The following is a 57,671-nucleotide window of genomic DNA, read 5'->3' as shown; positions in this document are numbered from 1 at the left end:
TGCAAGGGGTTGAGGCAATAAATTTAAATGACTAACAGCTTATTGATCAACAGGTTTTATCAAACATATTGATTGTTTTATGAACCTAAGCACTTTGTTTAAATTCTAGACAAATTTAAGGTAGCAACAATTAATCCAGTTCGATGTCTTGGATGCGCTGTTTATAAGGTTGGTTATTTGGTTGAATATTTTGCTGTTCTTGCTCAATTAATTGTATCCAGATATCATTCCAACTTGACTGTGGATTGACAAGTTCTGCATTCGGTAGCAACGATCGCGCATTTCGAGCGAGCTGAGAATTTTCTGCAATCGCTATAATAACGCTATCGAGTTCTTGTAAGAATTCTATAGGCAGTTGTGAAGCTCGTTCAATTCCTAGGTAAAGTGTCGCTGGTGCTGTTGTAGAGTTATCCTGTTCAATAAGCAAAATTGAAAGGGCTTCTATTGGGTTACAAGCAATCACAGCTCGCTCAATTTCTCCGGTAGTGGCTACCCAGAAAGCAGCTTCAGATGACAGGGGATGGGTTGTAGTAAAGTTGCCTCTTTCATTGAGAACAAAAGCGAACCGGGCTTCCCCCTCAAGCGTCCGTGCCGTAAAGACAGCCTTTTCTGAGTCGGCATACAACCAAGAATGAGAGTACAATAAATCGAGTAACTCTAAAGGTAAACTGTACTCGACTGCGAGATGCGATCGCACTTTTTGCCACTGAGTTTCATTCCTTTCTGGCAGGATTGACAGTTGTAACTCTAACTCATTTGGTGTTGCAGGAATTGCAAGTGCGGTTGTTTCTAGCTCAGATTGTGACAACTCTAACTCATTTGCTGTTGCAGGAGTTACAGGCGCGGTTGCTGCTAGCTCGGATTGTGACGACTCTAACTCATTTTCCTCTGCCTCACTGGGGGCGATAGCTAAGTGTTGTGGCTGCATTAAAGCGTCAATTAGGGCGTTATCTCGCCCTTTGTCATAGCTAACGCTTCGATGCTTCTGCAATCCATAAAAAGTGTAGGCTTTACCCAACTGAGTGCCACTCAAAGCGACTCCATCTAAATTGTAAGAAATGCCTTGACTGAAGCCGATTCCAGTTCGAGTCAATCCGACTTGCACCTCTACTCCTTGTTGCTGCAACCGCTCAACGAATTGTGGCATACTTGGATTGTCTTGGGTAACTTCATCAATTAGGTCTTGCAATTGCACCCTGACGCTCTTGTTTCCCTGGCTTTTTAATTGCCTGTGTTCTCCTGTAGTCTGAGCTCGCTTGTCTGTTTCCCAACTGGGTGTAACAGTTTCCAGGCTGTAGTTCCGTTCGAGCTGGCGAATAGTTTCTTGGCTTTTGTAATAATCCCAGCTATCGTCAACAACACCTCCATCTAGGCAAATGCGACTGGCGACGATGTGGATGTGGTCGTGTTCTGTATCGCTGTGCTTGACAACTGCGTATTGGTTGTTGTGAAATTCCATCGCTTTCATGTAGTTGGCTGCGATAGCCAGCCAGCGTTGGTCATTTTCTTCAGAATCTTCTAGTTTTTCGGTGCTATCGACAGATAAAGTGGCGTGAAAAACGGCTACTTTTAGGTTAGGTCTTAGTTGTCGGGCTATCGCAAATTCAGCAGCCAGTTCTTCAGGAGTTTGTCCGCACATAGTACCGCCAATTAGAGCGGCGTCTTTTTTGCCCAGCACGTAGTTCAGGCAGCCCCGAAAGCCTGTACCTTTGATTTGTTTGCCAATCATAACCGAAAAGCCGTCAGTTGCACAGAATCGATTGCTCAGGCGGTAAAGCCCAGGCTTGTTAATAATTAGCGTACTGTAGATTTGGCGAGGTTTGCAACTATTGTTTTAATTGCACCCCCGTTTTCTCGAATGAGTTGCTGTACGCTTTCTAAGAGTCCTGTATTGACAACAACTGGTTCTCCCAATGCCACAGCACTATTGCAAGCTTTAGCAATCTGATTGAGGTTGTTTCCTCCAATTCTCAATTGGGCATCAATCTTGCATAACACTTGATAGGCTTTTAAGTCAAATGCAGCTAGAGGGCGCGGCATAGTTCTCCTCAATGCGGCGCGGCGCATGAAGTCGCTCATGCTCAAATTTACTAGCGAGGCTCTTGCTTTAATTTGATTGTAGTCTGAGTCAGTTAGGCGAATGTGAATATGGTTAGATAGCAGCTCTCTAGGTTTGACGGACGGTAAAGTTTTCATAGTTTTTAATCAGTAAAAACCTCTTGCCAAAATACCAGTTAACAACTGTAATTAAAAACCCCTAATCAGGTAATCTTATCCCCCCCAATTGGAGAGGGCTATTAGAGGGTTTATCAAAGTGAGACTGACCCCTACCCAACTTTAATTTAATTTAATTTTTGTGTATAAATTATAGCGAGTGAGGCGATCGCACGCGGTCAGACGATTAAACGTCTGACCGCGATAGCTGGCTAACAAGAGAGCGAGCAATGCGATCGATCGCTACCCAAGTGCGAGGGGAAAGTTGTGGCAATTGATGCCTGTGCTGCCACAAAAAGCCGCCACAAATGTGAGCAATCGGTACAGCCGAAGAGCGGGTAAAAATCAAGCGCCTTGACATCTAGGATGCCCCATTCATAAAGGTGCATTATTTTTTGTCAGCACGAATTAGTCAGAGTTTGCGATCGCAAAAACATTGCTTGCTACCGAGAAAGAACAGCTATAATCAGCCTCAACAGGTCAAGACACGAACAGCACAAAAAAGCAGTAATTTGGCATAAAATTGCAGGCATTTGCAGGATATTTACAGGCATTTGCAGGCATTTGCAGGTAAAGTGCAGCCCCTGCAAATGCCTGTAATGTCACTGATTTTATACTGCAAATGCCTGACTTTATACTGCAAATGCCTGATTTTAACGCTCACAACAATTAGCTAATTTTTTAGCGTTTTTAACAAAGATTGGATTGATTTAATAGTCAAGTTACGGTATGGTAAGTTGAATTAAAAATCAAGTGTCCGCTGCCATCTATTGCTAGCAGTCAACTACTAAACTACTATCGCCAGCCTTTCAATTCTTTGCAAGAGCAAGCGAGTGCGACCTGAATTTTTAGCAGCGGGTGAGAGGAAAGCAGGCGCGATGGAACACAGATTTTCCAGCTCGGCTCGAAACCATTCTGATAAAAATGCTTTCACTTCATAGTCAGCTTGCTGCACTTCCTCAAACAAACTAAAACGCCCGTCAAGCAATGCCACGATGTCTTCAATATCAGAACTAAAATAAAAGTTACCTCCGCCTCTACCCGTGAAAGCTTCTATTTTGGAAGCGAGGAGGTAAGGCGTTGAAAAAATTAGGATTTGCCTATCACTTGGAAGTTGGTAGCGAATAGAATTAGCAATACCTGGCTTGTACCAGCGGTTAGAAAACCCCAGCACCGATTCATCGCACGGCATGACATCAATTGAAATGCCCTCATACTGCCAGCGACATAGGGGTGCACCTGATTCTGTAGTCTCTTGAAGCCCAAGGGTTCGCAACAAGTTCGAGAAGTTGTAATATTCAGCTCTGGACGTGATTTCCACAACACAATCAACATCATCGGTAGGTCGAATGTCAGGAGCAGCCACTTCGTCCAGATACAGGAATATCGTTGCTCCTCCTGTGAAGACGATGGTAGTGCGTACTTGAGAGAGTATCCGGGCGACTGTTTCCAGCATGAATATCTGCTGATTCATAGAGCGACGATCCTCTTTTCAAGTTCGCTAGCGGCTAAACGTTGCTCCCGCACCCGACCAACTCGAATAGCGTCAATCAAGCTGAGCAAGGCATAAAGTTTTGGATCGTTACTGGCAGCTTGGGGGACTGAGCGGTACAGAGGCGCGATCGCCTGTCCTCTCACGACACCTTGAGGGTCAGGCCAGACATAAACCTCAGACGGTGAAGCAACCAGCTTGCTTTTCAATGGCTCAGCAGAATGTGCAGTTGGCAGTCCCCGCGAGAGGGGGCCTGGCTGGGCGTAGAATACATAGCGCAGCCCGTGAACCAAGAATTCCAACACCGCTTGCTTTAAAATTTTCCGCTCGGAGCCATAATACAGACCGGCAGCTTCAGAACGCTCAAGGGCAGCATGAACCTCTGATGCGCTCATGCCCAAGCTTTGAGCGAGGGTGCTGTAAGTCCAGGTTGCTTTTTCCCAACTGTGGACTTTGAGTATTGCAAGGATATCTTGGGGTTTTAGCATAGCGGATGAGTGAGCGCATTGTTTCCTTTATTCTACATTCGCGAATAGCGAATAATTAAGGTGTGGCGACTTTAATTTACTGCGGGCGCGCTCGTTGAAGGGCAAGAGCCTAGTAGCGAATACAGCGCTCGCCCCGGCTGAAGAGAAGCCGTTGTAGGTAGGAGCGATCGCACTATAAGTTTCAGAAAACTTAGCCGGAACTCTCCTTTACCGATATAAATATATCGCCCAACATTGCTATTGCTACCATCTTTCCCTGCTTTTTTCCAGTTCTTCCCAGCTTGCATAAATTTGCATAAATTTGAGTTTTTTGTTGCTAATACCGCCCAGAATTGGGTTAACAATTCAAACTGAGCTTACACAATTTTACTCATAAAAACTCAAAAACCACAGCAATAGCTCAGAAAAACTCATCGTCGAGCGGTCCCAAAAAGTTAATTTTGAGGTGTTTTCCTGTCCCGGTACGCTTAAGATTTATTTAACAACTGGCACAGCTTGCCTCTGCATTCCCCAATAGTCGCAATTGTAGAAAAAGCCAGCGACTAACTGGTAGCAATTATGCTGTACTTTCAAGTTCGAGCAAGCCAAACTAATCGAATAGACTGTTAAAGTTGCCTAAAAGATTGCCGCCTTGTTATAGCCATTTAGCTATTGCATATCAACCTATCGGACAAAGGTGGTAGCATTTTTTTAGCAGGAGTTGCAGTACAGGGAGGCGAGTTTGATTGAATGCAGTGCTACCGCACTTTTGTACAAAAAAAGCGAGATGTCTCAGTAATTTTTTGGGGTACCAGAATATTCAAAGGAGCGATCGCTATCTTAATCCGCTCTGTTGCCTCGCTGGTTCAGGTACTAACCCCACTGATATTACGACAAAGGTCAGGTTCTTCTAAGAAATAGCACCTGCGAACAAAAAGCATGAGTTGCATCCTCCACACAGAGGGTGCAACTTTTTGTGAGAAAGAACAGCTCACGATTGTTACTAAAAGCCACAAAAAGCTTTATATTTTAACCCTTCTGTTTCCTAATATTTCCTAATATTCCCTAATATCTCCTACTTTTCCCTAATATTTCCTAAATTTTCCTCCAATTATCACAAATCTTAATTAAATTAAATTAATTTTCGCTGCTTTTTAATTGATTTTTTGTACTCCAACACCTCTTAAATCCTCCTAGTTAGTGCGCTAGTCGCATAGCAAGCCATGTCAAATAGACGTACAAGAGTCGAATTTGAGCACTTTTTACCAATTTAGGGTTTTTGCAAGACTGCAATGAGAACAGTTAGAAATTGAAGGCGAGCTCACGCACACTCTGGGCAATCAAGGCAAGAAAGTTTGATGGGGCAGTTTGGACTTTGATAGAACTGTGCTTGACGCGAGCGTGAATCGATATTGAAGGCAAGAGCGAGCCAGTTGGTGTACAGGACAGCCGCCTTTACGATGGAGCGTCGCCGGACACGACGCAAGCCAGTTGGTGCAGTTGGGCATTGGCGGCGGATGCCCGACGCGATCGCGCCTTGCCCTCCTGTTTGCAAGCGAAGCAGCCGGCTGATGTCGATGATGGCGAGGGAATCGTTTGTCCGATAGCCAGCAAGAGCGCGATCGCCTTGACACCTAGGATTACCGCATTCATGAGGGTGCATTGTTTTTGTTTCTGCACGTAAAAGTCAGGTTTGCGATCGCAAAACCATTGCTTGCTACTGACAGAGAACAGCCATAACCAGCCTCAACAGGCAAAGGCACGAACAGCACAAAAAAGCAGCAATTTGACCGAAAAAGTCAGGCATTTGCAGGATATTTTCAGGTAATTGCAGGTAAAGTGCACCCCCTGCAAATACCTGCACTTGCCTGACTTTATACTGCACTTGCCTGACTTTATACTGCACTTGCCTGACTTTAGCGCTCCACAAGAATTAGTGATTTTTTAGCGTTTTTAACAAAAAGTGGATTGATTTAATAGTCAAGTTGCTGCATCTGAATTGAATTAATAGTCAAGTTGTTGCATCTGGATTGAATTAATAGTCAAGTTGTTGCATCTGGATTGAATTAATAGTCAAGTTGTTGCATCTGGATTGAATTAATAGTCAAGTTGCTGGATCTGAATTGAATTACAGCAAGCGTATCTTTTCGCTTGGTCACTCAACTCAAAACCTTGACGCACCTTTGCTTTCAATCTGCTTGTCACGGGGTGAAATGAGCAGTCGAACAGAAACTTACGCTAAGGAATTGATTAGTCGTTTTGAATACTGCGCTCGCCTCTTATAAACTTGTACCAATTGATCTGTCTGAAATTTAAAAGCCTCAAATCCTTACTGTGTCGTACAAAAAAGCTGTACCAAAAAACCTATGCTCTAATTGGTACAGTTTAATTTTCAATTCTTTAAGTTTTTGAGATACAAAAAGAGTAGTTCCCAGAATGCTTATCCAGTAAAAGTTTCAGCCTTAGCGTAAGTTTCTGTACGACTGCTCATTTACCCCCGTCACCCCGTCAACACCCCCAGGTGGATTCCACCTGATTATTGATTCGGTACTGAGACTCAGAATCACGCCTTCAACGAATTCTTTGACTTGCTCGCTCGCAGCAGCCGCTTCTCGCGTTTAGAGGGTGTAATTTCAGGAAGTTGATAGGCGGCCACCAGTCGCTGATTTAGGCAGTCAATTCCTCCCGCAACTCCCCCACATCAGGCGGTTCCTGTTCGTACTCAGCTCTTCTTTGGAACACTATCCGCGAAGATTCTAAATTTTCAAGTTTTCGGTTTGCGGTGGCGATTGCGAATTTCGCCTGCGATATTTGATGCTCGCGGTTGTTCATGATGCGATTGATGGCGGCTTCTCTCGACGGTGCGAGTCGCGAACAGATAAGTCTGCTGGAATTCGACAAATGTTTTCATGGGAATAACTCACTTACTTGGAGTGAAGCTGACTAAGAGCCAAAATCGATATAGAGAGACGAAAGCTTAGACTGGACAAGGCTCGCAGTGTGTTCTTGAATTAAACCCAATCTTCAGATTCGGGCGAAAATCTCCCGTCGGAGTCTGAAAGCGGCTTGAAATCTGGCAGCAAATCAAGCTGATGCGCTTCAGTATCTGCTGTGAAGATTGGCAACTCCGGTTCTGGCTCTGATTCCAATGGGGCGTGAGGCACAGATAACTGTTCTGGCGTCGGCGTCAGTATTGGCTCTCCTTGGGTCACTGCTTCTGTTGTCGGCTGTTCCCACTCCCGCTTCGAGAGTTCGATTGGGGCAGATAGAGTTTGTGGATCGGACTCGACCGGGGCGGGGGTGTGAGGTAACTGTTTCGGCTGAGGCTGAGCTTCTAACTCAGCTAGTAGCGCTTTAAATACAGTTCGCTCACTCGCCGTCAACGCTCCCCAAACTTTTTTTCGGTTAGCGAAACCTTTGTCGCAAGTTTCCGTGAGACTTATTTTCACGGCGTCGGTAACTAGGGGGTCTGATTGTGTAACCGCGAACCGCATCAGGTTAACGAGTTCTAGTTCCTCTTCGTTGAGATTTGAGTCGGTCGCGGAGTCTGAAACTAAGTAACGCCCGTTAAGGTTGAATTGTTTGGTAGGTTTACCTCCAATGACTGAAATCTCGCGGTCAAGCTCAATCCGGCATAGCCCATCGCTCCACACCTTAACTACGGTGGCTTGCTCGTCTATATATTCTTGAGCTCCGGGATACTGGGTCGAAACTTTTACTCGCTCGCCGACATTCCAATTCACCATCGGGACGCTCGGCGGCTCTGTTGGTTCGGTTGGCTCTGTTGGTTTGGATTCCTCCGGGGCGATCGTCCCTGGCTCGGATAGCTGAGGGTTGTTACAAGTTTTTGAGCTGTTACAGGATTGTGCTGAGGACTCAAAAGTGGGTGTAACAGTTGTGGTTACAGGCGTTACATCAGTTAAGGATTCATCTTCAGCCGTGTTATTAAGATCATCTGCGATCTCGTATGATGAGGTCTTTTCATACTGGCTACTTTCATCCTGTAACGCTGTAACGTCTGTAACCATGCGGGTTGTAGGGTTTTTAGATGTTGTAACAATTTCAGAAGTGCTTGTAACGTCTGTAACCACAAGGGTTTGAGCTATTTGAGAATGTGCTGTCAGTTCTGCAATCTTTGAAATGCCTGTAACCGTGCGGGTTTGAGTTAATTCTTGCAATCCGCCATCACAGCAAATAGTTTTGATGCAAGCCCAGTTCGAGATGTGCGGGCGGTTGCTGCCATCTTCATCCTCCGCGACTGCTACATCAACAAAGCACGGTAAAATCTGAAGTCCCCGCCACTGAGCGGGAATGCGCTTGATTTTGTCGCCTTCTCGCACAACCTCGGAAGCTCGCCAGCGATCGGACAATACTCGCTGCAAGTGGTGGACGAATTTGTTGTAACCGCTTGGCGAGAGATTGTGGGCTTTGCAGTATGCCGCGTACCAACTGTGCAAATCGCTGCCGCTGTAACTATCGCCACCCGATCTCAAACAGCGATCGACAAAAGAACGGACGCTATCCCCTAGAATTGCGCCGTCCTGTTTCAACGCGACAATTGACGGGTTGGTTGACGGTACGAGCAAAATGCGATTGCGTTCTGTCTTGTCCATTGATAGCGCCCAACCAGCGATCTCGCCCAGCTCTGCCGATAGTTTGCGTCCTAGCTCCGGATCTTCGATGCTTGCCGTTCGGGGGCGAGTTTGTAGCGGAATGCAGCGCCTGTCCCAACCATCGCCGCTGTTCTCCGTTTGGATGTGTTCGACGGAGGCGATCGCAAATCGCACGTTCCATTTTTTCTGGTAAGCCGATGCCGAAAATAGAGCCCGTCCCGAAATGCCGCCGTTGTCCACCAACTCGTAAAAAGCTTTGAGTCCGCTAAGAAAACCGCCAGCATCGGGGATGTAAAACAGGGATTTACCAGTTAATAATTGATGCCGGCCTTCAGGTTTTGTCAGTTCGGTCAAGCTATTGGAACTAACGCTGTTTTCTTCGCCAAGTAAGTTTGCCCAAGTCCGCAGCATCACGCCTTTCCCGCTACCGCTATCCCCAATCAAGTAAGCAAACTTCCCGTAAGGTGCGGTTGGGTCTAAGTACATCGAAGTTACGGCCCTGATGACTTCTATCTGTTCGACACCGTAGGCAGAAAGTATGAATTGCTTAAATTCGGCCGGACATTCTGACCCTGGCACATAATCGCAGGGGGAACAAGAAAGCAGGTAATGTTCCTTGTCGTGTGGGAACAGTTCGCCAGTCCTCAAATCTACAGTGCCGTTGGAGAATGATTTGAGGTGGTTCCGAGAAGTGTCAACCTTCTGGTGCAGCACCTTCCGGCAATATTTAAAAGCCGAATCTAAGAATTTGTTAGTGCCGAACTTAAACTTTTTGCCGACTTCTGCTGTTTCGTAGCAATTCTCCGTAAAGTCGCCGATGAGTTTGTTCACATCCGCTTCATCTTGGAACTGCCAATAGCGCCCGTTCCATTGGTAGAAAGCATCATTGACAACTATCCAATCATCTCCGAATAAATTCTTGAGGCAGTGCACCTCAAACGTTGTGGACTTGGGGACTAAGTATCTGTCTCTAGTTTCACCACTGCCGCCGTCGCCTCCAAAGGTTTTTGATTCCCAGTCCTTAAAAGTAACGGACGTGGCCAGCACTTTTCTAAAAGCTTCAATGCTCTTTCGTTGAATCAAATCGTCCATGCCTTTTGTCTCGCCTTCGGTGCCCGCATCCCAACCTCCAGTTGCACTGTAGACCGGAACGTCGAACTTGAGCAACTGTAGACCGAGTTTCCGCTGTTCCCAGGTGACGTTTGGGTTGGTGGCGGCGTCGGCATCGAAGGCAAAGATAAACCCGAAGCCGGCACGGGCGTATTTTTCTAAAGTTTCGACCAAGTAGCGCTTGCCTTGAATGTCTCCTTTTTTAGAGGTTAGACCCATTGAAACGCCCAGCAGTGCAATAGTTGGGATGCCGTTGGCGCAACCGGCGATTCCTTTGAACGGGCCTTCAGTGAGGACAATGCACGGATGGTCGTTGATGCGGTAGCAGTGCTGCTTGAGATTTTCCGGCTCCCAGTAGTTTTTGTCGGTGGGGTGCTGGGGCAAGAATGCGTCGTATTCACCAACGGGCGTGCGGTATTTGGGTGCTTTTTTACTGCCTTCTGATTTCCAAGGCTTGTCCGGCCTGAACTGAAATTGTGTGGTTGCACCCACGAATAGGATGCCGCCTGACTTTGCCGCGTAACCCAAATATACTGATGCCTCGCCCGCTTCGGCGGTGCGGCAGTTGGCGTAACTCCAATTGTTCAGCAGCCCCCTGCTCTCGATGTGGCTCTTGTGTTTGGGGCAAAGGTACGCGGTAGTTGAGAATTGATTTGCAACAGCGTTCATAGATGCCTCTCTCGCTACTCATAGCGGTGCTAACTGGTTTTGTTTGCAAAAACCCGCTAAATGTAGAAGAGACGGCTCTGCTGTAACTACCGCTGACGTGCAAAGGTGCAAATGATGCGGTAATGGCAGAAATAGACTATGATGAATCTAAACTTTTTTATATTTGGTTGTTCGCCGTCTCTTCTTTAGATAGCGGACTTTTTTTTTTGTCTTGTCTAATCGATGCGGGCGGTCGCTTGTTGACAACAGCCTTTTCAAATTTTATACCCGGACGTATTGCTTAGACTGTTGGTTGGCAAGAAATTTCTGATAAGCTTCCTTATCGCCGCCAAAGGAATCCACAGAAACTTTGCTGACAATCTCATAAGTCATTGCCTCAGCTTCTTCTGGCGTCAAAGGCTGGCGCTCGCAGTAAGCAATCTGTACGTTCCGAAATTCTGGCGTATCCCCTTCAACCTCTGATAGGTCGGCTTCGTACCGGAACACCTTGACCACTACCCAGTCCGAGGGAGTGACAAGGTAAGCTTTCCAAGGGCTACCCTCTTTTTTAACGTGGTAAGTGAGCCGTTCTCCCAGCTTGACCTTGCGTTTCAGTAGAGGACGCGAATCGTGAGAAAGCTGTAACAGTCGAGTCAACTGTTTCCCAATAACAAGCTCTTTGCTTTCGATAGGAACCCATTTTTCTTGCTCTTTGACCAGGTAAAGGCTAAGGGTAGGCTTGCTTGCCAGCGGGTCGTAAAGTTCGAGTTCTTCAGTTTGTGTCATCACATCAAGTGCTTTCATAGTTATTCCTCATCTTTATCTCGCTCGTCTTGGTGGTCGCCCCACATATCCCAGAAGCTGGTCTGCTTGCCCTCAAACACGCAATCGACCCCAATGTCTGAATCGTCATCGTTTTGTTCAACTTTTTTGAGTTTCCAGCCATACTTCTTTTCCATTTCCTTGCAATCTTCTTCAGATGAGGCCCAATGCCTGTTTTCCCGATCCGAATCGTCATCTTCACTTTTGCTAAATGGCCATCCAATCATTGCAGTTACTCCTTTAAATGGATGTATTTTGAAACGCCTCCAGCTTTTCCTAGTAAGGGTTTGGGGGGTCTTGGAACTCAAAAAATTTTAAATGCCGTTCTTAGCTCTGGTTCTACCTAAATGCAGTCCACAAAAGCTTTTGGCAAAAAATCTGAGACATTTTGAACTTTTAATCCAGCACACTTGGCGTTGCTGTTTTGGGTATACACCAAACGCGAGATAAACAAATCTTGGTGTATACCCGCAGTTCAGCCTAGTTTTTCAAGTAGTGTTTCCCATTCCATAATTTGATTTTTTAGCAATTGGATTCGATCGCCCTTAGCCTTGCGCTTGAGGAACAAACCGCGGCCAGCAAGTTCTTCGCGGGCTAATGCGATACTTTGCTCCAACACTTTTGGTCAATTCCTCCCTATCCTCCTTTTTTAGTTCAGTGTCGGTCATCCCTGCAACCAGGCGGGCGAACTGTTCCAAGAATTCAGAGCGCGAGATTCCAAGCATCTCAGCCCTGGTGTCGATCGCTTTCATTGCCGTAGGAGTCACAAAAATGCTGTAGCGCTCTTTGTTTTCGCCCCAAGCGCTGCGTTCAGCCGGTTTTCTGGTCATTGGTCTGTGTATGCACAATTAACAATTTTCATCATAGGGCTTGACAACACCCAAACAAAAATGTTACGTATGTGCATACATAGCTGTATCTGTGCATACATAAATATAGCTTAACACCAAAACCAAACCCCGCCCCCTATGACTGGAAATCTTCTGGGGCGGGGTGTGGCACTCACGTTAATGAGGTTTTTCAATCATGACACAAATACCGATACCGCTAACGGTTGAGGTGTCCGCTGCTGCTGCAACGCCAAAGGTGACGAGCGCTTCTTTGTACCCTTCGTTGTTGGCATCCGTGGACGCGATGGCAGAACCCGCTCTTTGAGTTTTGATGGAAGCGATCGTTTATTCGCTGCGCCAAAGAGACACGCTCACCCGCTCTATTAAAGAGTGCGGTACTGTTGAATGCTTTGGCGATAAGTGGCCGCAAGATTTCGATTTCTTGCCAACCGATTCCGAAGCGATCGCCTTAGTTGAGGCAATAGCCGACCAATTCTCCCGCCGCCAACTTCATTCTTGCTGGCAATCACTGCTGAGCACCTGCAATTGCATCCAAAAGCTTGCCCTCATTGAAGCGATAACTTACGCCCAACACTATTCATCGACGGTGCTCCAAGCGCTCTCTCAATGCGAACTATCGGATTTGTTTTCCGATTCCTTGGAACACTTGGATGTTTGGCTGTCCGAACCCGAAGCGCTGCGCCTAATTCGCTTGTTCTCCGGTTCCCTCTTAGCTTCATCGGAAGCTGCACCATCTCCAGGCGACGGGAGGGACGATCGATAGCGATCGCCAGTTTCTTCCATGACACCAGTGAGGAATGACTAAGCTGTCGCGCAGTTAAATTGCACATACTCGGCGGGCGGGACGCCCACCCCACAACAGTTTGATTGTTTTTTGACATACAATTTAAATGCCGCAACAGCTTATGACCAACGGCAATGGGTCTAACGGCAATGGGTCTAACGGTGATACGCCCCAACCCGATCCAATACAAAAGTTAACGGAATACGTCGAATCTGTGGAGATTTCTCTGAAAATCCAGGAAGGTGACATCACTCCGACCTGAAGGTACGGAGCTTCTAAGAATCACTTCTTAGATTTCCTAGTTGTTCCCTTGCGGGTTTTCGACTTTGACCTAGACTGAGATATCTCAACCCCTGGCAAACCGTCTGCATAGGCGCTTTGGATTCCCGACTGTCCATCGGTACGTTGCAGTTCTATTCCCCTATTTCTAATCACTTGACTGCTGGCAACGTCCCTATCCGTTGTATAGCCACAATTAGAACAAGCATGAACTCTAACACTCAAGTCTTTTCTAACTTCTGTACCGCACTCAGGACACTCCTGAGAAGTTCTCCTAGCGCTGACTTCACCAAAAAATTTGCCACGCTTCCAACACACATACTTGGTGATAGTTCGGAACTGCCCAAACCCAGCATCAAGCATTTGTTTGCCCAGCATTCATGCAGGCTAGGATTCGGTAATCCAAGTCTTCCATGAAGACCATATCGCCAGCATCACAAAGGGTATGAGCTTGTTTGAAGTGGAAATCTTTACGGGTGTTATCAACTGTGTGGTGAAGTCTAGCAACCTTAATACGTTGTTTCTCATAATTTTTAGAGCGCTTCTTCTTTCGAGAAAGTCTGCGTTGCAGCAATTTCAGCTTGCGGAGCATTACTTTCAGGAACTTGGGCGATTTTACAAGAACTCCGTCGCTAGTTGCCAGAAATTTTTCAAGTCCCACATCTACCCCAATGGGATGACCATGTGGCATTGGATTGGGAACGCTAACATCACATTGAATATTGATGGCGGCGTACCAAATATCTGCTTTGTTGATTATTCGGATTTGCTTTACTACAAACCCCTGTGGGATTGGGCGATGCAGTTTAATTGGAATTAACCCCAATTTTGGTAAGGCAATATGTGCTCCAGTCACAGGATTATCCTTGAACTGGGGAAACAACAAAGACTTAAATTGCCCAAACTTCTTGAATCGAGGGAACCCATGCCCAACTTTTTGAAACCCATCGATGGCTCTGTGCAATTGTTTTAGTGCCTGTTGTAACACTTGACTTGGTACTTCGCTCAAACGGGGAAATACCTTTTTAGCGCCAGGCAGCGCGTTAAGTTGTTTTACTTCGCCGGGGAAAGGAGCATTCGCAGCTATGATGTACTCATGGCTTATAGAGCATCTGTCAACCAGGCATTTCCGACTATTGCACCAATCTTTGATTTCTCGCAGCCCGTAGTTATAAGCGACGCGACAAATGTCCATCCACTCAAAAAGCGACTGTTCTTGAGCGATGTTTGGATAGATTCGATAGCGGTAATTCAAGGTTAGCATTCCAGTATTTTAACACATTTAATGGTGAATGTGTCTCTGGTAAATATAAAGCCGTCCTACAATGACGGGGTTTTCAACCCAATTGTTCGATAAAACAGATGCCATTGAAGATCAGGTGGCAAATCTGACGCCCGCAGATAACCGAGTTAAAACAAGAAATAAAAGAGATATATGGAGATGAAGAAGACTGGCAACGTATGTCAAAGACTTGACGGACTTATCGCACGCCGTCAGACTAAAAACCGATTGCAACTGTCTAAGCTGGAGCGAACCAAGCGCTTGCGAGATGAAGCTGCTTTGAGTAGACCTTTTAGAAAGTCTCCCCTGCTAGACTTCGTTGATGACTTGGTACATAGACCCCCAAATCAAGAACAGATGCGCCAGCTCAAAGAACTACTTCTAGAAGAACAGAAGGCGATCGCTAAACTCATTGCTTTAGTTGACCAGCACAAGGAGTAGTGGTCTGCCGTTCGCGAAACAGCCCAGCGACACCCGCTGCTGGGCGAGTTTTGTTTTTTGTGGATGAGGGGCGATCTCGTTCGGGGATTCTTGATTTCCCTTGGCAAACGCCCTGCGTGGATTAGCTGCGAGTTGAGTGAATTCCCTGCTGTTGTACCCGACTTGAGTCAGTGGAAACGAGAGGTTATAAAAGAGCCAATTGAGCCAACCGCTGACACGAATAAACAGAATATGGGAGTTGACCAAACAAGCGAAATTGATGACCCAGAACAACTTTGGGAACTAGCCAAACAGCGTCTTGAAGAGACTTTTAAGTCATCAGATGACGGAATTGTCACCCCGTCAACCTGTGCGGTGAACAATCGCAAGCGCGGTTCCGAAACAGAGGGGTGGAGTGGCAACACTCCCCTCAACTCTACCTCTCGGCTTTACCCCAGAAACCGGGTTTCTTGCTGCGATCTCTAGTTTCCGAGCGCGACGATTTTTCCGAGTTTCCCGGCATATAAGCGTAAATCCCACCCTCCTGTGTCTCAAAAATCCGTCTTTCTACTGAAGCTACAGCCCTTTGGCGAGCTAGAATATGTAAGTTAGTGCTTACATTAATTGAGATGAGTAGAACGAATCGAAGTGCAGCAGAAACCCGCGATCGCCTGTTGAAAGCCGCGATTGAAGTTTTCTCTACAGAAGGCTACGTTGGAGCGACAACTCGCGAAATTGCTCGTGTTGCAGATGTGAGTGAAGTTACTTTATTTCGCCGCTTTCAGAGCAAAGAGCAAGTGTTGAGTGCGGTTGCCCGCCACATTACAGCATTGCGGACGGAGGCGTTGGCGCATCAAGACGAATGGACTTATGACCTGCGCCGCGATCTCCTGCATTATGCAAAGCTCCACGACGACACGCTGGAGGAGTACGAAGCTCTGTTTCGGATGTTTATTGGTGAAGCTCACCGGCATCCGACAGAAGCACTGGAGGTGCTTCAGCAATCATTTTTACCGCTGCGTGAAAAACTAATTTCCTACCTACAAACCTGTGTTGAACGCGGCAGTATTCGTCCGAATGTTGACCTGCCGCTGGCAGTGGATCAATTGACTGGAATGCTGCTGTCTGGTATGATTCGCCGCCATGTTTCTCAAGTAAACCGGGGCTACAGCCGTAAGCAATACATCGAAGGGTGCGTGGATTTATGGGTGCGGGGAGTCAGCACAGCAGCGTCTTCTGTAAGTCGTACTTCGTCTTCAGAATGAAGGTTTCTGACAATTTTCGTATGAATTTGACATGGACGGATTGAAGCACCCGCTCGCCGTTGCGGTGGTGCGAAGCACCTGCCGCGAGCGATCGCAAAAGTAGAGACTAAACATGGAACGCCCTCAAATACAGAGCCACGCAACTGAACCAGATTCTATTGATATTCAGGCTTTTACCGATTTGGAAGAGTCTGAGCTTCAAGACCAGCAAAACGATCGACAAAACGCTCACCAAAAGCGAGCAAAACCATTAAAAAAATTGAAACAATCTGCCAGCGATGCAGGCGGGTACGTGGAGGGACCGCTCAAGTGGGCGATCGCCCTGACGGCTTCTCTGGGAGCCATTCTAGAAGTCATTGATACCAGCATTGTGAACGTTGCTTTAACAGATATGCAGGCGACTTTAGGCGCAACCGTGACCGAAATTGCTTGGGTCGTAACGGGTTACGCGATCGCCAACGTTGTGATGATTCCGCTCTCTGCTTGGTTGGGGGACTTCTTCGGCAAGAAAACCTACTTTGTCTTTTCCATGATCGGATTCACAGCCGCCTCGGTGTTATGCGGTTTATCCATCAACCTGCCGGTGCTAGTGGTAGCTCGAATTCTTCAAGGCTTCTGCGGAGGCGGACTGTTGGCAAAAGCGCAAGCGATTCTGTTTGAAACTTTTCCCCCTGCGGAACAGGGGTTAGCGCAGTCGGTGTTTGGAGTTGGGGTGATTTCAGGTCCGGCTATTGGTCCCACGCTAGGCGGCTATCTGACCGATACGTTAGGCTGGCGCTGGATTTTCTTTATCAATTTGCCCGTCGGCATTGTGGCTGTCATCATGGCGATCGTGTTTCTCCGACCGGACTCGAAGCAACACGGACGGAGCCTGCAGAAAGTGGACTGGACAGGAATTGTACTGCTGTGTATTGCGGTAGGTAGTTTGCAAGCATTTTTGGAAGAAGGGGAAAAAGAAAACTGGTTTGAATCGGGTTTCATTGCGCTCCTGGCGTTTTTGGCGGTTGTGGGGCTGTTTCTGTTCATCTGGCGAGAACTCAGCGCAAAAGCACCAGCAGTTGACTTGCGGGTTCTGCGGCATAAATCCCTGGCAGCCGGTAGCCTTTACTCTGGTATTTTGGGCATGGGGCTGTACGGAGCCTTGTTTGCTGTACCGCTGTTTGCTCAAGGCGTGCTGAGATTTTCGGCAATGCAAACCGGATTTTTACTCGCTCCTGGAGCTTTAGCATCCGCCATCATTATGGTTTTACTGGGCAAAATTTCGACTAAGGTGGATGCCCGCATTTTAATTGCGCTGGGAGCAGGTGGAACGGCAGCCGTCATGTTCGAGCTGGCAAAAATCACGCCCCAAACCGGAACTGATGATTTGTTTTGGCCCCTAATCTGGCGCGGTGCAACTACGGTTTTGATGTTTCTGCCCCTGAGTTTGGCAACATTGGGTTCCATCCCCAAAGAAGATGTATCGGCTGGCTCGGGCTTCTATAACTTGACTCGTCAGCTCGGCGGTAGTATTGGCATTGCCATTCTGACCGCATTGCTGGCTCGACGAGAGGCTTTTCATCGAGCCATTTTGTTGGCAAAGTTAACGCCTTACGATCCAGAAACAACTGAGCGGCTCAGCGCACTCACTGGTTTGTTTCAGAGTCGCGGTTCTGATGCCGCAACTGCCCAACAACAAGCCCTCGCCGCGCTCTCCCAATTAGTCAATACGCAGGCAGCCGTTCTATCCTACGCAGACATTTTTCGCTTTGTCGGCATTGTCTTTCTCTGCTCGCTGCCATTGCTGCTGTTTCTCGGCAAGGGAGGCGCTGGAGCCAAAGCACCTCCTGTTCACTAATTGCTTGATTTTAATTCTGTAGCGATTACTCTACAGCTTCCGGTTGGATAGACTTTGAGCTCGCTTGCTCCTCTACGACATCAACAATCCTGAATGTTGCCGTCCCAAAAGAAAGCCATCTCCCAAACAATTGGAAACCCTTGCAGCCAACCGACTCAAAGCCTAAATCAAGCGGGATTATCAAGAGTGGTATCGAGAAGTGGGTTTCATAGAAAGAGATAGGATGAGTGCCGTTCTTTGGGCAAGAGAACAATTAAGGTTGTACGACGGTTATTGGTCTTTCTCCTATTAGTGACCAAACTTTCCTGATTATCGGCTTGAGTCCGACTCTATGCTCATCAAAAAACCACACTTCTATTTGAGCTTGAGGGTATTTCTCTTGCAATTCTTTGACTTTGGGCAACAACTCTTGTTTAAATTTCTTCTCTTGCTCTTGGTCGCCTTTTCGATGTTTAGCTCTCGGTTGCGGATACCGGCGGATTCGGATCGGATAAGCTGTTTGGCATTTAAAGGAGGATAGTAGGGTGCGGAGCGTAAAAAAGCGTTTCCCATGTATAGTAAGTGTTCGCGAATGACGCACCTTACCTGGATCGTTAATGGTTTAAATGCTCCACAGCTTACATTGTTTCATACCGATTCCAGAGAGCACTCCATAATATCCCAGTCAATGCCATCATCGGGAAACAGCGATAACTGCCCTGGAGATACGTTGGACTGACCGCGATTGTGATAGGACAAATGGCAGGCGGTACACAACGCTATTAAGTTTTCGAGGCGGTTGTCCTCCGGTATCCGGTTGCGGTGGTGCACGGTCAAAGTCAAGGCACAGCGTTCGGATTTGGTTAAGCCGCTTTGTTTGCCGGGTCGGAGGCACTGTTGGCGGCACTTAGCGCAGCGCCAAAGAGCGCTTTCTTTCACGGAGAGCGCAATCTGTTGCCAATTGTCGGGATACCTCTTTGGTTTAGCCATAGCGGTAAAAGCTCATCTTTCTAAAATATGGCGATCGCTTTTGTTGCCATTACTTATAATACCGCCTCATCCGGGCATAAAAGCGATCGCGCAACGGCTGATTTACTTGTCCGACACAATCAAGGTAGAGGAAGCAGATCGCCCAAATTCTTCGGGAGCGTATTGTAAATGAGCTTCTGCGCCTGGCCAGAGATAGGTTCCGGGGGTGACAGAACGGACGAGATAGTGCAGGCTGTAGGCTCCGGGTTCGAGGCGATCGCTATAGGCAACAACGCGAGATAATTTGCTAGATTCCCGGAGTAACGATAACTTGAGTATTTGCTGTTTTATTCAATTACATACAGGCTCAACCCTTTTCTTGCATCACTATCAAACTTTAAATGTATATCTTTTTCATCAGTAATCTCTACCTGATCTTTCGCAACTTCCTTATCTCTAATACTCTCAATCGTAACTAATTGACAATACGAACAATTCTCTTTAACTAGAAAAAGGCTGTCTCCAATAGACAAAGTTACTTCCTTAACTTTAGCTCTGGCAACCTTAATGTTATCAAGCCAGTGTCTAATTGTCCCGATCTCTTTAGCCTTCCCTATGTCAAACTTTTTTGAAATCACATGATAGCTCACTAATTCAGCTAATGCTTTGCACAAAGCCTCAACAAAATCACCTAAGATAAGTAGGTCTTCAGTTCCCAGCGTTTGATCTACTAAGCTTAAGCCATGAGCCGCTTCATTTCTATACTTTACCAGTTGCTTTAGTTCTCCTTCTGCCGTGTTTTGACTGCCACGAACTTCCTCTACAAAATTTTTGATATCTCTGTGGTTAATTACCCATTCCCAAGCATTTTTAATTCCTACGCCTACAAATAATTGTTCTAGCGCCTCTTTCCGCAAATTCTGCTTGTGCAAGGTAAACGCATCCGGTATTAACTCATAGTTCTCGTTATCAGTAATCGCAGAGAATAGACTTCTAACTACCTTCTCTGGTGAAAGGTGATCAAATCTATCGTTGTTCTTCAAATCACGCAGTAAGATTCCTACGCCCTCTTGATGGGTATCTTGAATTTTTTTGTCCAAATTTGAATAATTTGGAACTAAATATGGTAGAAGTGCTAACCAATCAGAAATTAAATTTTTCACAAACTTCTCATAAATAGCATATAATCGGGTTACTACAGCACAGTGGTCGTACACTTGCCAATTAAGTTCATCGGGAACCGCCTTTAATAATGAGTTAAATTCTGTGTTTTCTAGCAATTCCGGTTTAGTAGCACTCGCCTTACTAAAGATGATTATTCTGAGTTGTTCATTAGTCTGGATGATGGCGCGAACAGTGGCGATATCAACACTTACTGTCTTGAGAAGTTCATCAAACATCGCAAGTTATTCTCCAATTACTTGCGAGAGCATTTCGTCAAAAAGCTGGATTCTTTCTTGAATTTCCGATTTTGTTTTTCCACCACCAGTTAAAAGACGAGATTCCTCCTTGTTAAACAGTTTTTTGGTTTCTTCAATTAATTTCACCTTTTTAGCAATCAATCTTTTTGCATCTTGCAAATGTCGGCTAAAACCAACCATCACAGCATCGTAATAAGCTTTATAAGAAGTCTGCTTCCAGTCCCCCATCTTTGGGTCAAATGGTTTGAATAAATTATCTTCGTAAATTTCGTGGGCTAGAGTAAGAGTGTCTAAAAAAATACCCTCTAAAATATTGACATCTTCCTCTGAAAAACTCACACTTTTCATCATGTATAAATCAAGAAATCCTTCCATTCCTCTGCGGAAGTGATCTACATTACGCAGAGCAAAAAAACGTAAAACTAACTCTGCATCTTCCATTTTTTTATAAAGATTATTTTCGATTATTTTCGGATCATTATCATCTTTAGGAATTCCCCAAGCATCAGCAAATATGGGATGACGCGCTAATTTTAGCAACAATAGATTAAATTTGCCATGATATAAACAGTTCCGTGCTTCCTGCTGACTTAACTCTACTCCTCCGGTATTAATCCGCTCGAATGTTTTTTGTTTTAGGAACAAAGCTTCTTCCTCATCAGAAGTTGATTCTGCGATAATTACTATAGATGATATGGAGTGACGATCAATACCAGCCTGAATTTTTGCGGGCAGTTGGTTATAAGTAAGCCCATCCAATTCAGGCCAAAGTTCTAGCCCTGTCAGTTTAAGGTGGTTTTGATAAAACTCCCGAATGGCGGTGATTCTTTGTTGACCATCCATTACTTCATAAGAATTATATTTGACTTCATAAAGTATAATGGGAGGAACAGGAATATTAATTAAGAATGATTCGATCAAACGTGATTTCTTTTTGTCATCCCACCGAGGTCTTCTCTGAAAGTCAGGTTGCAAATTCATATAGCCAGGTTTTTTCAGAGCTTCAACAAAACTTGGTAGCTTTTCACGGTTGATTTCGGTAAGGATTCTTTTCTCTCTTGATTCGTACTTATCGTTGATGTTAACCTCAGACATTTTAGTGCGAGATTTCGACTGGGATTTTTCCCACATCTTTTCTTCAACTGGTGCAAGTAGCATTGTCTGTATCCTCCGTCAGTATAAGTGTCATTAATAATTATAGCGTTCCCAGGCTTAGCCTGGGAACTGGAAACACAATCTAGTTGTCCGACACAATCAAGGTAGAGGAAGCAGATCGCCCAAATTCTTCGGGAGCGTATTGTAAATGAGCTTCTGCGCCTGGCCAGAGATAGGTTCCGGGGGTGACAGAACGGACGAGATAGTGCAGGCTGTAGGCTCCGGGTTCGAGGCGATCGCTATAGGCAACAACGCGATCGCCATACATCGTTTTATACCCAATTTGCCAGCTATCACCTTGAGCTTCTACCGCCTTTGTAGAAGTTTGGAAACTGTTATCAATTGCCTCTAAACCAGCAGGTAGCTGGTCAGTAATTACCACATGATCTACAGGGCTATCGGCGATAATTCCCAAACCAATATCAAACACTTGTCCAACTCCCAAAGTCAGCGGTTGAGGAATAGAAAGTTGCTGTTTTCCTAACACTTTGTCTTCACCCGCAGGCCGAATTTCTCGCACTACTCGCAACCCATTTAAGCGTCCCGGTTGATTACCCTGCAAGCGATAGCCGTAATTAACTACATAGTGCAGAGTACCTTGACCAGATTTCTCAACGATCAAATCACCGTTGCGCGGTAATTGATCGGTAGCTACAATGATAAATTGACTGGGATTGCGATAGCCATCAAATTGAATTGAATCTAAGGTTTTACCAGCTAATTTTACGGTAGCTTGAAACTTGGGTGGTGTGGGTTGAGTTTCGCTGTAATCTACTAAAGCTGCAAGTGCTTCTGAGTTGTCATAAGTGCTTTGCCAAGTGCCATGTCGCCGCAGATTTAGGAGACTTTGCAATAAGCGATCGATATCTTCCGCCTTGCTTTTTTGAGCGATAAATAGTCGCAAAGCTTGAGATTGAATAGCGGTAGGAGATGCTATCCAGCTTACATTTTGAGGCAGATTAACCGTAGCTGTACGACCAGTGATATAGATGTTTTTTTGCAACTCGTCACTCAGCAATTTAGACTCATCTTGCCAGTCTTTGAACTGCGATAGATAACGGGCTAGCTCAATTTGAGTGACTAGATTATATTCACTTCGCTGCTGATAGATATCTGCGAGAAAGTCATTGCGTTTTTCGCCTAATTTTGCTAAGGCAATCAGAGATGATAACCTTACCTGATTCTTGCAAATTTGCTTTTGGCAAAACTCATATTGTCCGGGGTCAGCAAGAGTTTTCTTCAAATAGTCTGTCAGGCGAGACTGCATCCCAGCATTGACTGTATTGGGAAAAGCCTTAGATGCAGAGGCGATCGCACTTGCAGTATAAGGTGTCAAAAATGGATCGGATTGCACTTGTCCGGGATAAGAAGCAAAACCGCCATCTGATTGCTGAAGTTTTGATAGTTTTTCAAGTGCAATCGCCGCAGCTTTACTTGGGTTAAAATCTTTCAAACTTTGAGCATACTTTTGATAAAGAGTTTGCAAATTAGCTGCAATTAATAACTGACTAGCTATTGGTTCCAAAAATGGTAATTGTTCATCTTGCAAAACTTGTTTCGCCGGTGCAATAATTTCCGGTATCAATGTACTAGCTAGAGAAATTTCCAAACCGCCGACATCAGACACAACATTTTTATCAATCTTCAGCGGAATTTTTACCTGCTGTCCCCCCCTTTGTAAGGGGAGATTGGGGGGTATTGTTCCCGTTTCCACAACGTTTTCTGTAACTTCTAAAGGTTTTACCTCTAAAGGCACTTCAAACGCATCCACGTTGCCATTTAATTGTGTAGCAAATTGAACTTTAGCATCACCATCACTACCCGCAATAAGGGGAAAACGGTAAGCATGAGTACCCGACTCAGCCTGAGTTTTTAGATTCGCCGCTGCTGGATTATTGCCTTCAAATTTTACGGCACCAGCGACTTGACCGTTAATTGTCAGATCGCCTTTTTGCTGAGTATTGTTAGTAACAGATAAGCCAGCTTGAATGCGATCGCCTGGACGCGCAAACTGCGGCAAAATTGGATGAGAAATCAGCGATTTAGTGGTAATAAATGTCGCCTCTCCCTTGCCAAAATCTAAATTGCCATCAGTAGCAACAGCCATCACACGCCAAGTTGTTAAGTCGTCAGGAAGTTTAAATTTAACACTCGCTTTCCCATTAATATCTGTAACAACAGAACCATTGTAGTAAGCCAAAGCTTGAAAATCTTTGCGGACGCGAGTATTTGCTGCACCTGTAGAGAATCCACCGCCATAACCCCAACCTTTTGCCAGCGGCGAGGCCATATTTTCTAATACTACATTCTGTCGATTATCGTTGAAGCGGGTAGAAATTGACTGTTCAGCATAGACAGTTTTTACCAAATCTGGCGGGCGATATCCAGTTAGTTGCAGCACGGCTTCATTGACAACCATAACTGTAAATTGTCCCTTGATTGGCTTCCCCCGATTGTCTTGCAATTGCAGTTGTATAGTTTCCTCTGCGCCGGGTTGTAATTCTTTTTTCTGAGGAGTAACTTGGACTTTCAAGTATTTAGCATCTAAACTGGTTTGAAAAGGAGCAAAGCCAATTTTTACCAGTTGTTCTAAACTTCCAGGTTCCAACTCTTTTAAACTCTTGCCTTGGCGGAATAGCACAGCTTCTACCGCTGCATTTGGCAACATTTCTGGCGTTACTTGGAACTGGATTTGAGGAGCACCACCCTTAACTTTAGTAACAGTTTGGTAGAGAGTTTTATCGCGGACAACTGCAAAGTATAACTCTGCTTCTGGATAAGGCGATTGAATTAAAGCTGTTGCCGTTTCACCTGGTTGATAGTTTTTCTTATCGAGTTTGACTTCCAGGCGATTATTATCGTATCTGTTACCCCAGTTTACAACATTTTCGCCTGTTGCCCAAATCTGCAAATCAGTGGCAGTTACTTCATTATTAACATCAACAAAATTAGCTCGAATGCGGTAAGAACCAGATTCAGGAGGATTGAGGGATATTGTTTGAGGATTGCTGCCAGATTGTACCTCTGTTTTTGCTACTGTTTTGTATTCAATTTGATTGAGAGAATTGCGACTACCTTCGACTACTTGAGTGACGCTGCTGTAGTTGATTTTTTGCAGTTCAACGCGGATTTTTTGACCTTCTAGTAATTTTCCTGTAGGATCGGTAACGATGAGTTGAATGGGTAAAGGTTTACCTGCATCGGCAACGAAATTAGTCTGCAAACCAATTAGGCGATTACTGGGTAAAGCAGTAAATGTTTTAGAATCTGATACAGACAGATTCGAGACATCGGAGACTTCGACATCTACCCGATAATTCATCGGATAGGGCAAATCTTTGCCGACTGTAAATATTTGATTGCCTTTACCGCTAGCATCTAATACAGAATTTTGTTGCAGCACATCGGTGGGAACGTTCGGGCTTTCTTCCGGCCAAAACCACTGCCGCCCAAAGGCAAATTGTTCCCAACCTTTTGGGGTAAATTCTGCTTGGCGGCGAGTGACATAGTATTTGGCTTTTCCACCTTCCACTGGCGAACCAAACAGATAATTACTTTGGGCATTTGCCTCAATTTTATCGTCAATCAGTGCAAATTCTTTATCAAGGTTTAAATCTACCTTGAAATTGGGTGGTTTGAATTCAGCAATCCGAAATTGACCAGAAATTTCGGCTCCGCTTGTCCCTTTAGCTAGAATGGAATAATAGCCTAAAGGTTGATTGCTTTCGATGGGCAATTCTAGGGAAAATGTGCCGAATTCATTAGTTTTCTGAGTTCCTAAATCAGTTTTAGTACCGCTTGGAGTTTGCAGCTTAACTGTATAGCTAGCATTTTTATCTTGCTTGATAACTCCATTTTGAAGATAGTAGGCAGTTCCTGTAAACCAAGCTTTTTCCCCTGGTTGATAAAGTTGTCTGTCTGAGAAGATTGTACCGCGTGATTGCGGCTTATTACTGTTCCAAGTATCTCCCTCAATGCCGTAGCCATAAGCACCGCTATATTCTTCTGTTCTGGCAAATGCCCAGTCTTTATTTTCGCGGGCAATGACTAATAATTTTGGTGCTTTTTCAAATCCGCCCGATCGAGATTTAATACACTTCTGTAAATTCTCGCGGCTTAGCAGTAATGCACCGTTATTGTGAGTTTTACCTGTTGCACAAGGGGTAGGTTGAGGGCGAGATTTTGCTTCTAATTGAGATTCATAAATTTCAACTGATGCTGCTACTGGAGAACCGTCATCGAGATGGTGTACTCGAATTAAACCTGACTCGGGAAACCACTGGGTAAATACTCCCAAATTAGTCAACTGAACTAAGCCATAATTGGCAGGTTCTCGCCATTGCTGTTTACCCTTTTCATCCGAGTAAAGATTGGTGCGTGCTTGCACTCCATAAGCAAGCATTCCTGTTGCCGAACCCAGTTTTTCTCGCAAGGGAACTGTTATGTCATTTGTCTGATTTTTCTTACCTGAAATTCGGAAAGTTTGCCACTCCGAAGGATTGGAAAGTAAATCATTTTCCCCCCCGCTGGGATCTGCGTCAGCATTATAAACTAAATCAGTGGGTTGAACGACTTTATAAGCTGCTTTGTACTGGGATTTTGGCAAATTTACTGTGGAAATATTCAGTTGTAAGTCCTTACCTGCTGGAAAAATATTTAACCCTGTCGGTGTCCAAATTTCGCCAGAAACATCGCCTGTTTCATACTGCAATGTGACGGGTTTACCCAAAGTTTGACCGAATTTATCTTTGAGGTTAGCACCAATAGTAATAGTATATTTTTGGGCTGGTTCTAAACTCCAAGGGTTGAGACTAATCAACGGTTCATTGTCATAGGCTTGAACAAGTGTAGGAGATTTTTTAGGTGGGGGATTAACGGTGATATTTTCCCGTGCTGAATCGGCGACAATACCGTTATTAAATTGTAACTGACCGCTGCCTTTTACGAACCGCCCATAAGCACCGCCAGCATCGGGTTGTCCGAAAAAGTTAATAGCTTTAAATGCCAAGGGCGAATAAGTTTGTACCTGACTGACGAATGGTGTTTCGCTGGGTAGATTGCCGTGAAGTGGTAGCAAGCCAGAGTCAAATTGTAGGCGGTACTGAGTGGCTTTTTCTAGTGTTTGTTGGGGAACTATGGTATAATTTAAAGTGCGGACAGATGGATCTAATTTTTCTTCTGGAGTTTGCCGTTCTTTTGATTTTGCCTCTGATTTTGCTAACTCTACTTTAAGTGGCACAGTTTTTGTCTGTCCCTCTGGCATTAGTTTCAAATGCTCTTGCACTGAAGCTAAATCTAATTCTACATTTGATGTAAATTTCAGTGTGGGCTTTAACTCAATGGGTTGGAATTCTGAATTCTCTGCCTGAGAAGTTGGTAAATTTGACAGTTGGATGGGTTCTGTGTTAAATGTCCAAGCTAAATCTTTCTCTATGCGGTGATTTTTTAAATCAGTTAAACCTGCTTTGATGGCGATTTGAATGCGAGTAGCTTTGGGTAATGCTTGTTCGGGTTGAAATCCCACCATGCGCGGGGTTAAAAAACGAAACTGACCGGGAATAGCAGGTTGAATTTCAAATAGTTTTATTTTGCCTTGCTGTTCGGAACTATCAAGGCTTTCAACTGGAATTAATGCTTCTTTAAACCGAATGCGAATTTGGTTGAGAGGTTCAGCTTTTCCAGTAGGGCTAATTTCTTCAATCCAGTCTACCAGTTGCGGAGAAATTAGGGGAGCAACTGAGGGAAGCGGCTCAATTTTTGAGGATTTATTCGTGACTCCACAGGTTGTTATTGCCAGCGCGAGCGTGAAGACAAGTACCGCAATGATCCATTTTTTTAATTTCATAATAACGTCTCAATAAAGCGAGGGGCACGGTCAGCACAGCTTGCAAGATTACTCTTACAATCTCAGTCTATGAGAGGACTGAGTTACTGACAATTGATATCTCTTTTACGGATAATTGATCTACAGTTGACGCCAGCGGGTTTCCAGATAATTTTATAAGGTTAAGGATTTTGTATTGTTTCTTAATGAGGTGGGAACTCCGTAATTTCAGGAAGCAAGTATCTTGGGGTTGTAGCCTTTAGTGAATCCGGTAGATGCGTTTCTCGATCGGAAATAGATTAGGACTTTGGCACAGAAACCGGGTTTCTTTGAAAAATCTCAGACTAGAGACGAAAAATTTACGAAGAAACCCGGTTTCTCACCGTGCGTCCAGAACTATAGATTATACTAAATCCGGGTGATCCATATCCGGGGAATAAAACCCCTTTATCCTCCGATTGCTTAGGCTATAATGGGCAAGGAAAATATCAGCAGGTCATGAGATATGATAACCTTCAGCGATTCTCAAGATATCTATTATTTAAGGAACTATCATCCTCTTTATTGGCAAGGCGAAGAGAATGATTATTTTGATTATTTTAGTGAAAAAATACTTGAATTGAAAAACAAAGAAAAAACAAGTATTGATTTCTGGTTTAAGGAGCTAAAAAAGCATTTAAAGATGGATGAGAGCTTTGCCATTGCTGTAGTTCCTTCACATTCGTCAGGTAATCAAGTATCGGGTATCCATCTAGTAGCCCAAAAATTAGCTAAATCTCTCCCAGAACAAATAAATGACGCAACTCTTTGCTTAATACGAGTTAAAAACATCGATCGATTATCTACAGGGGGCAATCGCGAACTATACATTCATTTTCAATCAATGGAAGTAATCAATTTAGAATTGATTCAAAATAAAAATGTTCTTTTGCTCGATGATGTATCAACGAGTGGTAATTCGTTACGCGCAGGCAAAGAGTTACTTCTGAAAGCAGGTGCTAGTAAAGTGAAATGTGTAGCTCTCGGAAAAACAGTCACATATGATGATTCAGTTTACGAAAAGATTGATAGGGATGCTATGGGCTGTTTCAATGCTATAGACTACTGGGAAATTGAGGAACACGAAAAAAATTGCAGGGATGCAGAAATGTCTCACTTTCTTGTTTGTGAAGAAGCTGAAGACCTGCGAGAAAAAATAACAAATGACGCAGAGTATGCTCGCGATCAAATACAAAGATGTGCGAATTATAGTCACCTCGAATTATGTTTTATACCAAATCCGGGTTAGATATCCCTGTTATGACTCGGCGGTTGAAACCGCGTCTACACGAACAAAGTCGGCAGTAAGGCCGACTAAGAGATAAAGGGGGTAAGAAACCCGGATTTGGTATTAAACCTTTGTTAGCTGAGGGATTAATTGATGAGGATATTGAGGCTGTGGCCGATCGAAATTATCCAAAAAGTTTGGCCCAAATATAGAAACCAGAAATTTCGTCTATTTTTGGTGTTAGTATTAATTTGCCTAATTGTACGATCGCTTCCTTATCTTGCACCCATCCGTACTGCTGACATCGCCCAGGAGCAGTCGGCGATCGAATTTAGCGATCGCAACGGACTCCCCCTGGGCACTATTCTCACTCGCGACCAAGAACATACCGCCGCTGTACCCTTAAATCAAGTTTCTTCTCACTTTGTCCGCGCCATTATCGCCGCTGAGGACAGCCGATTTTATCAACATGGTGCCACAGATGCGATTGCTATCGCGCGATCGCTCCTCGAAGCCGCACAAGCCAAACACATAGTCAGCGGTGCTTCCACCATCACCATGCAGTTAGCACGGATGCTAGAGCCTGCTCCTCGCACATTGCCTCACAAAGTAAGAGAAATTTGGCTGTCTTGGCGTATTTTTGCCGGCATGAATAGAGATGAAATTCTCGAATCTTACATCAACAGATTGCCAATGAGCGGCAATATTTACGGTGTAGAAGCCGCTTCTCGCACCTATTTTGGCATTTCGGCCGCCGAGATCAATCTTGCTCAAGCCAGCCTTTTAGCAGCCATTCCTAACGATCCAAATAATCTCAATCCTTACTACCGTTGGCAATCTTTAAAAAAACGGCAAACTTACGTACTAGATCGCATGGTCAAGGACAAATATATCACGCGATCGCAAGCAGAACGAGCCTTAACAGAAGAAATTTTACTCGTACCAGTCAAACAGGGAATTATTGCCGCACCTCACTTTTTATTCTGGCTATCCAATCAATTACCTAAGCAGCATCCGTCTCATATTCGCACTACTATCGATCGTTCTCTACAGCAGTTTGTTGAAGCACAAGTGCAGCAAGTCGTCAACACTTTATCTCCCCATAATGTCCATAATGCCGCAGCTTTAGTCATCAATAATCCTACTGGAGAAATTTTAGCTTATGTCGGTTCTCCTGATTATTTTAATCAAACAGAAATAGGTCGGAATGACGGAGTGCAAGCCTTACGTCAGCCTGGTTCTACTCTTAAACCTTTCTTGTATGAATTAGCCTTAGAAAAACGTGCCATTAGAGCCAATACGATTTTGGCAGATGTGCCGACTTATTATGCCATTCCTGGGGCCAAACTTTATAGCCCTACTAATTATAACGATCGCACCTTTTTAGGTCCAGTGAGGGTGCGAATTGCCTTAGCAAATTCCCTCAATATTCCAGCAGTAAGGGTATTAGAAAAGGTGGGAGTCCCTAGCTTCCTCAATCGGTTACATGAACTGGGTTTTGAGCATTTAACTCAACCTCCAGAATACTATGGCTTGGGGTTAGTTTTAGGTAGCGGTGAAGTGAGTTTGTTTGAGTTGGCTAGGGCTTATGTTACGTTGGCGAGACAAGGGCAATTTACACCAATTTTGACTACATTCGATGCCGATCGACTTCCTAATTCTCAACCGATTATCGAGCAGAAAGCATTGGCTTTTCAACTTCCTAATTCTCAACCTATAATCGAGCGGAAAGCAGCGGCTTTAATTATTAATATGCTGAGCGATACTCACGCCCGCGCTCGAGAATTTGGGGTTGATTCGGTGTTAGTTTTACCCTTTCCTACGGCGGTGAAAACGGGAACTTCTTCGGATTTTCGGGATACTTGGACGGTGGGTTTTACTACTGATTATACTGTTGCTACTTGGGTCGGAAATTTTAATGGCGATCGTATGAAAAAAGTCTCTGGAGTTATGGGTGCTGCACCTCTCTGGAATCACATTATGCTACACTTGCACGAACATCAAGAACCTGCGGCTTTTCCGACCTTGAAAGGGTTAGTACAGCGCCCTATTTGTGCTATTTCTGGGTGGCGACCTAACCCTGATTGTCCGTCAGTTGTGCAAGAATATTTCTATCCTGAAGATATTAGTAAGTACGAAACTGAGTCAGGGAGTTTAAAGTTATCTGAAGAGTATAACGGCTGGTTAACAAAGCAGAGTAACTCTAGTTTGAGTAACAGTAATTTCAAAATAATTTTTCCTCAAAATGATGATTATTTTCTGATGAATCAGAATGAGAATTCACGGCTGGAGTTTAAAATTTCGGGAGTAAATACTACTCTTATTGAGTGGTGGTTGAATGGTAAGAAGTTAGCCACGCAGTCGTCTAATTCGCTATTCTGGCATCTGAAACCTGGAGAGTGGAATTTGCAAGCTAAATCAGGTGGAATGGTTGATACTGTGAGGTTTAATGTGCAGGTTGCCAACAATAAATCAGTGCGGAGTGGCTTTTCATTTGTTGGCAATTCAACCTTTTTACCGACTGGCAAATAGAATTAAAAGGAGACTTTTACTTCAGTAGTTCGGAAGACAATTATACATATAGCAATCCTCGCATCAGTCGCCTCTCTCGAGCGAGACCAGAATCCTTGCAGTGCGAGCCAGAAAGCTCGCGTATAATGCAAGCAAATTATTTAGGATTGCTATAGTTGTTCGCTAAACTAGCTCCGTTGTAGGAGCGATCGCATTTCTGCTCAGTTAATCCCTTGTCAATTGGCTAATTTTACCCTAATCTGATTCTGATAGCCTATTGAAGCGAAGAAACCAACGATGAAAAAGTTAATGCCCTTACTACTGGGTGCTGTATTACTCAGTAACACTGTTGCTTGTCATTCGTCAAGCGAGCAGATCGCCAACACTTCTGCTCCGGCCAATCAAAGCCCAAATCCTGTATCTAACCTCTTCAGCCCTACGTCCAGTAAGCTTACAAATCAGCCAGCGGCCGTCCCTGCGGGAACCAGTTTTGATACCATTCTCCAACAAGATTTGTCTACGGGCAAAAACCGCGACAAGGAGGGTTTTACTCTGCGAGTCAAAGGAGGCAATAAAACTCTTAAAGATGCCGTGATACAGGGACATCTGGAAGATGTTGTCAAAGCAGCTAAGGGTAAAAAAGCGAGTTTGCATCTAGTTTTTGATGACATTCAACTCGCAGATGGTTCAGCTTATCCAATTGATGTTACTTTAGTTAATACTCAGGTAGAAACAAAAACCAAAGGCAAGTTTGTGCAGAATGCTGGCATTATTTTAGCTGGAGCAGCGGCCGGTCATTTCCTCGGTAATAAAGCGAATTTTAAGCATGGTGCTGTAGCTGGGGGTGCAGCAACAGCGGCTTATGTCAAGTCTTGTCCTGGTGGTGAAGTTGTCCTTCAAAAAGGAACCAATGTTAAGCTGAAACTTAAAACACCTCTCGATACTAGCCCGTAATAAATTGTGCTTTTTTAGACTGCATAGATGTAGAGAACGGAGGCGATTGAGTACCAATCGAAGGATCTCGCTCGTACAGAATAATTTACCTCCGTTGAAGGTTTCTTTTTCTGCTTAGGGAGATGATTGTTCGGAACCGAATTAGCAGCATTCATATAAAAATATTCGGGAGTTTTGGATTGGCATAATACAGTTTATATTACACTACTGAGTTAGGCACTTAATGCACAGCAGCACTTAGAGGCAGACCCGCACGCATCGCATCCACCTCTCTCAGATGCGGTAGCCGAGATAACGGCTTTCCGAGGATATGATGTAAAGAAAGGTTAAGAAATGCCCGGTAGAGACTGGGTTATTGAGATCGAAACGCCATTATTCCATCTCAAGTTTGCAACCAGAGTGCGGTCATTGGAGCGATCGCCAATGCTCCTCCGGTTCGCAGACTCAATAAAATGGGTGCCGACAAGCGTGAAATATTTGGCTCCACTAACTGAAATTAACACCAGTTCACGGCATCTCTAGGAATGAGAATTAAATAACTTACACTCTTGAAAGTGGGGAGTAGGGGTTGGGCTCTTATAGCCCGCCCTTTTTTGGACGGGCTATAAGAGCCCATCCCACCATAACAATTAAAATTGTAAGTTATTTAATTCGCGATCCGTAGGTAGCTTTTCTAATGCTTTCCCAAATAAAGAATACCGAAAGCAATGGTAGCTTCCGGTATCAACTTTTCCAGTTCTGTTGTTGTTAAGTAAATCCAATTAGGCTCAATGAAAGTAAAATTTGCCTCACTCAATTAAGCACAGCTTTCTGCGTACTGAGTTCACCACTAAACACGCTTACCCCATCGTTATTAATTAGCCTGTTCCAAAGCGGGATTCGCTGTAGTTCCAGCAATCTGGGCTAAATTAATCTTGACGACTTTATTGCGAGCTTCTTGTACCTTCGGCAGGGTTAGCGTTAGAATGCCATCAAAGCATTCAGCTTGCACGGAGTCGTTTTGAATGGGTGCGGGCAAGGGAAGCACGCGGTGGAATTTGCCTCTTCGGAATTCAGAGCGGACGTACCCAGGTTTCTCGTCTGTGTTTTCGCAGTGGCGTTCGCCAGAGATAGAAATTGCTTCGCGGGTGACTTGAACGTCAACGTCTTTGGGGTCAATTCCGGGCAGTTGCGCTTTCAATACGAAGTTGTCCCCAGCATCAACCAATTCCAGAGCGGGCATCCAAGCGGCTTCTGAGTTATCTCTCGCTGTTGCCAGCCGGTCAAAAGCTCGATCGAGTTGCTGGCGGATCGTTTCAATTTCAGTGAAGGGTTGCCAAGAGCGCATCAACATAATGTGTCACCTCAAAGATTGGTAAAGCTTTATAACGAAAGTTTGGGTTGAAGCTCATTGTTGCTTGCAGTTATTATGATGCCGCTTTATAAGTGGGAGGAACAGTCAGGAGAACCCTACTAAGCTGGTCGTATTTGCCAGAATGAGTGCGAAACAATCAGATTAATTGGCATTGAAGAAAACCGTACAAAGCTATTCCTAGAAACCTCATCATGCTATGTCAACGCCATGATGAGCTCGCGCCGTGCGAACTCTGCACGGCCGCGAGCTCACCCGCTGGTGCTGGCCGTTCTAGGTCGCAGAACTTCGACATTCAGCTCTAGTTTTTCTCCCAGCCACAAAGAATGTAGAGTGTGGTCTGCCAGATCGTCGCCTGTTTCGGGATGGACGAGAATATCTAACCCCTCGCGGTGGAGCATCAACCAGGGAACGACATTGCCAAACTGCGGGGGTAAAAACGCAACTTGATACATCGCTTGGGGGTGGGGGCCGATGGGTTTGTCGTGCCAGCGCCCTAACTGCACCTCAAACCGAGCCAATCCTTCGCGCACGCGCGCTGCTGCATCGCGGCTGGCTGTGTCGAAGTAAATATGCGCGTGAAAACCAACAATTTCGATGGTGTCTTCTTTCATCATTTTCAGCAGGTTATTGAGCCGACATCAGGACAAAACGGTTGTTACTGAGCGGCTAACTTGACCTGTGGCAAACTGCGGAATTCAGCCATCCGTGTTGTTCGCACTCGCTCCGTTAATTGCATCCACCTCAACATCACTCAACACTTTGGCTTCCATCCCGTACAAATCGTTCAGCACAACCTTGACCGAAAGGAAACGCGAAATACTCCGTCAGTTTTCCAATCCGGTAATTAAACGCTTTGTATCGGTGTTTGAAGTACAGCTCCACATTTCCCCGATGTTCCCACAGTCCCAGCAAGTTGACAACCACATCCGAGTAATGCGCCCTCACATCCCGCTGTACCGGGCGCGATTCTTTCCTCGAGAGATCGAGTTGTTACCCCAATTTTATAGAAGCAGTTCCCGCCCGCTTTGACCTCCAGAAAATAGAGCGAGTTCGCCAAAATCCGACGAAGCTGTGCAAGGGTAATCTGCAAGTCAGCCCGCCGTTCTTCCAAGCAGGATAACCCCGCAGATAAAGCAATCTCTACAGAGCTTTCCAACGAAGCCAGCTCCAATAGCAGCAGCGGTTCTTGGACTTTGTTGAACGACGCGGCTTGGGAAGAGCGCCCACTGGGATTTTACGCCCGGTTTGTGAATTGATAAGAGCTCGCGCCCGACGACTCCACCAATCCTTTGAGTTCCCACCGCTCGTTTACCAAGTCTTTGGGAATCGATCGCTTTTGGGCCCCGTACTCTTTCCACAGCACTTTCAATTGCTCCAATTCCTCACCCTTTAACTGAATGTTGAAATTATCGTAGAGCGGCAGCGAGGGAAATGCTTTGGTTTTAATCCGCTGCGAGACTGGCGCAGCAAGTTTCCCCGGTGTGGGCTTGCGTGATGTTCTTTCACCGAATCCTTTTTTGCTGTGAGGGAGCCTCCGCAGTAAAGGCAAGTTAGCTGAGTTTTTCCGCGCACAACCTCGTCAATGCCCGCCAGTTCACCGCCAAGAGAGCAACGCCGTATTTTAGCCACATCGCCTTTCAATTCTCCTTAAAGCAGGTTTTCGTAGATGCACCTGCTCCACATGACCGACGATTTTAACAAATCTTGGGGTGAGGGCTTCTGCCTTGGGGGAGAAAGCTCTAGGCATTCCAAATGGAATGCGTGACTTTAATCCTTGCATCCACCAAAATCTAAAATCTAAAATCTAAAATCTAAAATTGCTCGTCACCAATCGGGAATTTCTTCAGTCGCGTCGGATAGGTCTTGTGACAGTTGCTCTCTCGGTAACGGCACAGCGGGCAATTCATCAATTACGCGGGGAAATGCAGGTTTTCCGGTGTAGGAAAGCATCGATAAAGAGGCGATCGCTCCTTTGACTTGATCCGGCTTCACCTCTAAGTAGCGCTGCAACTGTTCGAGATTGCTGTGACCGCTGATTTCTTGAATGATCCGCAGCGGAATTCCGGCGTTGCTCATCTGAGTTAGGGCCGTTCTCCTAAAACTGTGGGTGGAGGCTCCCTCGATGCCGGCCCGCTCGAACGCTTGTCTCAAAATCTTGTCCGCTGAGTCGGGGTGCAAATGCTTCCAGCGGTGGCAAGGGTGGCGGCCTGGGAATAAATAAGTCTGACCCGCGTTGGGTTTCCAAGATGTCAGGAGACTTCGCAAATCTTCAATGACCGGAATCGTGCGGGTTTGGAGTTTCCCCTTGGTGTTGCCCTTGCGGAAGTTGATTGTAGGTCGGACTGTACCTCTGGCAGTGTAAATATCGATGACCTCCAGGGAACAGGCTTCGGCAATGCGGCAGGCGGTGTAGAGGCAAACTCCAAACAAAGTGCGGTCGCGGTCGCTCTGCAAACCGTCGTTGAATAAGAGTTCGATTTCATCTTGCGCGAGTATCTTGGCCTGCCCGTGTCCCTCTATTTTCATGCTTGGTGTATACTCGACCCGACACCTGAGAGTCTTGCATACTTGCTGCATTGCTGCACCGTTCTGGGGTATTTCTTAACGAGGCGGCTGAGGGCGAGCGTCATAAATTAGCTGAAGTGCAGCTAACGCGGTAAAGATACAAAAGTCACATCGATCGGAGTAATTAGCTTAACAAAAATATTAGGATTAATGATACTAAATGGGTCGATGCACTTCTAAAACTGGTTGACAACCTGCTGTTACTGTTCTATATCCAAATTGGACTCAAAACTCAACTAAATTATGTACTAGCATAAGGTCTATATACCATGTGATAGCGGAATCTCCAAAACAAATTCAGCTCCCCGCCTCGGTGCTGAAATGCACGTTAGCGAACCGCCGTGTTTTTGTACGATAATTGAGTGCGAAACAGACAAGCCCAGACCAGTCCCCGAACCTACAGGCTTAGTTGTAAAAAAGGGATCGAATACCCTCACGCGGACTGATTCACTCATTCCAAGTCCGTTGTCTGCAATTGAGACGATCGCGCTAGTGCCTTTTACCTCTGTGCGAATCCGAATCGCAGGCGTTGGACACTGCCGGTCGTCCAACTGTACCAGCGCATCGATCGCATTGCCTAGAATATTCATAAACACCTGATTGAGTTCTCCAGCAGAACACTCGACTAAAGGCAGGTTCCCGTATTCTTTAACAACTTGGATTTCTCTGCTCGCAATGCCTACCAGCACGCTGCTATCATTTCCATCCCCCAGCTTTAACGCTGAGTTCAAGCGGTGCTGCAAAATCAGCAGCGTGCTCTCAATCCCTTCGTGAATGTCAACCCGCTTCATCTCGCTCTCTGCAAGGCGCGAAAAATTCCGCAAACCTATCACAATATTGCGGATGCGCTCGGCTCCAACATTCATCGACTTCAGAATTTGCAGCAAGTCTTGTTTGAGGAAATCAAGTTCAATTTCCTCTGTTACTGCTGCCAATTCAGGAGTAAGAATCGGGTATGTCCGCTGGTAAACATTGATTATTTGCAGCAAATATTGCATATATTCAGTTGCGTGAGTAAGATTGCCATAAATGAAATTAATCGGATTGTTAATTTCATGAGCAATTCCTGCAACTAGCTGTCCCAAACTTGACATTTTTTCAGTTTGAATCATTTGAGCCTGAGTCTGCTGCAATTCTATCAGAGCAGTTTCTAGCTGAACTGCTTGTTCTTTTAACTGCACTTCTGACTGCCTCAAAGCTGATTCAGTAGAGATTCGCTCGCTAATTTCCTGTTGTAGGAGCGCGTTTTTTTCTGTAACTTCCCGCGTCCTATCTTGCACTTTCGCCTCTAAAGTCTGGCTGTACTCCTGCAATTTTTCATTAGCTGCCGACAAGTTTTTATAGAGAAAAGCGTTTTCTAAAGAAATCGCAGCTTGAGTAGAAAGAAGCTTTAAAACTTCCTGCCTTTCTGCTGTGAAAACACCCGCTGCCAGATTATTTTCTAAATAAAGCACAGCAATTAAAGTACCTTGATTGATAATAGGCGTACAAAAAATAGACTTAGTATTGTTTTTGACAATGTAAGTATCATTTTTGAATAGTTCATCCTTCCCGGCATCATCTAAAACAACATCTCTTTTCGTTCGGACTGCATAATTTATTAGAGACAGTGGCAAATCCTGACTGAAAGCGATTGGAAGCGACTGCTGTACTACGATCCGATCTCGTTCAACAGAACCCGACGCTTCTATTAACAAGTCGCCATTTTTTGCTAAAATTAAAAAACCGCTTTGGGCGCCAGCGTTCTCCATCATAATTTCTAGCAATTTTTCTAGCAATTTACTCAAAACAACTTCGCTCGCTAAAACTTGCGAAGCCTTCATTACTGTTGCTAAATCGAGGAAAGAATTACCTGTTGTATTATTATTTGTAAATGTTGTAGTTTCTGTAGAGGTAGTTGTCTCAAAGCTGGCGTTCTTAGCAGCAGATATCAGAGAAAGAAGCAGAGGATATCTTGACTCCAAATCTGCAACCTTAGTCTTCGCTCCCCACCGAGCGTAGGCGTAGTATGCTGATGCCATGTAAGTCTGACCGATCTCCTCTCTTGAAGCCCCTAAATAAAATTCAGCCGCCAGTTCGCAAGCTAAAGCTTCCTCCTGAACGTACCCCTGTTTTTTAGCTCCCGCGATGGCGAGATCGTAATACTCCATCGCTTCCCAATTTTGCCCTTTCACCCGTGCTATTTCTGCCTCAACCAGCTCGTATTTATGCTGATAATTAGCCGGAGCATGGTAAGCCCAGCCCTTCATTTTTTCTTGATTCAACTCCACAACAGCCAGAGCTTCTTGTTGCTCGCTTTCCCTCCCAGATTCAGCCCGATCTCGTACATCGGGATACTGAGCCAGAAGAGCTAGCGAATAGTAGAAGTTGTGAACGGCAACCGTCATGTGTCCGGGTGCTGCTGCTTTATATTTTTCAGCGATTGAAGCATTTTCAATGGCAGCAGCAAACTCTTTAAATAAGTAAGATAGAATTGCTTTAGCAAGATAGGCAGCAAAAAGGGATATCTGGTTATTTGCTGTTTCTAAGAGCGGCAGCATTTCTACTTCATCAAAGCTCTCACCAATTAAGCAACATTTGTCAGCAGTAGGTCGAAAAAGATTCAAAACTAGCTGCCTCCATATCTTAACGTAATAGATACCAAATTCTTGTTTGAGTTTTAGCAGTAAATCGAGATAATGAGCTTGGCGCGACTCTACAGATTCTAGGTAGTTGCCAATTAAAAATATATGAGCGCAAGAGTTCAAAGCACAATAGCCAGCATATTCTACATCTCCAGTATCCAGACCGCTTTGCACCCCGAATTGCAAAGCATCTATTGTTTCCCTAGCGTGTTCTTTCCAATGTCTGATAGTAACGTTAAACAGAGTGTATACTTTAGCTGTGAGTTCTTTAGCATTAAATTGCTCTAACAGCTTCAAAGCTATCTGACCGGAATAATATCCTGCCTCGGTTTCTCCCAGCGCGGAACATAGGAGCAAGCCATAAATGCTGTAAGCGTAAGCTGCTAGCGCTGAATGACCGTTTTCAAGACAGAGATTAATTTGAGTCAATACGATGGGCAAAACCATCTCAGGCTTGGCAATAGAGGCGGGAGCTGAGATAGTCATCAGCAGGCGCATCGCCGCCAGCTTATCGGGAGCGGTCATTTCTGGAGCATTTTCCAAATCTGTCAGCGAAGGCAATTTTACTGAGGCATTCCCGGCTGCTAGCAACTTCGGAGAAATACCCAGCATTTCTAATATTTCCCATCCCGTATCAATAGCTTTAATGAGCTGGTTTTGAGCGACATAAGATTGAATTTTTAGCTCGTATACTTTCACCTTGTCAAGTAGGGTTTCTGCCTCTTGTAAAACAGCGTCAGCTAGTCGTTCAGAGTGCTTAAAATTGGTGTTTAAAAATTCTGTTTCTACTGCTTCTACATGGAGGTTGAGAGTCAATTCATACTGACTTTGCCAGCTATTAACAGCAAGGAGTTCCAAACCAATATTTAGATACCTGGCAGCAGCTTCGTAAGCTGTCGCTGCCTTTGCTTTCTGACCGGCAATTAGATTTAGGAAAGCTAGTTCATCTTTTTCTACTTGCCCAACTATTAAGTCAGTGCTAAAATTAAGTTGATTGACCAGAGCAAAGATATTTTCTTTTCTGTCTTCTGGGCTGGTATTTTGCAGCAAAAGTTTGCCAATGCTCAGGTGAGTGGATTTTCGATCGGATTCGGGAATCAAAGAATAAGCGGCTTGCTGCACGCGATCGTGCAAAAACTTATAATCTACCCTGGAATCGCTGAGAATAAGTTCGCGTAGTTCCTCCTGTCGAAAAACTAGCGGGATTTTGTAGTTTCCACTTAGAGGCAAAATTAAACCAGACTGAAGTGCCGGCCACAGACCAGAAGCAGTAACTGATTCTGACTCTTCATTCGCAATTGCCAAAACGCTTAAATTAAAAGTGCTGCCGATGCAAGCCGCCAATTTTAAGACTTTTTGCGTTGATGCTGGTAGCTTTTGAATATTCTTTGCTATCAGTTCAACGATATTGCAATCCGCAATACCAATGGTTTGAATAAGTTCGATATCCCACTGCCAAATACCGATAAAAGTGTCGTAAGTTAGCAGGTGTTCGGAATCCAGCACTTTTAGCAGTTGAGTCAAGAAGAAGGGATTGCCTTGGGTTTTATTGAAAAGCAGTTCTGAGAAAGATTTTATACGGCTAGCTTCGGGAGATTCGTTGAGCGTGTCTGCAATTAGCTGCCTGACATGGTTTAGCTGTAAAGGTTTAACAGTAATATTATTGATGGCAGCCCCACTTTCTCGAATTTTTTCTAATGTCTGAATCAAAGGATGAGCTGGATTGACTTCGTTATCTCGATAAGCTCCGATCGTTAACAGATATTGGCTGTCGCGATCGCTCATCAGCAGTTGGATTAATTTGAGGGATGCTGAATCAGCCCACTGCAAGTCGTCTAGGAAAAGAACGAGGGGGTGTTCGGGTTGACAAAAGACTTTGAAGAACTGACCAAAAACGCGATTGAAGCGGTTTTGGGATTCATGGGAACTCAGTTGCGGTACTTCTGGCTGATGACCGACAATCAGTTCAACTTCGGGGATAACATTAATAATTAGAGAACCATTTTGACTCACTGCCGTTAAAATCTTCTCTTTCCAAACAGCTATTTTTTCAGAATCTTCTGTTAATAGCTGTCGCAAGAGTGACTGGAAAGCTTGAATCAGCGAAGCGTAAGGAATATTGCGCTTAAACTGGTCAAATTTACCAGCAATAAAATACCCCCGCTTGGCTGCAACAGGTTTGTGAACTTCATTCACTAAGCAAGATTTGCCAATTCCCGAATAACCGCTGACCAGCATCATTTCGGCTGTGCCGAGGCTGGTTCGTTCAAACGCTTCCATTAATACAGCTACCTCTTCTTCCCTGCCGTAGAGCTTCTGCGGGATCGGCAGTTGACCGGATAAATCTTTAGACCCTACAATGAACGGTGAAATTGTGCCGAATTCCTGTAGCTGAGCTAGGCAATTTTCTAGATCGGCTTTTAGTCCCCCAGCAGTTTGATACCGCTCTTCGGCAGTTTTGGCTAATAATTTGAGCGCGATGTCAGAAATTGCTTGGGGGATTTCTGGATTTAACTGAATCGGCGGAACTGGTTGCTTTGCTAAATGGCAGTGAATCAATTCCATTGGGTCAGTGGCTGTAAAAGGTAGGGAACCTGTCAGCATTTCATAAAAGGTTGCACCCAAGGAGTAAAAGTCGGTACGATAGTCGATCGACCGATTCATCCGACCCGTTTGCTCTGGGGATATATAGGCTAGCGTGCCTTCTAGACAATTAGGATTGTTAATTATTTGGTTTTCTGTGCCCAGGCGAGAAGAAATGCTAAAATCTATAATTTTAACCAACCAAGTTGCGGGATTGATAATAATATTTTTCGGCTTAATATCTTTATGAACGATCTGCTGTTTGTGGAGTTGCCCTAAAGTTGCCGCTAACTGAATTGCTATTCTGAGAAAGCCGATTCTATCGTTCTTGAGAGAAGCAAGGATGTAATTTAAAGATTGACCGCCAAAATCTTCCATAATTAAGGCGAAGCTGTTCTGGTGTTTTTCCAGCCCCAAGCACTTAACAACTCCTGGGATGTTCAAGTCTTTCGCGATTTCATATTGATACTTTAAATTAGCAACATCAATAGGATGTGGATACTTAGAGGTTAGTAGCTTAACAAGAACAGGCTGTTGGTTCTGAAGCTTCAGCCCCCGATAAACAACTGTTTTCACGCCTTCATTAATTTTTTGAAAATTTGTGTAGCCCGGAAGTTTTAGCATCTGATTGGGAAGTAAAATATTATGACTCTACCGCAAGGTATTACCTATATCTAATTCTGATTCTTCATTTTACCAGTCAAAATTTAAAAATCTGATTCACCCACAATTTTTTGAGGAAATCCAGAAATTACCCTAGATGCCTGCATACCTGAAGTAACAGTTGCTTCAAGACTGCTAATATTAATCCCATTAAGTGTCCAGTCACCAGCTAAGTAAAGATTATTAAAGCCTGATGCGTCAGGTTTTAGGCGATATTTTGTACTTCCTTTGAGAGACATGACATAACGCTCAGAAGGCTCAATATTTGCCCGCCAAAACTGAGAATTAAATCGTTCTAAACCATTACCATTTTTTGAGTCAACAAGTAAGTTCCAATTCAGAATATCTGAACTTTTTGGTAGGGTTATTTTAGGCCATAAAATCGCAATATTTTGCTGAAACCACTTAAGAGCCGTTTCTTTGACCCGATTCATTTCTTGGTCAGGAAACGAATTATCTACAAAGGCTGGAATTTCCTCGCTCTCTTCCAAAGGGCCACAAAAATAAGCAATACTACCTGGATAATGTTCTGAAGACCAACCCTCAGAGACATTGAGATGGCTCATATCAGCCCAAGTGTTAAAGGGATGTGCATAAGCATCTATAACAGGATTAGGCATCATCCAGCCCAATTCTGGTAAGCTAGGCTTTAGCCAGAGCTGAAGTGCCTGGGTTTGAACAGTCTTGACCTTCTCTACCATCTCCTGCCATTCTTTGCGAGCTTCTATTAGCTCTTGGCAAATATATTTTAGTGCTCCTAGAGAAATTCCCAGAACCACAGAATCAAAATCTTCTCCTACATTGAGCTCGATATCCTCCACATCGTCCCACGACATCCAGGCCGATTCTAGATTAATTTTCCTGAATTTAAGTTCTTCCCCTTCAACAAGCTGATCGTAGAGAGGAGAACTCGGCCAACAGGGTAGTTTGTTAACATCAACAAGCGGTTCGTAAACATTGTTTTTAAGCGTAACTTGGCGACTAATTTGGATCGTTTTAATAGTCTTTTTGTCCTCAGAAAGCTTCAGATTTTTGACACGATGGAAAAACTTAAACTTAACACCCCGTTGCTTGAGTACCTCGTAAAGTGGTGCGAAGATTGTATCTCCCATACCAGATTGCATTTTCCAAAAAAACGCACCCTTATAGGTAAGAGTCATGCGTAGAAAGCAACGAAGCGCAGCTCCAGCCGCTAAATTTGGTTGATTGACATTACCGTTCTCGTAACTAAAGACAAGGTCGTAAAGACCCTGCACTGGTGCCGAATTGACGCTAAGTTCAGAAGCCCCATGTTTACTCAACCACTCCCGGACATCATAGTCATCAATAGCATTAAAGCCATCAAAAATAATACCGTCCACAATTACACCCTGGATGATGGTGTATGCTAAATCTACAAGTATCCACAGGCGACGAAACTTGTGGTGCGCTTCTATTATTTCCTCAACAATTCGGAAAAGCCAATTTCTGAATTGACCCAGACACCAAAGCAGAGCATGGTGTTGTATAGCTCGGTGCGTTTTAGGATCTTGCGGCAATTCCTTAACTAATTCTTTAGCAATATATAATAAACCAATTTCATAAGGAACATTAGGAATTTCTAAGTGAATATTCATCTCTTTCAGTAGAGATTTTATCGACTCTGGAATCCCTGTAAAATCAAATAATTCTTCGCCTTCAGACTGAGTGCTAAATAAGTAGGATGAACTCTTAAATTGCTCGACCATAAACTCGACGAGCAAGCAAACAGACTCCCAAACAGAGGGCAATCTATCACTTTCTCCGGGCAGTAAATTATTTGTTGGGAAGTCGTAGGGCCAAAGTACCCACTGTTTGTTGATATATTCAGGAAATGCAATGAAATTGTGTGGCTTGAAAGCGTTCTGCCAGGTAGCAAGTGGGATGTCTTCACTCCGTCCTAATTCTTGATAGCACTGACGCATAACTCGAAAGGTATTTTCGTAAACTCCCATCAAGATATGTAGGCCATGTTCCTCAATTCGAGCTTGGGCATTCATATTGCGTCCGCTCGCACCTTTGCCACCCAGACGCCACCCCATTTGATAGAGTATAATCTCATATTTTTCCTTCCAATCAGGTTGACTTGTCAGTTCAAAAGCTGCTGTAAGAGAAGCCATACCCCCTCCTAAAATTGCGATTTTCTTTTTTTTCATAGTTTCAGCCATGATTTCTTTTTCCCTGCAAAAGTAGTGCATCAATCTTTTAATTTAGCTGCATCCAAAACCTGTTCAAATCCTATTTTTCATTTGAACGCATATTCTACAGATTTTTGCAATTCCTGACTGTATTTTAGTAGTGCATCATTATCACGCACCATTGACTTAGCATCTTCAATACACTGCGAGAAGCAACTGCGAGAGATTTTCACGGAATGATCTGCTGTGAATAATTTATCATGTTGCTGCGCTGCAAACAATAGCGTCTGGTAAGCAGGAAGTAGGCACATTAAGCTAGCCAAGCGATAGCCCACAGCTTCATAGGGAATGTTCATTATATAACCGACCGACTTATTTAGCTCAACCATCACATTTGTAAGAACTTTTTGCGTCCAACTCTTGGGAGCCCCCTTCAGGAAGAGTGGTGAATCATCGACTTCTTGTATCCATACATCAGGTAAATAGCATATACCGTTAGCCAAATCTTCAGGAAAATCCTTGATAATGTTTGTTTTTTGCAATGCTTCGCCGCAGGTTTCACAACCTGCTAGAAGGCAAGCTGCAACATCTAAGTTGAATTGGTAATGGTTGATAGCTAACTCTGTCCCCATATGACCAACTATGCCAGCTACAAAATAGCAATAACGATTGTAATCGTTTTCTTGGGCTGGGAGACTGATCCCATTGCGCGTTAGCATAACAGGAGCCTGTTGGCGATCTAGCACTTGTTTCATTCCCTCAACCATTGCAGAAGCCCAGCAATGAATAATTGCTTTAGCATCGTTTGGTATTAGTGCATAAATTTGCCATAACATTAGTCCATTTTCCAGATTCATTAATTGCTTTTGGTCGGCATCGAGTCCCGGCCAATTTTCGGACGACCAGCTAGATAAAATATTGGAGGCAAAAGCTGGTTCCTTTAGCAGTTGCTGAAATTCATCAAAACGAGCCTGCTGCCAGCTAAAGGACTGTTGGCAATCCTCAATGTTGTCAGCAACGCGAAAAATCAGATAGGCCGTAGTCATAAAAGCATCTAACGGTTCTTCAAAACAAGGAGTTACCAATGCAAAAGAGCGAGAAACTTTATTCATGAACTCTTCAAGGTATTTCTTCTGTTGGTGCAAAAGATAAAACGTTATCATGCTTCGTGCCCCTGATTGTATTGAGATATTGAGTCCTGAAGAGCCTTTGCCTCCCAGAGACCTCAGTGCGTCGTAAATCCTGGTAAATAATGTATCCTACAACAAGAGAGATGGCAAGTATTTATGATTACAAAAAGTCATCAAAATTTCTGCCCCTATACAAATTGAGTCAGAAAGAAAAAGCCTAACCTAAGAATGCGCTTTCCAAACCGCAGTACCATTTTCGACTGTGAAATCAAAGTTGAGCCAGAAAGCCAGATTCGGCTGTATGTTTACTGGTTGTTCTGGCTCTGGCTTGCCTTTTTGCAAGCCCAATTCTGTGACAATGGGGTGGCTGGCAAAATTGTAGATTGTGACCTCAAATTGAGAACCACCAGTAGAACCGAAACTTAGGAGCCGCCCTGCGTGATATTTGGACACTTTCATGGGAATTTCTACGATCGCTTGATAGCAAGCTTGTTTGCCGTCTTTTTCATCGCGAAACTGCTTGAGCATGACTACAGGAATTTCTGCATTTAGCCGATATTGCAGCAGGTATTCAAGCAGGTTAAGCGGCAGGCTTAAGCCCGGAATTTTCATGATGCTGTCGCTACCGAAAAATAGTTGGGCGATTTCTGCAACTGCTTCTGAATAGCTAGTCCATATTTTAGATGGCTGGCTTTCGCTGCCTCCATTTTTCTGCGATACTTTAATTAGCTGTTCCCATTTTGCTTCTGTTTGAGCAGTTAAAGTTTTCCACGTATAAGTGTGCAAACTGAAGGGGTCTTGTAACCGATCTATGGAGGGAATGTTGAAGCTTGCAATCTCTTTCGGGATGCCGTAAACCTCCCGACCTGAAGCTAAAGCTGGTGAATTGCTGACGAATATGTAGGGTACGAACCAAGCAAAGCGGTCTATTTGAAAGATGGAGCCACGTTGTTGACCGACCGCAGTCAAGATCCAAATCACAACTTCCTGCTCGTCGATGTAACCTCTGTCGCGATCGGGCTTTTCTCTAGAAGCCAGGGAATCTATACTTCCAAAGGTTAGTAGGATATAGTGTGTGGCAGGGCGGTACTCGATTTGTCCGCTGGTTAAATTATTGAGGTATTTGTCGCACAAATTCTGGAGTTGAGGCAAAGAACCTTCTAACACAAATCCATAAAGGTTTGTGCCTTTGATATCGTAGGGTTGTAGAAAACATTGCTCGTTAGCTCGTTCAATGTATTGCGGAGGTTTTGAAGGGTTACTGCCGCCCGATAAAAATGTCTCACCAAATTTATGTGCTTCTTGTTCTATGCTTTCGCCTCTGGCAGCAAGGTCTTGGAGTAGTTGTTCTGGCGAGCCTGGCGGTTTGGCGAGGATGTCTGCTAATTTTTGCGGGTTATGGAGCAGTTCCGCGATCGCGCTGCTTGCTCCTAGTGCTGTGCGAAAGCCTGTTTGCAGAAGTTGAGCGGCGCTGTTAACATTCATTCCTTCATAACCTCATCGTGAGTTAGCTTGCAAACTTCTTTTATTTCAGTCATATCACAAATACCGATCGGTTCGATCTCAATTAACGCCAATTTTCTCAATCACAAACTCTTTCTCGATCGCTCGAGAAAGCAAATCGAGCTCACAACCCACCTATACTTTATGTGACCGTTGGGGTGATCCATGTGGTGTATATCTGACCCGACAGCCGAGTCGGTCAAACTTGCTGCATTATTGCACTGGTAGGCGCAGATGGAGCGATTGCGGCGGTTGGGGGCGATCGTCATAAACTAGGAGACCGCTGCCAACGGGGTAACGAGCGTTTTCCAGTGTTAGAAAGCATGGAAAGTGAAGAGATCCCTCCTCTGACTTGTTCTGGCCCAAGCTCTTTCGTAGCGCTGCAACTGTTCTGGCGTTGCGGTGGCCGCTGATTTCTTGAATAATCCGCAGCGGAATCCCGGCGTTGCTCATCGCTCGTGAGTGCTGACCTTCTGAGGCTGTGGGTGGAAGCGCCGGTGATGCCAACTTTTTCGCAGGCTTCTTGGAATAGATGAGAGGCGGCTTCCGGGTTTGCGTGCTTCCAGCGGTGGTTGAGGTGGCGGCTGGGAAACAGGTAGGGGTGCTCGGGATGCGAGTAGGTTTCCAACAGCAGCCTCAACTCTTGAATGATCGGGATAGTGCGGGTGCCGAGCTTGCCTTTGGTGTTACCTTTGCGGATAATCATTTCGGAGCGGATGACGCCCGCCGGGGTGAAAACGTCGATGACTTTCAAGCTGCACGCTTCGGCAATGCGGCAGGCGGTGTAGAGGCAAACTCCAAACAAGGTGCGATCGCGATCTGTCTGCAAACCGTCGTTGAATAACAGTTCGATTTCATCTTGCGCGAGTATCTTGGCCTGCCCGTGTCCCTCTATTTTCATGCTTGGTGTATACCCGACCTGACACCAGAGAGTTTGCCGCAAATACTGCATTACTGCATCGTTCGGGGGTATTTCTTAATGCGGTAGCCAGAGGTGCCAAGGGAAATAAGGGTCATCGTAGATTCGGTGAGCGACAATCGCTATCGGGTATTCTAAAAATAAATGATGTTGGAAAGTTCATTGGAAAACAGCGCTCGAATGATTGTTCGCGATAGCCAGGGACGAGAATACCGCCTGCAAGTAAACGGGGACGGAGACTCATATTTTATTGCCAAACTCTTGTACCGCAACAGCACAGTTGATAGTCTTCAATGCGTTTTGTATCCACCCGATAAATTGGTGATAAACGATATCATTATTCACAGCGATGTCATTCACGCTCCAGAACACTTAGGGGCAGCTCTTTTGAGATGGGTAGTTGAACCCAAGCCAATCGATTACCGCCGCCGGGGGCTGGGAACTCACCTGTTGCAGTTTGCGATAAAGAAAGCTCGTCAGCGGGGAATTAAGCGAATCTGCGGTTCTCTAACTCAAGAAGACATCAACAATAATCCTACCCTCGTCAAATGGTACAAAAAGCATGGATTTGAAATACTTCCGCCTTCACAGGAGAACATCGAAAATGCAGCTTTTGGGATTTCTCTGGATTTAGGAGAGAAATCAAATTAATTACCCCTTCGCTACTTTGGTTTTGGTTTTCCTGTGTAATATTAGGAACGATTTGTCTCTACTTCAAACTCGGTGAAAACCTTTGCTTGCTCTAACACTAACTCGATCGCTCCAAAATCGATCTGTGACCATCGCTCTAAATCTTGCCTTCAAACCTCTGATGCCAGAGGATATACCCCGACACGGTAACAACCAGAGTGATGCCTCCTCCTACCCAAGCCAGCATAGGATTGTAACCGCTACGGCTGAGGGTCTGCATCCATAGATGGGTGCGATCGGAGGATATTAACCAATCTGCGACGACCGGAAAAAGATACATCAAAGATGCACCAACGATAAGCCAGCCCACCATAGAGGCGACCAGAAAGATAGTTTTGGCTGTAGATTGGCTACCCATGAGCAATTGCGGTAAAGAACTAACTTTGAGATTAGCAAAGGAGATGCCTTATGTCAGCACAGGTATAGCCCGAGACAGCGGGCGATGCAAGCGTGAAACTGTAGAATTGATTTGAAGCGAAAGGTAAAGGGCGTTGCTGATTTAGGGTATGAAGGGCTCAATATGCAAGTCAGAGAAACCAGTATCCATAAAACTTCGGGATTTTCAAGTTATTTTTTTCATACCCTGATTAAGCAACGCCAAAAGCAGATGTTCCCTCACCGCATCAGACACAGTGTCTGATGCGGCTGCACTGGACGCAACAGAGGGGAATGTAAGAAAAGTGCAGAAACTCAGCAGACACAAAAATTTAAATACCTTGATGGTGTATGCGATAATCGCGGCCCCGACCAAAGAGACATTACCGATTTACTTGATGGGATGAAAGGAGCGATCGGCGGGAAGCGGATGATTCGACGTGAAGGAGCGATCGAAATCATAGATTTCTCCGATGCTAAACATGAAGGAACGTTGGATGCGTAATGATTAATTATTCCCCATTAATAAACTCAGCATTGACTCTGATCATAAAATATGCAATTGCAACAGCGACTGACTGAGATCGACCTTGATGCCTATTTTCAACGAATTGGCTATAGCGGTGACTGCTCGCCCAGGCTGACAGCGTTACAGGCAATTCATCAGCGACATTCCCAAACGATCGCCTTTGAAAACCTCAATTCACTTTTGAAACAACCTGTGAAGCTGGATTTAGCATCCTTGCAACAAAAACTCATCAACCAGGGACGGGGCGGCTATTGTTTTGAGCAAAATTCACTGTTGCGGGATGTTTTGCTGGCTCTTGGCTTTCAGGTAAAGAATTTGGCAGCTCGCGTGCTGTGGAATTTGCCGTCCGGGACGATCGCACCTCGCAGTCATATGGTGCTGTTGGTCAATATTGATGGAGAGCCGTACATTGCAGATGTGGGATTCGGAGGATTAACGCTTACCGCGCCGCTTGCTTTGACACCGGATATTGAACAACCTACATCCCACGAACCATTTCGATTGAGCGCAACGGATCGCAGCTACATTATGCAAGCATATATCAAGCAGGAGTGGAAATCCCTTTACAAATTCGACCTTCAGGAGCAAGAATTACCCGATTATGAGGTGAGTAATTGGTACGTTTCAACTCATCCCAACTCGATTTTTGTTACTAACTTGATGGCGGCAAAACCGGATTCAAATTGTCGTTACGCCTTGTGGAATAATCGGTTTACGGTGCATTATTTGGACGGTCGAACAGAACATCGCGTCCTTTCAACGGTTGCAGAGTTACGCGCTACCCTTGAGAATGTTTTTTGTCTCAACTTGGGAGCGATCGCCGAGCTCGATCGGATGTTACAACAATTAATTGAGCGCTCGCGTGCGATGACCTAACGATTCTCTCGGTTAATGGTTAATCAATGTAACATACCATTCCTCGTTAATCTATTAGGGGTAAAGCCGAGAGGTAGAGTCGAGGCTGTACCCCTTAAAACCTCACCCTTAACTTTTTCTATCCTTAATACGGCTTAACCCTAACCGAGAACTATTGACATGATTCCAGCAATAAAAAAAGCTTGGCTTTACACATTTTGCTTGTTATTACTGACTCTTGGTTGCACGAGCGTTAACTCCAGCAATAGAGAAGACACCCCCAACAACGAGACAACTCCACCGAGCGGTATCACAATATCCAACACCGATCGCACAAACGAATTGCGAGATCGGATCGAACAAATCTCTCAGGCGGCTCTAGGGCGCGTTGGAGTTACAGCCGCAGTGCTAGAAACCGGAGAGTCAGTCACTCTGAATGGAAATCAGCAATTTCCGATGCAAAGCGTTTACAAGTTTCCTATTGCAATGGCTGTTCTGGCTCAAGTAGACCGAGGAAAACTGAAGCTAGACCAGAAAATTCGTGTAGAAGCCAGCGATGTCCTTCAGGGTAGTCGGATTCTCGACGATTCATCGCAGGGAATGGAATTCAGTCTGTCTGAACTATTGAAGTACATGGTTTCTGAAAGTGACGGTACGTCTTGTGACGTGCTCTTAAAACTCCTCGGCGAACCGAGGGTTGTCACTGAGTATTTGCGCGGTCTTGGCGTAAACGATATCGTTGTTGCTCACACGGAGAAGGAGCTGGCGCAAGGCACAGCAGTGAAATACCGCAACTATGCGACACCTGATGCCGCCGTCGTTTTGTTGCGCGCCTTTCACGAGGGAAAAGGGCTCTCAAAATCCAGTCAAGCTTTATTGCTGCAATTGATGACAGAGACAACTACAGGCCCAAAGCGCATTAAAGGATTGTTGCCTGATGGGACGGTTGTCGCCCACAAAACGGGTACTTCATCTACTGTAAATGGAGTGACGGCTGCAACCAACGATATTGGACTCGTAACGCTCCCGAACGGACGGCATATGGCGATCTCCGTTTTTGTTTCAGACTCTAGAGCAAACGATGCGGTACGCGAGGAAGTCATCGCAAAAGTGGCGAAAGCAGCATGGGACGAATGGAGCAAATAGTTGCTGAAGGCGAAGGTGTTAAGGGTCGATTGCTCTGGCAGTGCAGCTAAACATCAGATTCCAGATGCCGATCGTCCAATGGAACTTCAATGTTCGCATTTGCGCGTTACCGTCGATGGCGGAGGGTGTGGCAACCGATGCGCGTGCCATTCATTGTCAACGATTGCCGGGAGACGAATGTACCGAATATCTGGGGGTTAGGCGATATCAATGGGGGCCGTAATGCACCCATGCGGTACTCGATGATTATCGGATTTTCAAAGCGAACTTGATGGATGGTTCCATCCGGTCTTTTCATCGATCCAGAACTGGCTCATGTAGGTCTGACCGAAACCAGAACACAGCAATAAAGGTATTATTATGCCATCCGAGTAGCAAGCTGGATGCCGCAGACATTACGGGAGCCCAAACAGAGGGTCAAACCGATGGAATGATGAACGCGATCGTGGATACTGAAACAGGTCGGATTCTCAAATGTTCGCTCTTGTGTCATGAAGCGAGTGAAGTGATTTTGACGGTGCAGATGGTGATGCAAGCTCAGATGCCGCACATCGTTCTGCGCGATGGAGTTTTGGCTCATCCCACGATGACCGAAGGATTAAATATGCTGTTTTCAGGCGTTGTAAGCAGCAAGTGCAATACCACAGGACTTATCCAAAATGAAAAAACTAGAAGGAAAAGTCGCTCTTGTCACCGGCGGCACTAGCGGCATCGGTCTTGCCACTGCCAAGCGCTTTGTCGCCGAAGGAGCGTATGTTTTTATCACGGGTCGCCGTCAAACTGAACTCGATGCCGCCGTGAAAGAGATTGGTGAAAAAGTCACTGGTGTTCAGAGCGATGTCTCGTGCGATTCGTTGAAACGTGAATCACGGTGAAAGCCCGTACATAGCGTTTCCAGCCACAAGGCTGAACTCTCGGTTTGATAAGGGTGCAAGTCCCTTCTGCCAGACTCAGGTATGACTCCCTATCTGCCCACACCGACCAAGCTCGATTCTTGGAGAGTGAAGCTGGGAACAGGACGCAACCAGACATCTAATGTGAGGTGACACTGGCGTTAATGGGGAGTTCCGATGGTGAAAATAGAGCCTATAAAAGTAACTTACGCTCGAGCGGGTCACAGACCATTAATCCCGACTCCATTGAAGCTTATTCCCGCCGAATTATTAGACAAATATCGGCAAGAGTCTAGGGGATTCAGTAGTTAAAGTGGCTCCACCTAACGGAACAAACAATCTAACCGAGGGAACGAATAAAAACGGACTGAGGGTCAAGGGGAAGTCGAACCCCAAGTAGGCTAGACGAGCAGCGGAATCCCCTTAGTTCGGGTAGGACAGACCGTAATTGGTCTGAGGTGTTCAGAAAACATAAGTTAGAGCAGAGTATGATTAGACACAGCAGCAATGTTAGTGAATCTTGGAAGACGTTACCTTGGAAGAAATTCCAAAGGGACTTATTTCGCCTACAAAAACGAGTGTTTAAAGCGATTCAGGTTGGAGACAAGCCGAAAGCGAAGTCCCTTCAAAAGCTAATTCTGAAATCTCGGGCTGCAAGAATGTTGGCGATACGTCAAGTAACTCAACTAAACGCTGGCAAAAAGACTGCGGGAATCGACGGGAAAGCTTCACTCACATTTGACGAAAGGTTTGCTCTGGGTGAAGAACTCAGAGCAAAAAGTAACAACTGGAAACATCAGAAGTTACGTTCAATACCAATCCCAAAAAAGGATGGGAGTACCCGCCTCCTCAAGATACCTACTATCGCCGATAGAGCGTGGCAATGCCTCGCAAAATACGCGCTAGAGCCAGCGCACGAAGCAACTTTCCACTCTACGAGTTATGGATTTAGAACAGGAAGGTCGGCGCACGACGCACAAAAAATTCTGTTCAACAATCTACGCTCTTACTGCAATGGAATAGAGAAACGGGTTATCGAGCTCGATATCGAAAAATGCTTTGACAGGATAAGCACGCGCGAGCATAATGGAACGACTCATCGCCCCAAAAGGCATTAAGACCGGAATATTCCGCTGTCTAAAATCAGGAGTCAATCCAGAGTTTCCCGAACAAGGAACTCCGCAAGGAGGCGTGGTCAGTCCATTACTAGCCAATATTGCTCTCAATGGGATTGAGGAAATACATCAATCAGTCCGTTATGCGGACGACATGGTAATAATTCTGAAGCCCAAAGATGACGCAGAGGCAATACTTGATAAAGTCAGCGAATTTCTGGCAGAACGAGGCATGAAAGTTAGTGAAAAGAAAACTAAGCTAACAGCTACGACAGATGGATTTGACTTCCTCGGTTGGCATTTTAAAGTGCAAAACAACGGGAAATTTAGATGCGTTCCATCAGCGGACAATTTTAAAGCGTTCCGTCAGAAGGTAAAACACATCGTCAACAACTCGAATTATGGTGCTACGGTCAAAGCTGAGAAATTAGCCCCTGTAGTTAGAGGCTGGAGAAATTACCACCGCTACTGTAAGTTGGAAGGGTCACGGTTATCACTGTGGTTTATCCAAAATAGAGCCTTCAAGGTATTCAATAAGGAATCGAAACAATCTCGCTACACCAGCAAGAAACTGCTTGATAAAGCATTCCCGACGGTTCCTTACTCCGAAAACAAATTTGTCAATGTCAAAGGAGAGAAATCTCCCTACGACGGAGATATAGCCTACTGGAGTGAGCGTAACAGCAAGCTCTATAACGGCGAAACCTCTAAAGCTTTAAAACGGCAAAACCATAAATGTGGGAAATGTGGTCTAAAAATGCTAGGCGATGAAAAGGTGCATCTACATCATGTAGATGGCTGCCATAGTAATTGGAAAATAAACAACCTTCTAGCGGTTCACGAAAGTTGCCACGATTATTTCCACATGAGCAAAGGCGCAAGCCAAGAACATCGGGAGCCGGATGCGGGGAAACCAGCACGTCCGGATCTAACTGAGAGGTGCGGAGGATAATACCTCCCATCGACTCAACCTAATCTAGCAGACCTCGATCGCCTGTTCGCCACGATTAAACAAGAGCAAGGTCGCCTCGATGTGGTCTTCGCCAATGCTGGCGGTGGAGAAATCGCCCCGCTCGGAGCAATCACCGAAGAACACTTTGACAAAACGTTCAACACCAACGTTAAAGGCGTGCTGTTCACCGTGCAGAAGGCACTGCCTCTGTTACCGCCGGGCGCTTCCATCATTCTGAATGCCTCGACTGCTTCTACCGTGGGCACTCCTGCTTTCAGCGTTTACAGCGCTACCAAAGCTGCCGTGCGCTCGTTTGCCCGCAATTGGACGCTCGACCTCAAAGAGCGCCAGATCCGAGTTAACGCCATTAGCCCTGGCGTAGTTCCTACTCCTGGTTACGATCGCTTGGGACTGAGCGATGAGCAGGTGCAGGAATTCGTAGATAGCCAAGCCGCCACCATCCCCCTGGGAAGAGTAGGGACGCCCGATGAAATTGCCAAAGCCGTTGTCTTTCTCGCTTGTGACGACAGCAGCTTTGTTAACGGCATCGAGCTGTTCGTCGATGGCGGTATGGCACAGATTTGAAGCGCCCTAAAAGTAGCCGGTAATCTTCCAAATGGGCTATGTACCGTCCACTTTGGACTCAACTCAAAATACTCAATGAGGGAGGGAGAAATAAACCAGAGTAAAGCGCTCCTTTTAGGTGGAAATTAGCTCGTAGAAACACTTGAAATGCTATTTATTTTACGCTGCCGCACTATGAACAACCCCGAAAATCCTCGACTGCCGCTGCCGCCTTTTGATAATGAATCCGCCATCCAAAAAGTCCGAATCGCAGAAGATGCTTGGAACACTCGTAACCCAGAACGAGTATCGCTCGCTTACACGCCGGATAGCGTTTGGCGCAACCGCTGTGAATTTCTATCCGGTCGTGATGCGATCGTACAGTTCTTGACACGTAAATGGCTTAAAGAATTGGACTACCGTCTTATCAAGGAGCTTTGGACTTTTGGGGATAACCGAATTGCTGTCCGGTTCGCTTACGAATGGCATGATGATGCCGGCAACTGGTTCCGTTCCTACGGTAATGAAAATTGGGAGTTCGACGAACACGGATTTATGCGGTCGCGTATTGCCAGCATTAACGACCTGCCAATTCACCAGAGCGATCGCAAATACCACTGGATATTGGGTCATCGTCCCGAGGAGCATCCCGGATTGTCCGATCTCAATCTTTGAGGAACCGGAGCAAGGTCAATAATTCTAACGGTACTGAATAGAGACGGGCTACTTCTAAAAAAGCGCAAACCTACTGAAGATTTGAGAAAAGGATGCGATTGCTCTGGCTGCACTCCTGAGCCTAGAAAATATGGATGGCTTTTCGAGAATTCAATCATCTAAACATTCAATCATCTAGACATTCAGATGTTTAAACTGTAAAATCTAGTTGATGAACTCAGCAGGCTTACCTATGATCGTGACAGTCGCCTCGTTCAAGGGCGGAGTCGGAAAGACAACTACAGCGCTGCACTTAGCGGCTTACTTGCAGACCAAAGCACCCGCTTTGTTGGTAGATGGCGACCTCAACCGCAGTGCTTTAGATTGGGCTGCTCGCGGTTCCCTGCCGTTCAAAGTGGTCGATGAAAAGCAAGGCGTGCGGTATGCCAGGGATTACGAGCACATCGTCATCGACACGCCGGCTCGACCTACCCCAGAAGACCTGAAAACTCTAGCAGAAGGGTGCGACTTGCTGATACTGCCCAGCTCTCCCGATGCTATGGCCCTGAGCGCTATGCTGCAAATGGTCGAGGCTCTGTATTCTCTGCAATCCAATTACCGCATTTTGCTTACGGTCATCCCGCCCGCTCCGAGTAAAGTGGGAGCTGAATCCAGGGCAACCATCGAAAAAGCGGGATTGCCCATCTTCAAGGCTGACGTGAGAAGGCTGGCGGTATTTCAAAAAGCTGCCCTCGCCGGGGTTCCCGTCAGCGATATCAAAGACTCCTACGCCAAAGCTGCTTGGGGTTGCTACGCCGCTGTCGGCAAGGAGATACTTCCGTGAGCCGCTTTGACGATTTGCTGAAAGCCAAGAAACTCAAGCCCGGGGAACCCGACCTTTCCCCCAGCACCGCGCTGTCCAAAAGCAAAGACCCCAACTTCGTCCGCACTACCGTTTACCTGCCAAAACAACTGCACCGCCAGCTCAAATCCGCAGCAGCGCAGTCGGGTCGGGAAATGAGCGAACTCGTTGAAAAGTCCGTCGCTCAATACCTCCAGCAGTTCGATGCCGACCAAGACATCTAAACATTTGGATGTTTAAATGTTTGAACATTTGAGTTGACTCCCCCTGTAAAAACTCGAAACTGTCTCGCCCTGCAATTCCAGATTCCTTTTGAGCCTTCCGCACTAACAATCTACCTGTTGGGGATTATGGTGTTCGATCGCGACAACCCAGGCTAATCAGAACCCACAACTCATCTCTGTTTTCAGTCGAGCGATCGAAAAGTTCGACCCCAACGGGAAAGCCATCAGCTTAGATGCTTGAATGTTCAGACATTTGAATGTTTGAACATCTAGATAGCTCAACGCACAGAATCCCGTAGTGTTAGGCGGTTGCTGCATTCAGTCGGTTTAGTGTCGGGCTGCTGGTAAGCTTGGCATTGACGTGAGAATGAGGGCGGCAGACTCTGAAGAAATTGTGGCAGCGGGGGGCGATCGCCAAAACGGAGCCCCGACCGCACGCCACTGTTCGGCTCTACCCCCATTTTATCCGGTCTCTGCTGCATAATTACGGTCTGGTTGCGTTTAACCCTCTTTTGTCACTCTCGTGGTAGTATAACCCACATTCCGCAGTTCTGGCTTTGATGACTAAGGATTTTCATACATTCACTTTAGGAAAAATATCTGTGCCTACCTTTTCTAATTTTAGTATCATTATTTTGCGATTTGGGCGAGGTATAATAAATTTGAATTTACAGATATTTCCTAATATATTCCTTCGGCAATATCTCAACTAATTTTCCCTAAATTAGACATGACAATTCCGGCAACATGATTGTTCTGTTGCCAATTCTTTGAATTTATTCAACAATATTCTCCGGTTTGTTTTCCGAGTTACCCATCTTCAACTATTAAATAATATTGACCGCAAACCTGGGTCTTCTGGGTTGGCGGTGGAAACTGTATAATATAGGAACTTTATGCTAGAGGCTAAGCTAATGGATTTTCATCTTGATGGATTACTCAATTTGCCAGACATTACGATTGAAAGATGTATTAAAAATGATACAAAAACAATTCTAAAAGTTAATTTTTTGACAGCTTATGCTACTTGTCCTCACTGTCAAAAGTCCACAGATGAACTCCATCAGATTCGTCCAATCTTGATTCGAGATTTATCGATTTCAGGTCAGTTAATCGAATTGGAAATTCCTCGTCGCCAATACTACTGTAAG

Annotated in this window: 53 protein-coding genes and 1 pseudogene; 22 read left to right on the top strand and 32 right to left on the bottom strand. The window is 45.2% G+C overall.

The genetic code is table 11. The features are described from left to right. Positions 1–130: 130 nt before the first annotated feature. The 13 genes from QUA56_RS22800 to QUA56_RS22740 all read right to left on the bottom strand — a co-directional run bounded on the left by QUA56_RS22800 (position 131) and on the right by QUA56_RS22740 (position 12,196). Complete coding sequence (locus tag QUA56_RS22800) at positions 131–1,729, bottom strand: relaxase/mobilization nuclease domain-containing protein (RefSeq protein ID WP_333361952.1); 1,599 nt, start codon at positions 1,727–1,729, stop codon at positions 131–133. 65 nt (positions 1,730–1,794) lie between these two features. Continuing rightward, on the bottom strand, positions 1,795–2,196 hold the full coding sequence (locus QUA56_RS22795) for a plasmid mobilization protein (RefSeq protein ID WP_333361949.1): 402 nt from the start codon (positions 2,194–2,196) through the stop codon (positions 1,795–1,797). A gap of 205 nt (positions 2,197–2,401) precedes the next feature. Continuing rightward, positions 2,402–2,575 carry a hypothetical protein gene (locus QUA56_RS22790; protein ID WP_333361946.1) on the bottom strand — a complete coding sequence of 58 codons (174 nt, stop codon included), beginning with the start codon at positions 2,573–2,575 and terminating at the stop codon, positions 2,402–2,404. A 426-nt stretch (positions 2,576–3,001) separates the two neighbouring features. After that, positions 3,002–3,688 (bottom strand): hypothetical protein, encoded by a 687-nt coding sequence (locus QUA56_RS22785; protein ID WP_333361943.1) that lies wholly within the window; start codon positions 3,686–3,688, stop codon positions 3,002–3,004. Beyond that, positions 3,685–4,194 (bottom strand): hypothetical protein, encoded by a 510-nt coding sequence (locus tag QUA56_RS22780; protein ID WP_333361940.1) that lies wholly within the window; start codon positions 4,192–4,194, stop codon positions 3,685–3,687. Before QUA56_RS22780 ends, QUA56_RS22785 begins: the two co-directional genes overlap by 4 nt. A 71-nt stretch (positions 4,195–4,265) precedes the next feature. After that, positions 4,266–4,481, bottom strand: a complete 216-nt coding sequence (locus QUA56_RS22775) for a hypothetical protein (RefSeq protein ID WP_333361937.1) — start codon at positions 4,479–4,481, stop codon at positions 4,266–4,268. Positions 4,482–5,628: 1,147 nt separating this feature from the next. Next, entirely contained in the window at positions 5,629–5,826 is a 198-nt protein-coding gene (locus QUA56_RS22770; RefSeq protein WP_333361934.1) for a hypothetical protein, read from the bottom strand. A gap of 64 nt (positions 5,827–5,890) precedes the next feature. Further along, positions 5,891–6,103 carry a hypothetical protein gene (locus QUA56_RS22765; protein WP_333361930.1) on the bottom strand — a complete coding sequence of 71 codons (213 nt, stop codon included), beginning with the start codon at positions 6,101–6,103 and terminating at the stop codon, positions 5,891–5,893. Between the two features lie 737 nt (positions 6,104–6,840). Next, entirely contained in the window at positions 6,841–7,074 is a 234-nt protein-coding gene (locus QUA56_RS22760) for a hypothetical protein (RefSeq protein WP_333361927.1), read from the bottom strand. Positions 7,075–7,184: 110 nt separating this feature from the next. Continuing rightward, entirely contained in the window at positions 7,185–10,565 is a 3,381-nt protein-coding gene (locus tag QUA56_RS22755; RefSeq protein ID WP_333361924.1) for a DUF3854 domain-containing protein, read from the bottom strand. Positions 10,566–10,826: 261 nt separating this feature from the next. Beyond that, on the bottom strand, positions 10,827–11,348 hold the full coding sequence (locus QUA56_RS22750) for a hypothetical protein (protein ID WP_333361921.1): 522 nt from the start codon (positions 11,346–11,348) through the stop codon (positions 10,827–10,829). Positions 11,349–11,350: 2 nt separating this feature from the next. Next, positions 11,351–11,593 (bottom strand): hypothetical protein, encoded by a 243-nt coding sequence (locus tag QUA56_RS22745; RefSeq protein ID WP_333361918.1) that lies wholly within the window; start codon positions 11,591–11,593, stop codon positions 11,351–11,353. A 318-nt stretch (positions 11,594–11,911) separates the two neighbouring features. Next, positions 11,912–12,196, bottom strand: a complete 285-nt coding sequence (locus tag QUA56_RS22740; protein ID WP_333361913.1) for a hypothetical protein — start codon at positions 12,194–12,196, stop codon at positions 11,912–11,914. Positions 12,197–12,392: 196 nt separating this feature from the next. Here QUA56_RS22740 and QUA56_RS22735 point away from each other — a divergent pair, with 196 nt between their 5' ends. The 3 genes from QUA56_RS22735 to QUA56_RS22725 all read left to right on the top strand — a co-directional run bounded on the left by QUA56_RS22735 (position 12,393) and on the right by QUA56_RS22725 (position 13,263). Continuing rightward, a complete protein-coding gene (locus QUA56_RS22735) occupies positions 12,393–12,521 on the top strand; it encodes a hypothetical protein (protein ID WP_333361910.1) in 129 nt (42 codons plus the stop codon). Positions 12,522–12,527: 6 nt separating this feature from the next. Next, a complete protein-coding gene (locus QUA56_RS22730; protein ID WP_333361907.1) occupies positions 12,528–12,980 on the top strand; it encodes a hypothetical protein in 453 nt (150 codons plus the stop codon). 127 nt (positions 12,981–13,107) lie between these two features. Further along, complete coding sequence (locus QUA56_RS22725) at positions 13,108–13,263, top strand: hypothetical protein (protein ID WP_333361904.1); 156 nt, start codon at positions 13,108–13,110, stop codon at positions 13,261–13,263. A gap of 20 nt (positions 13,264–13,283) precedes the next feature. Here QUA56_RS22725 and QUA56_RS22720 read toward each other — a convergent pair whose 3' ends face one another. Together QUA56_RS22720 and QUA56_RS22715 are read right to left on the bottom strand one after the other, a co-directional pair. Next, a complete protein-coding gene (locus tag QUA56_RS22720; RefSeq protein ID WP_333361901.1) occupies positions 13,284–13,658 on the bottom strand; it encodes a transposase in 375 nt (124 codons plus the stop codon). Then, positions 13,636–14,535: a transposase gene (locus QUA56_RS22715; protein WP_333361898.1), complete on the bottom strand. Its 900-nt coding sequence runs from the start codon at positions 14,533–14,535 to the stop codon at positions 13,636–13,638. Before QUA56_RS22715 ends, QUA56_RS22720 begins: the two co-directional genes overlap by 23 nt. 180 nt (positions 14,536–14,715) lie before the next feature. Between QUA56_RS22715 and QUA56_RS22710 the strand changes: the two genes are divergently transcribed. The 4 genes from QUA56_RS22710 (at position 14,716) to QUA56_RS22695 (ending at position 18,084) form a co-directional block, all read left to right on the top strand. Then, positions 14,716–15,003, top strand: a complete 288-nt coding sequence (locus QUA56_RS22710) for a hypothetical protein (RefSeq protein ID WP_333361896.1) — start codon at positions 14,716–14,718, stop codon at positions 15,001–15,003. A gap of 63 nt (positions 15,004–15,066) precedes the next feature. Then, positions 15,067–15,468, top strand: a complete 402-nt coding sequence (locus tag QUA56_RS22705; protein WP_333361892.1) for a hypothetical protein — start codon at positions 15,067–15,069, stop codon at positions 15,466–15,468. A gap of 143 nt (positions 15,469–15,611) precedes the next feature. Beyond that, positions 15,612–16,247: a TetR/AcrR family transcriptional regulator gene (locus tag QUA56_RS22700; RefSeq protein WP_333361890.1), complete on the top strand. Its 636-nt coding sequence runs from the start codon at positions 15,612–15,614 to the stop codon at positions 16,245–16,247. Between the two features lie 112 nt (positions 16,248–16,359). Next, positions 16,360–18,084 carry a DHA2 family efflux MFS transporter permease subunit gene (locus QUA56_RS22695; protein WP_333361887.1) on the top strand — a complete coding sequence of 575 codons (1,725 nt, stop codon included), beginning with the start codon at positions 16,360–16,362 and terminating at the stop codon, positions 18,082–18,084. Between the two features lie 627 nt (positions 18,085–18,711). Here the strand turns inward: QUA56_RS22695 and QUA56_RS22690 are convergent. The 5 genes from QUA56_RS22690 to QUA56_RS22675 form a co-directional block, all read right to left on the bottom strand. Then, entirely contained in the window at positions 18,712–19,053 is a 342-nt protein-coding gene (locus tag QUA56_RS22690) for an HNH endonuclease (RefSeq protein ID WP_333361885.1), read from the bottom strand. A gap of 102 nt (positions 19,054–19,155) precedes the next feature. Further along, positions 19,156–19,371, bottom strand: a complete 216-nt coding sequence (locus QUA56_RS36910) for an alpha-2-macroglobulin family protein (RefSeq protein WP_445242939.1) — start codon at positions 19,369–19,371, stop codon at positions 19,156–19,158. Between the two features lie 8 nt (positions 19,372–19,379). After that, complete coding sequence (locus QUA56_RS22685) at positions 19,380–20,432, bottom strand: MAE_28990/MAE_18760 family HEPN-like nuclease (protein WP_333361883.1); 1,053 nt, start codon at positions 20,430–20,432, stop codon at positions 19,380–19,382. A 6-nt stretch (positions 20,433–20,438) separates the two neighbouring features. Next, positions 20,439–21,611 carry a GmrSD restriction endonuclease domain-containing protein gene (locus tag QUA56_RS22680; protein ID WP_333361880.1) on the bottom strand — a complete coding sequence of 391 codons (1,173 nt, stop codon included), beginning with the start codon at positions 21,609–21,611 and terminating at the stop codon, positions 20,439–20,441. Between the two features lie 79 nt (positions 21,612–21,690). After that, positions 21,691–27,453 (bottom strand): alpha-2-macroglobulin, encoded by a 5,763-nt coding sequence (locus QUA56_RS22675; RefSeq protein WP_333361878.1) that lies wholly within the window; start codon positions 27,451–27,453, stop codon positions 21,691–21,693. A gap of 484 nt (positions 27,454–27,937) precedes the next feature. Between QUA56_RS22675 and QUA56_RS22670 the strand changes: the two genes are divergently transcribed. From QUA56_RS22670 to QUA56_RS22660, 3 genes are all read left to right on the top strand, one after another. Then, entirely contained in the window at positions 27,938–28,720 is a 783-nt protein-coding gene (locus tag QUA56_RS22670; RefSeq protein WP_333361875.1) for a phosphoribosyltransferase family protein, read from the top strand. A gap of 132 nt (positions 28,721–28,852) precedes the next feature. Beyond that, the gene (gene pbpC, locus QUA56_RS22665) at positions 28,853–31,231 is read left to right on the top strand and encodes a penicillin-binding protein 1C (RefSeq protein WP_333361872.1); all 2,379 of its coding nucleotides are present in this window, start codon (positions 28,853–28,855) and stop codon (positions 31,229–31,231) included. Between the two features lie 276 nt (positions 31,232–31,507). Next, positions 31,508–32,164 (top strand): hypothetical protein, encoded by a 657-nt coding sequence (locus tag QUA56_RS22660; protein ID WP_333361870.1) that lies wholly within the window; start codon positions 31,508–31,510, stop codon positions 32,162–32,164. A gap of 853 nt (positions 32,165–33,017) precedes the next feature. Here the strand turns inward: QUA56_RS22660 and QUA56_RS22655 are convergent. The 9 genes from QUA56_RS22655 to QUA56_RS22615 form a co-directional block, all read right to left on the bottom strand. After that, positions 33,018–33,497 (bottom strand): Hsp20/alpha crystallin family protein, encoded by a 480-nt coding sequence (locus QUA56_RS22655; protein WP_333361867.1) that lies wholly within the window; start codon positions 33,495–33,497, stop codon positions 33,018–33,020. Between the two features lie 269 nt (positions 33,498–33,766). Further along, positions 33,767–34,132, bottom strand: coding sequence for a DOPA 4,5-dioxygenase family protein (locus QUA56_RS22650; RefSeq protein ID WP_333361864.1), 366 nt, complete (start codon positions 34,130–34,132; stop codon positions 33,767–33,769). A 620-nt stretch (positions 34,133–34,752) separates the two neighbouring features. Continuing rightward, a complete protein-coding gene (locus QUA56_RS22645; RefSeq protein ID WP_333361861.1) occupies positions 34,753–35,067 on the bottom strand; it encodes a hypothetical protein in 315 nt (104 codons plus the stop codon). Positions 35,068–35,342: 275 nt separating this feature from the next. Beyond that, the gene (locus QUA56_RS22640) at positions 35,343–36,044 is read right to left on the bottom strand and encodes a tyrosine-type recombinase/integrase (RefSeq protein ID WP_333361858.1); all 702 of its coding nucleotides are present in this window, start codon (positions 36,042–36,044) and stop codon (positions 35,343–35,345) included. 299 nt (positions 36,045–36,343) lie between these two features. Beyond that, positions 36,344–41,914 (bottom strand): AAA family ATPase, encoded by a 5,571-nt coding sequence (locus tag QUA56_RS22635; protein WP_333361855.1) that lies wholly within the window; start codon positions 41,912–41,914, stop codon positions 36,344–36,346. Between the two features lie 83 nt (positions 41,915–41,997). Further along, positions 41,998–44,139 carry an NAD(P)-binding protein gene (locus tag QUA56_RS22630; RefSeq protein WP_333361852.1) on the bottom strand — a complete coding sequence of 714 codons (2,142 nt, stop codon included), beginning with the start codon at positions 44,137–44,139 and terminating at the stop codon, positions 41,998–42,000. A gap of 77 nt (positions 44,140–44,216) precedes the next feature. Then, positions 44,217–45,221 carry a squalene/phytoene synthase family protein gene (locus QUA56_RS22625; RefSeq protein WP_333361849.1) on the bottom strand — a complete coding sequence of 335 codons (1,005 nt, stop codon included), beginning with the start codon at positions 45,219–45,221 and terminating at the stop codon, positions 44,217–44,219. A gap of 240 nt (positions 45,222–45,461) precedes the next feature. Continuing rightward, entirely contained in the window at positions 45,462–46,724 is a 1,263-nt protein-coding gene (locus QUA56_RS22620) for a hypothetical protein (protein WP_333361847.1), read from the bottom strand. Positions 46,725–47,007: 283 nt separating this feature from the next. After that, on the bottom strand, positions 47,008–47,643 hold the full coding sequence (locus QUA56_RS22615; protein WP_333361843.1) for a tyrosine-type recombinase/integrase: 636 nt from the start codon (positions 47,641–47,643) through the stop codon (positions 47,008–47,010). A gap of 198 nt (positions 47,644–47,841) precedes the next feature. Here QUA56_RS22615 and QUA56_RS22610 point away from each other — a divergent pair, with 198 nt between their 5' ends. Then, positions 47,842–48,312 carry a GNAT family N-acetyltransferase gene (locus tag QUA56_RS22610; protein ID WP_333361839.1) on the top strand — a complete coding sequence of 157 codons (471 nt, stop codon included), beginning with the start codon at positions 47,842–47,844 and terminating at the stop codon, positions 48,310–48,312. Between the two features lie 136 nt (positions 48,313–48,448). Here QUA56_RS22610 and QUA56_RS22605 read toward each other — a convergent pair whose 3' ends face one another. Next, positions 48,449–48,709: a hypothetical protein gene (locus tag QUA56_RS22605; RefSeq protein WP_333180633.1), complete on the bottom strand. Its 261-nt coding sequence runs from the start codon at positions 48,707–48,709 to the stop codon at positions 48,449–48,451. Between the two features lie 573 nt (positions 48,710–49,282). On the opposite strand from QUA56_RS22605, the gene QUA56_RS22600 reads away from it, so the two are divergent. Both QUA56_RS22600 and bla read left to right on the top strand, forming a co-directional pair. Beyond that, positions 49,283–50,131: an arylamine N-acetyltransferase gene (locus QUA56_RS22600; protein WP_333361835.1), complete on the top strand. Its 849-nt coding sequence runs from the start codon at positions 49,283–49,285 to the stop codon at positions 50,129–50,131. A 159-nt stretch (positions 50,132–50,290) separates the two neighbouring features. Continuing rightward, complete coding sequence (bla, locus tag QUA56_RS22595; RefSeq protein WP_333361832.1) at positions 50,291–51,256, top strand: class A beta-lactamase, subclass A2; 966 nt, start codon at positions 50,291–50,293, stop codon at positions 51,254–51,256. 18 nt (positions 51,257–51,274) lie between these two features. Here bla and QUA56_RS22590 read toward each other — a convergent pair whose 3' ends face one another. Continuing rightward, on the bottom strand, positions 51,275–51,406 hold the full coding sequence (locus QUA56_RS22590; RefSeq protein ID WP_333361828.1) for a hypothetical protein: 132 nt from the start codon (positions 51,404–51,406) through the stop codon (positions 51,275–51,277). 280 nt (positions 51,407–51,686) lie between these two features. On the opposite strand from QUA56_RS22590, the gene QUA56_RS22585 reads away from it, so the two are divergent. The 8 genes and pseudogenes from QUA56_RS22585 to QUA56_RS22550 all read left to right on the top strand — a co-directional run bounded on the left by QUA56_RS22585 (position 51,687) and on the right by QUA56_RS22550 (position 56,520). Further along, complete coding sequence (locus tag QUA56_RS22585; RefSeq protein ID WP_333361825.1) at positions 51,687–51,962, top strand: hypothetical protein; 276 nt, start codon at positions 51,687–51,689, stop codon at positions 51,960–51,962. After that, on the top strand, positions 51,916–52,131 hold the full coding sequence (locus tag QUA56_RS22580; protein WP_333361822.1) for an SDR family NAD(P)-dependent oxidoreductase: 216 nt from the start codon (positions 51,916–51,918) through the stop codon (positions 52,129–52,131). The genes QUA56_RS22585 and QUA56_RS22580 overlap by 47 nt, the downstream gene beginning before the upstream one ends. A gap of 506 nt (positions 52,132–52,637) precedes the next feature. After that, positions 52,638–53,267 carry a reverse transcriptase N-terminal domain-containing protein gene (locus tag QUA56_RS22575; RefSeq protein WP_333361819.1) on the top strand — a complete coding sequence of 210 codons (630 nt, stop codon included), beginning with the start codon at positions 52,638–52,640 and terminating at the stop codon, positions 53,265–53,267. Then, complete coding sequence (locus QUA56_RS22570) at positions 53,236–54,216, top strand: reverse transcriptase domain-containing protein (RefSeq protein WP_333361816.1); 981 nt, start codon at positions 53,236–53,238, stop codon at positions 54,214–54,216. Before QUA56_RS22575 ends, QUA56_RS22570 begins: the two co-directional genes overlap by 32 nt. A gap of 39 nt (positions 54,217–54,255) precedes the next feature. After that, positions 54,256–54,801: pseudogene (locus tag QUA56_RS22565) on the top strand (SDR family oxidoreductase); the annotation flags it as partial. 174 nt (positions 54,802–54,975) lie between these two features. Continuing rightward, complete coding sequence (locus QUA56_RS22560) at positions 54,976–55,455, top strand: nuclear transport factor 2 family protein (RefSeq protein ID WP_333361813.1); 480 nt, start codon at positions 54,976–54,978, stop codon at positions 55,453–55,455. A gap of 232 nt (positions 55,456–55,687) precedes the next feature. Continuing rightward, positions 55,688–56,278: a ParA family protein gene (locus QUA56_RS22555; protein WP_333361810.1), complete on the top strand. Its 591-nt coding sequence runs from the start codon at positions 55,688–55,690 to the stop codon at positions 56,276–56,278. Beyond that, positions 56,275–56,520, top strand: a complete 246-nt coding sequence (locus QUA56_RS22550) for a CopG family transcriptional regulator (RefSeq protein WP_333361808.1) — start codon at positions 56,275–56,277, stop codon at positions 56,518–56,520. Before QUA56_RS22555 ends, QUA56_RS22550 begins: the two co-directional genes overlap by 4 nt. Positions 56,521–56,821: 301 nt before the next feature. On the opposite strand, the gene QUA56_RS22545 is transcribed toward QUA56_RS22550, so the two are convergent. Next, the gene (locus QUA56_RS22545) at positions 56,822–56,962 is read right to left on the bottom strand and encodes a hypothetical protein (RefSeq protein ID WP_333361805.1); all 141 of its coding nucleotides are present in this window, start codon (positions 56,960–56,962) and stop codon (positions 56,822–56,824) included. A gap of 472 nt (positions 56,963–57,434) precedes the next feature. Here QUA56_RS22545 and QUA56_RS22540 point away from each other — a divergent pair. Beyond that, the coding region (locus QUA56_RS22540; RefSeq protein WP_333361802.1) for a transposase family protein at positions 57,435–57,671 on the top strand (237 nt) is incomplete at its 3' end.

This window comes from Microcoleus sp. N3A4, assembly GCF_036701805.1.
GTDB lineage: Bacteria > Cyanobacteriota > Cyanobacteriia > Cyanobacteriales > Microcoleaceae > Microcoleus.
The sequence above is the reverse complement of the archived record's forward strand: the minus strand, read 5'-3'. Positions and strand labels throughout refer to the sequence as shown.

Excerpts from the sequence above, each read along its gene's own strand:
- QUA56_RS22610 (WP_333361839.1), top strand. The coding sequence starts at position 47,842 with ATGATTGTTCGCGATAGCCAGGGACGAGAATACCGCCTGCAAGTAAAC.
- QUA56_RS22560 (WP_333361813.1), top strand. The coding sequence starts at position 54,976 with ATGAACAACCCCGAAAATCCTCGACTGCCGCTGCCGCCTTTTGATAAT.
- QUA56_RS22660 (WP_333361870.1), top strand. The coding sequence starts at position 31,508 with ATGAAAAAGTTAATGCCCTTACTACTGGGTGCTGTATTACTCAGTAAC.
- QUA56_RS22775 (WP_333361937.1), bottom strand. The coding sequence starts at position 4,481 with ATGCAAGCTGGGAAGAACTGGAAAAAAGCAGGGAAAGATGGTAGCAAT.
- QUA56_RS22675 (WP_333361878.1), bottom strand. The coding sequence starts at position 27,453 with ATGAAATTAAAAAAATGGATCATTGCGGTACTTGTCTTCACGCTCGCG.
- QUA56_RS22620 (WP_333361847.1), bottom strand. The coding sequence starts at position 46,724 with ATGAATGTTAACAGCGCCGCTCAACTTCTGCAAACAGGCTTTCGCACA.
- QUA56_RS22740 (WP_333361913.1), bottom strand. The coding sequence starts at position 12,196 with ATGACCAGAAAACCGGCTGAACGCAGCGCTTGGGGCGAAAACAAAGAG.
- QUA56_RS22605 (WP_333180633.1), bottom strand. The coding sequence starts at position 48,709 with ATGGGTAGCCAATCTACAGCCAAAACTATCTTTCTGGTCGCCTCTATG.
- QUA56_RS22755 (WP_333361924.1), bottom strand. The coding sequence starts at position 10,565 with ATGAACGCTGTTGCAAATCAATTCTCAACTACCGCGTACCTTTGCCCC.
- QUA56_RS22725 (WP_333361904.1), top strand. The coding sequence starts at position 13,108 with ATGCCGCAACAGCTTATGACCAACGGCAATGGGTCTAACGGCAATGGG.
- QUA56_RS22785 (WP_333361943.1), bottom strand. The coding sequence starts at position 3,688 with ATGAATCAGCAGATATTCATGCTGGAAACAGTCGCCCGGATACTCTCT.
- QUA56_RS22690 (WP_333361885.1), bottom strand. The coding sequence starts at position 19,053 with ATGGCTAAACCAAAGAGGTATCCCGACAATTGGCAACAGATTGCGCTC.
- QUA56_RS22655 (WP_333361867.1), bottom strand. The coding sequence starts at position 33,497 with ATGTTGATGCGCTCTTGGCAACCCTTCACTGAAATTGAAACGATCCGC.
- QUA56_RS22640 (WP_333361858.1), bottom strand. The coding sequence starts at position 36,044 with ATGAAAATAGAGGGACACGGGCAGGCCAAGATACTCGCGCAAGATGAA.
- QUA56_RS22570 (WP_333361816.1), top strand. The coding sequence starts at position 53,236 with ATGGAACGACTCATCGCCCCAAAAGGCATTAAGACCGGAATATTCCGC.
- QUA56_RS22555 (WP_333361810.1), top strand. The coding sequence starts at position 55,688 with ATGATCGTGACAGTCGCCTCGTTCAAGGGCGGAGTCGGAAAGACAACT.
- QUA56_RS22635 (WP_333361855.1), bottom strand. The coding sequence starts at position 41,914 with ATGCTAAAACTTCCGGGCTACACAAATTTTCAAAAAATTAATGAAGGC.
- QUA56_RS22795 (WP_333361949.1), bottom strand. The coding sequence starts at position 2,196 with ATGAAAACTTTACCGTCCGTCAAACCTAGAGAGCTGCTATCTAACCAT.
- QUA56_RS22780 (WP_333361940.1), bottom strand. The coding sequence starts at position 4,194 with ATGCTAAAACCCCAAGATATCCTTGCAATACTCAAAGTCCACAGTTGG.
- QUA56_RS22580 (WP_333361822.1), top strand. The coding sequence starts at position 51,916 with ATGAAAAAACTAGAAGGAAAAGTCGCTCTTGTCACCGGCGGCACTAGC.
- QUA56_RS22705 (WP_333361892.1), top strand. The coding sequence starts at position 15,067 with ATGAGGGGCGATCTCGTTCGGGGATTCTTGATTTCCCTTGGCAAACGC.
- QUA56_RS22750 (WP_333361921.1), bottom strand. The coding sequence starts at position 11,348 with ATGAAAGCACTTGATGTGATGACACAAACTGAAGAACTCGAACTTTAC.
- QUA56_RS22615 (WP_333361843.1), bottom strand. The coding sequence starts at position 47,643 with ATGAAAATAGAGGGACACGGGCAGGCCAAGATACTCGCGCAAGATGAA.
- QUA56_RS22590 (WP_333361828.1), bottom strand. The coding sequence starts at position 51,406 with ATGGCACGCGCATCGGTTGCCACACCCTCCGCCATCGACGGTAACGCG.
- QUA56_RS22730 (WP_333361907.1), top strand. The coding sequence starts at position 12,528 with ATGGAAGCGATCGTTTATTCGCTGCGCCAAAGAGACACGCTCACCCGC.
- QUA56_RS22685 (WP_333361883.1), bottom strand. The coding sequence starts at position 20,432 with ATGTTTGATGAACTTCTCAAGACAGTAAGTGTTGATATCGCCACTGTT.
- QUA56_RS22790 (WP_333361946.1), bottom strand. The coding sequence starts at position 2,575 with ATGTCAAGGCGCTTGATTTTTACCCGCTCTTCGGCTGTACCGATTGCT.
- QUA56_RS22700 (WP_333361890.1), top strand. The coding sequence starts at position 15,612 with ATGAGTAGAACGAATCGAAGTGCAGCAGAAACCCGCGATCGCCTGTTG.
- QUA56_RS22695 (WP_333361887.1), top strand. The coding sequence starts at position 16,360 with ATGGAACGCCCTCAAATACAGAGCCACGCAACTGAACCAGATTCTATT.
- pbpC (WP_333361872.1), top strand. The coding sequence starts at position 28,853 with ATGAGGATATTGAGGCTGTGGCCGATCGAAATTATCCAAAAAGTTTGG.
- QUA56_RS22585 (WP_333361825.1), top strand. The coding sequence starts at position 51,687 with ATGATGAACGCGATCGTGGATACTGAAACAGGTCGGATTCTCAAATGT.
- QUA56_RS22600 (WP_333361835.1), top strand. The coding sequence starts at position 49,283 with ATGCAATTGCAACAGCGACTGACTGAGATCGACCTTGATGCCTATTTT.
- QUA56_RS22745 (WP_333361918.1), bottom strand. The coding sequence starts at position 11,593 with ATGATTGGATGGCCATTTAGCAAAAGTGAAGATGACGATTCGGATCGG.
- QUA56_RS22720 (WP_333361901.1), bottom strand. The coding sequence starts at position 13,658 with ATGCTGGGCAAACAAATGCTTGATGCTGGGTTTGGGCAGTTCCGAACT.
- QUA56_RS22575 (WP_333361819.1), top strand. The coding sequence starts at position 52,638 with ATGATTAGACACAGCAGCAATGTTAGTGAATCTTGGAAGACGTTACCT.
- QUA56_RS22670 (WP_333361875.1), top strand. The coding sequence starts at position 27,938 with ATGATAACCTTCAGCGATTCTCAAGATATCTATTATTTAAGGAACTAT.
- QUA56_RS22625 (WP_333361849.1), bottom strand. The coding sequence starts at position 45,221 with ATGAATAAAGTTTCTCGCTCTTTTGCATTGGTAACTCCTTGTTTTGAA.
- QUA56_RS22800 (WP_333361952.1), bottom strand. The coding sequence starts at position 1,729 with ATGATTGGCAAACAAATCAAAGGTACAGGCTTTCGGGGCTGCCTGAAC.
- QUA56_RS22650 (WP_333361864.1), bottom strand. The coding sequence starts at position 34,132 with ATGATGAAAGAAGACACCATCGAAATTGTTGGTTTTCACGCGCATATT.
- QUA56_RS22770 (WP_333361934.1), bottom strand. The coding sequence starts at position 5,826 with ATGAATGCGGTAATCCTAGGTGTCAAGGCGATCGCGCTCTTGCTGGCT.
- QUA56_RS22630 (WP_333361852.1), bottom strand. The coding sequence starts at position 44,139 with ATGGCTGAAACTATGAAAAAAAAGAAAATCGCAATTTTAGGAGGGGGT.
- QUA56_RS22735 (WP_333361910.1), top strand. The coding sequence starts at position 12,393 with ATGACACAAATACCGATACCGCTAACGGTTGAGGTGTCCGCTGCTGCT.
- QUA56_RS22680 (WP_333361880.1), bottom strand. The coding sequence starts at position 21,611 with ATGCTACTTGCACCAGTTGAAGAAAAGATGTGGGAAAAATCCCAGTCG.
- QUA56_RS22710 (WP_333361896.1), top strand. The coding sequence starts at position 14,716 with ATGGAGATGAAGAAGACTGGCAACGTATGTCAAAGACTTGACGGACTT.
- bla (WP_333361832.1), top strand. The coding sequence starts at position 50,291 with ATGATTCCAGCAATAAAAAAAGCTTGGCTTTACACATTTTGCTTGTTA.